A 55399-nucleotide genomic window follows, 5' to 3' on the forward strand; every position below is an offset into this window, starting at 1 on the left:
CCGATGGTCAGCGCGCTGGCTTGTGCCCTGCCCGGTTCGGATATGATGAATTTCCGCAGGCGTTTCGCCCAGGTTCTGATTTCTGCACACGATGCAGCCCAGTGCGGCCACACGCGAAAGATGGAGGCTATCTGCTTTCTTCATGCTGGACCACCAGCATAAGCAGAAACACCGCGCATAGACGGGCGGTGTGAGTAATTCGAGGTAGTTCTTTGCGCCATCACTTTTCTCCGGTGATGGTGCGACAGGCGCTGGTTGTTCAGACCAGCTTGATTATTATAAATCAGTTGTCAGGGTTGCGGAAGCGCTCAGCATGTTGCAGGAGAGATTCGCGGGTAATCAGTATTGCTTCTAGCGGGATAGGTATCACGATAAAAGAACCATCGTCATTGGTCACTACCTCATAACGTCCAGCGGGGCGAACGGCAGCTATTAATTCTTGCTCATTCATAACGCAAAATCCTATTCAATTCAGTCATCCCCGAAACGCCGGGGTCGGCCCTTTTCTCCCTGCGCACTGAACGTTTCTGAAGCAGCCCTTCTCGCAAACGCCTAATAGGTTAGAAAGACCAATTAGCCGTAATTGGTCTGTGTAACCGATCTGCTCTTTAAGCACAGGAATCTTGTACGGTCTGCTAAATCACTGGCCGATTGTCGGTATCTGTCACACGGTTCAGAAGGTGCGTTACTACCCCCATGACGGTTGCATCATCCAGCGCATCACCCTCAATAGCCTCTCCATCCTGAGTTATCAGAGCTTTCCCCTGCACTTTTGCGAAATCCAGACTGCCGCAGAACGAAACCAGGACGGTATCACCCACTTCCGGCTTTCTGGCGACGTTTATAATCGCGTACCCGGCCGATGTTTCGATGGTTCGACAATTGCCGTCATAGCCGCAAATGCTGGTGATAGTGAGCGTCTGTTCTGCGTAGTCTGCTGCTGGTGATGGAAAACCCATGATAACCACCCCTGTAAATTAACTGTATATTTATACAGTAACACCAAAAAAACGAGGGTCAAGATTTTGGGCGCAAAAAACCCGCCGAAGCGGGTAAGTGCTTAATCAATAATCAATTCTTCTTAGAAACAGCACCACCAGCGCGATAAAGACAACCAGCCATACTGCGCCAGCAAGCAACTCTATCAGGTACACTTTTCCACCTCCTTTGGTACCGCATCAGCGAGAACATTTTCAGCCCAATCACGGTCGAATCCAGGCATTGCTGGTAATGCGGCAGCGATATCTATTGGTAATGAGTCGATGTAATCGAGTGCTGCCCTGGCGACTTCTGCTGTTTCACTTAGCATGAGTGGCGGCGCGGTGTAGAGAACCCGGCGCTTACCGCGACGTTCAGAATCATATTGGTCATAAAAATCCTTGTTCACGTCTTCCCAGTGCCACTGCAGATCACCGTTGGCATCATGATGACAGAATTCACATTGGTAAATCGGCTCAGCCTTCTCTCTGGTAAAAGTGCTCATTGTTATGCGTCCCAATTACTTACTTCTTCTGCTACGGCTTCATCTGCCGCATCCTGACAATCAATTACCTCATGCCATGACTCAGCAGCAGCGGCAGTGACAGCAGCCCAATTACGGGCGCAGTCTTTACGATGCTTGCGACTACCCATGCACCACGCTGGATTTTTGAGCTCTTTATTCCACGCGCGGACCATGTATTTCATTGGTGATTTGCTCATTGGGCTTTCTCCTCCACCAGTTTTTTCCATTTTTCGCGCAGCTCTTTCCGGGCCTCAACCTCATGATCGGGCGGGTACGAAAATCCGGCACGCATATCCGGGCAGCCATTTGAACAACGAATTTCTGCGGAGCCCCAGTTTATGCCGCGGCTGCGTACCTTCATGGCCGGTTTCAACCCACAGTTCGGGCTGTTAGGTAAATCAGTCATTCCCCAGCCCCTCCAGCAGATTCTTGTGGCGGCGCAGCTCGCGAACGGCCACCTGCAGCCGCTGCAGGTTAGCCAGCTTGGCTTTCGTGCGGCGGATTTCGGTCGAGATATAGCGCGATGACGGAATAATCAGGTCATCCGGACGGCTGGCGAAAGCCGGGATATCCTGAATAATTTCGGCGGTGGATTTGCAAACTGGCGCCGCTGCTTGCTCGTTAACCTCTGGTGCTGGCTCCTGCTGCTCTGGCTTTATTGCTGGTTCACCCACCAGGCTCCAGGTGATGTTTTTACCGTCAACATGGCGCAGGATCAGACCGTCCTTGCACATTGCACCCAGCGAAGCATTCAGGGCTCGCGGACTTTTACCCAGCTTTTCAGCAACCTGATTGGCCCTCATAGCCCCCTGCCCCTGCATTGCTGACAAAACCCTCTCCACAAGCGGGGATGTCTGCTTGGGTCTGATACGCTTCGGTTTCTGCTCTTTCGCGGTACCGAGGAACCAGCCGCCGTCCGCAAAATCACACAGTCCCTGCTCTTTCTGCTCGCGCAGCATGTTCAGCGCTTCAACGGGCTCGATATCCAGACGGGCAGCAACCTCGCGATATGTCGCTTTTTTCATGGCTTTCAGTGCATCAAGTACGGTTTCCATAAATTTTCTCCTGTTCACATACGTTTTGATTTGGCTGCCTCTGCCTGCGCTTTAAGTAACTGCGCGGGGGTCGGCCCTGGCGCATGGCGTGGTGCGGCAATCTGTTTTCTGACCGGCGGGATCCGATGTCCGTCCGCCACATGTTTTTCCCACTTCGCCAGCTGTCCTGCTGCCAGCGCTTCAAGTTCCTTCTCGGTCAGCTGTCGCTCAATCCCCGTGCGCCGCAACTCAGTGCAAATCTGGTACAGAACCGGATGACATTCCCGAGCGATAAAATATTCCTCGGTGCTGGCGTAGCGGTATGACTCATTGCGCCAGCGCCTGTATTCTGCCATCACGTCCGCCGTTTTAAGTCCCAACTCGCTGCCTCCGCAGTCGGCAACCAGCGTGACGAACTCAGCCAGATCAGGCGGCCATGAGTTGCCCGCCCTGCAGCGTGCAACCATCGCGTTACAGACGCTCGTCGTCTGGTCGCTGGTCAAACTCCCAATCTGCGCAATCCATAGGCCCGACGGGGCCGAGCCGTTTTTGGTCTCCCATCGGGTGGAGTAAATTTCCAGCATTAGCTCCCAGAATTTCCACGCCTTCTCCTCGAGCTCGTAATTGTTCCGCACGTGCTGCACGCGCTCGTTGTACAGCGGCGTTTGCTGTGGAATTTGAGTCCAGTCCTGCATGAGAATTACCTCGCGGTTTTGTTGGCTTTGTGTTCTGCAGGTGGAGAGCAAATTTTTGCTCCCACTGCGTCTGGTTGAATGCCTTGCCCTCAGAGATCCAGTAATCGACAAAACAGGCATGTGCAGCGCGTAAATCATCGGGTGTTAGTTTCTCAGGGACAGGGCGCCCCCAGAGGTTCGCCTGTTTGCGAAAGTCAGCAGATGGTTTCCACTCCTTGCTCATCGGAAATTTCCCCAGCAACTGAGAGGCAGGGAAAAACGTGCCTGGCTGACCCGGATATTCTGGAACCGGTCTTTCACTGACTGATCCAACCAGTTCCCCTCGCGCGTTATGTGTGGGGTTTAATGACGGATCAGAAGTTAATGACGGATCGGGGGCAAATTTTGGGGGGGTTAAATCGCCTGTTTCACCAATTTTTGACCCCTCAAAATTTGACCCATCAATATTTGCCCCCTTATTTTCAGCATTTAAGGGGGCACTATTTGAGGGGTTAAAAATTACCCCCTCCCCTTCCTGTCCTGCTGGCAGGCACCGGGATCCTTTCTTTTTGGCTCGTTTTTCCTTAATTTTTTTTCGCCCAACTGCGGCGGCGTTTTCCAGCTTTTCGATGTTGATCTGGTAGATGTTCGTCAAATTTCGACCACCTACCTTGCGCTCAATTTTGGTAATCCAGCCACCGCTTACCAGCTCAGCCAGCGCATTTTTGATGGTGGTTTCACTCTTTGCCCCGATCTCAATCTGGAGCGTCTCAATTGCAGGCCAGGAGATGCCTTCAGCATTGCTGTAGTCGGCAATACGAGCCATCAGCGCGACACGGGAGATACCTAGCCCCGCCTGTGCGCATCCTTCCCATACAAGACCGTGTAACTTGCTGCTCACGACTTCACCTCGGTGAACTTAATTTCAAACTCACGACGCCCTGTTTCACTGACGTCCGTGTACCCCTCCCGGCGATATGACACCCGGAGCGGGGAAGCACGCAAAACTGTTACCATGCGCCCGCGTTCGTCGCGGTATTGCTTCCCTGGAATGATTTCACCGCGGCGATCCACTGGCTCCTGAGTGGGTCGGTTATTCATCGCGTTTTTCATGCGCTCTGCCAGTGCGCTCGCTAATTCCTGAGAAGTACGCATAGTTGCCTCCAGACCGTTAAGCTGCGCGATGGCAGTGCATGATTTGGACTTTCACGCCAGCCATCTGCGCCAGCGCGTCGATCGCTTCCAGAGTTTCTCGCCGGATGACCGGTTTCGGTTTGCCTGTGAAGACCGCATTGGTGGCTTCGATGCACTCTTTGTTAACTCTGGCGGCCCGGTAGAGCATGCAGTCCTTCTGCTCCAGTTCGTTATCAATGGCGGTACGGATGGCATAGCTCAGCGCTTCCGCCTGTTTCAGGTAATTAGGCGTATCGTTGCGGAACGCACGCTGAATAATCTGCTTGTTGTTGTGCAGTCGGCGCGCGTACTCGTCAGGATCCGTCACGTTATCCAGTGGCTGAAGCAGATCACCGAAGTGATGCGGCGTTATCAGCTGCGTGACCGTCTTCCAGCCCTTTTCCTGGGCCCAGGACTCCAGCTCGCATGCCAGCTTTTTGATTTCCATCAGTCAGACTCCTTCTGCGCGCGTGGGATATCCTGAACAGGAATTCCACTGGTAGGGGTTGGATGCAAATCAGGACGTAACTCATGTGGGGTGACAGTCCAGCCGCCAAATTCACAGAGCTTTATCACTCGCTCGCTTGGAACTCGGTTTCGGATAATCCAGTTTGCTACTGACTGTGAGGACTTAAAGTTGAATTTGCGGGCGACGGCCGAAACAGAACCAATCGACCTGACAGCCTTTTCCGTTATGTTCTTGTATGAAGTAGTCATCGTGTTCTCCTGAATGAGTCGATGACTGCAATATACTACATAAAGTAGAAAATACAACTACGAAAAATAGAAATGACTATAAACGCGCCGTGCCTTACTCTTCTACATATGGTAGAAAAAGCGAATAAACATCAGGATTTCGCGAACCGGCTGACCGAAGAAATGCGCAGACAGCGCCGTTCCGTCAAGGATTTAAGCCAGGCTTGCGATGTCACATACGAAATGGCTCGTCGTTATACGTTGGGCACGGCTAAGCCACGCGATGAGAAACTTCAAAAGATAGCTGACTGGCTAAATGTCCAGGCGGCCTGGCTTGATTACGGCGAAGGTGAGAGTGCGCCAGCTAAGCTTCCGGAAACTGAGTTTTCGGGCTTCCCCGCGACAGAACCAGACACAGGCAACGATGCGGAATTCAGAGAATTAAGCGAAGACGAAAAGCGACTGGTTCGAGTGTATCGGCAGTTCCCAAGTGTTGAAGCAAAGAACATGCTACTGGCTTTCGAAATGCGGTATAAACAGCTTTATGATTTCTTTCTGAAGTACGCAAACACCCCGCAGAAGTAAAAAAATCCCAAATAACCCGGCACATGCCGGGTTTTTTTACGCCTTCCCTCACTACTGTAAGTAGCCCACCCCTCTTAAATTTCTACTTTTAGTGTTGACACGTCTACTTTATGTTGTATTCTCTACACATCGAAGCACAACAGGTGCGACAGGTAAACGTTCCGCCTACCCGGCGATAAGGGTGATAAGCCGAGCAAAGCAGCAACAGGGGGTCGAGATGGAAAAAGCATACGAAGAATATTTCAACAGTCTGGCGGAAGGTGAAGAAGCACTGAGCTTTTCCGAGTTCGTCCAGGCAGTTTCATGAATGTGGCGTAAGCCAAAGGCTTGAAGGCGGTTTTTTCAGGTTGCGCGCTAAAGCATAGCGGGGAGAACCTGGGGCGGAGAGCAAACCCCGCGATGCAGGACTTGAAACACCTGCACAGACCAATAAGCCGCATGGCAGCGTAACTGCCCTTTACATCTGCTCTGGCGAGGTGGTGCCGCCGGACCAGGGCAGATGAATCGCCCACAATTGAGAGCGCACTCGCCTCACCAATTTGAGCTTTGTCGTTAAGTCAAAATTGATTGAGTGCGCTTCCAGTTGTGGGTAATCGCAACATGAGGCTGTGTTTAGTTCTTGGTGGTATATGCGTTTCCCGTGGTCCACGTATACACCACCCTTTTTAAATCAGGTTTTATAGTGGAGTGTTCATATATGGATAAGACACAATTAACACCGGAACAACAAATTGCCTGGGCACAGGGAAAACTCGTCACTTCAGTATTTCTTCGAGATATTGCCGGATGTCATGCAGCATGGAAAGTATTACGGAAATACAGAAATTTTGTTGTGCATCGCCAACCGCATCAGGAATGGCGTAATAATTTAAAAGCAATTTAATTTTTTCCTGTTTAAAAACCAATGCCTTAAAAGGCAGGGATTTTCACACCCTGAACCAAGGAGTTCAAAATGAAAGTAAGCGTTACAACCGTTGAGCTGAATCTCGTTATCGTAAATAAAGAAATTGCCACCTTTAATATTAATGGTGCTATTTCAGGCGTGGTTCATTTGCCATCCTCAGGCCCTGTAACCGTTGTGCTTGACGGTGGCTACGTGCTCGGTGAATTTCATTGTCCGGTTTGTGCTGTTAAGCACATTAGCTTGCTGTCTGTGAACTTCGCAGAAGCGCAGAACGCTTGTGGCATGTCTTTTTACGACCACAAGCGCCAGTATCTGAACTGATATGACTGACATCATTTGTCATTGCGCTGTTTGCTGCCACAAATATGAAAAATCGGAAATGCACGAAAGGAAAACAGACATATACCCCTTTAAGCGGACGATTTATTTATGTGAGCAATGCAATGAAAAAAGAGATCGACGTAACGCGTTAAAAAGTATTAAGCGTGTTACTCGCAAAACAATTCGTTCAAATTCATTTTCAAAATATTAATCGAGGTCCTTATGTCTGTTGAATTGAAAGTTTTCGGCGGTGCTTATTTCCCAAAAGATAAAGCATTGAAAAAATACCCAGATTTAAAACCGCTTGCTACTGCTGTGAATGCGGCTACGAAAGCCATCGCCGAAGCTGTTATTCTTGGCAAGCTGGCGGCCCAACACCCTGAACATATTGATGATTATTTTAAAGTGAAAATCTGGGAACACCGTGAAGGTTTACCCTGCCCTGAACTTGATATTTTCTCCTCTGAATTTTTCGATACCGTGGCTATCTGGAATGTGAATGCAGGTGAACCAGCTGCGGCACCACAGCCAGAATCTGAAGAAAAGACGGAATGGGATGACAACAAGGCAGTGGAAGAAATTAAAACTGTCGCGCAGCTCGACGTGGCATCCCGTGCAGCTTGCCTGGCACTGTTCGGCCCGGTCCCTGGAATCACTACAGCGCAGTACGGCCAGATTGTCGATCTGAAGAATGATGATGAACCCAGCTTTGCCCGCGAGCTTGCAGAAGCACTGGCGAAAGAGACCCGCGCGCTGGCGCTGGCTCCGGAACGGCAGGAGCAGCTGCTCGCATGGATACGTGAAAATACAAAAGACTCTGCACAGTGGCCGGACATCAAAAAGCAGATCGCTAAATGGATCGATACCCCAGTTGATAAGCGACCTCTGGCTGACAGCACTAACTCTCAAGAAAACCGTACAGACACCGGCTCCACGCTGGGCGGTGGTAACAAGACAGACCGTAGTCCGGATCTGGTTCATAACCTCTCTACGCTGCGTATCGAAGTGGCTGTTGCCATTCTGAGCATGTACGACGAGATCGACATTTACTGGATCCCGAATAAATACATGATTCCAGCGAAAGCCATGGCCGAAGCAGAACAGGACACCCGTTTCACAGCGTGGTGGAAAAAACTGCGCAGCACCCCAGGCATTCTGGATTATTCCCGTGCGGCCATTATCGCCCTCATTAAATCCGCTCCGGAGGACATTTGGATGGACCCTGTTGCCTTGCGTGAATACATCAATCGCGAGCTGGTTGAACGTGACCATGCGAACCCTGACCAGAAAACGGTTGATATAGCCTGCCGCCCTAAACCTCGCACTAATGTTGAGAAAAAAGAAAATGATGAAACCGAATCGACTGTACCGGGCGAAGCTCTGCCACCAGCAGTTTGCCCTGGCAAAGCTGCGCAACTCAACAAAGAACTCAACGAGGCATTCGCTCAGAGCCCGGCACCAGAAGAGCAAGCGATTGACCAACCACGGGTGGAGAACCTGGGCGGCGGAGTCTTCTCTGTTGATGCACTGATTAATAATTCCCCCTCAAATGAGGTCGAAAAACAGGAAGTACCACCTGCACCAAATGATCGCGACTTTGCGATTTTGCATGCGCTTAATGACCTTATTTCTGGACGCACCAACATCATGGGGAAAGAAGAAGCAGAAGATGTGGTGGCAGGCACCGGCCAGCTCGTTTCTGATGTTATTCCACTGCTAATGGCCGATATCACCACCACAGAATTTTGCCTGTCTCCTGAGTTCTCCGACGAGGAGATCCACGACGTGGCAACCACCATGCTGGATAGCTGGTCTGACGATATCAGCGTTCGCCAGAAAATAGCGCTTGATGCAATCGTGGAATACCGCCGCCCGGCACCACCAAAATCTGTCGTGCTCGATCCACCGGCCGTTAATGCAAAGCCGAAAACCAAGCCCGAACCTGCACCTGAAACAAACGCGCCGCTTTCGTCTGTTACCTACCTGCAACAGCTGACCATTGCAGCGCTGCAGGGCTTATGTTCCAACCCGGCATATTGCAATCAGTATGACGATTTACCGGCAATGGCCGCCGGGCTTGCCCGCAGCGTGATCAGTCAGCAGGAGGTTGCAGAGTGAGTAAAGCAAAGGAAGTCATCGCCAATACCAGGTATGCAGAATTCCCGGACACGCTGGTAACTCTGGAGCTGTGCCGCGCGTTTGCAGCCATAGAAAAACGCCGTATTGGTGAATCGCTACGTGCATGCGCTCGCGTTCTGGCCGCCAAGGCACAAGATCACCATCTTGTCAGCGTGCTGGATGAAATGGGCCGAAGCCAGTTCCCTGAAGTCCAGATGACGAGAATACGTGACTGCATCAGAAGGATGGAATCAGCGCTGGTAAGGAATTTTATCAATGCGTCTGATTAATCGCAGCGCGAAAGACAGCATCGGCGGGCCAGCTTGTGCCGCCGCGCTTAAATGCCATGTTGAGAAATTTGGCGAACACGGATGTCGTTACACCCAGACAATTTACACGGTGCGTGTAAGCGGGCAGAAGGTGACTGTGGAGATCGTGAACAGGAGCCGCAGCTATGTTGCGACGGCCATGATCGGTGCCCGACATCTTCGCCGTCTTCCGGGGTTAACTGATTCGTGAGATTCAATATCTGCCAGCTGCCGCACGTATGATCGCAGCTGGCTATCGAGGTGCATATGAAACTTTTATCACTCGAGCGCTGGGCGGAAGAACGCTATGAAGAGCCTCCGCAGATAGGAACCCTCAGAAAATGGGCGCGCAACGGTAATATTTACCCGCCTCCGGAAAAAGAGGGAACAGAGTACAAAGTCAGGCCCGATGCCATTTTTATCAGGCCTAACAAATACTGTAAGACAGTTAACACAAATCAGAGCAGATACCCGTTAAAAGGGCGATTGATAGAGAGGATTATCGATGGCGAGGCCGGAAAAGTATGATGCAAATCTGCCAAAAAATCTGACCTACCGTAAAACCCGGAAAACTTATGCCTGGCGTAATCCAATCGACGGAAAAGAAATTCCCCTGGGCAAGATTTCTCGCAGGGATGCGATAGCCCAGGCCATTGAAGCAAACCACTACATCGAAAAAAATTACACTCCGATCGCCCTGCTCGAGCAGTTGAAAGGCACCAACGAGTACACAATGGCTAACTGGATAGATCGGTACGAAGTCATTCTTCAGCGCCGCAAGCTGGCTGCAAATACGTATAAGGTTCGCGCCGGGCAGTTGGCAACTATTGGTGAGCATTTCGGCCCGATGATACTTGCCAGCATAACAACGCGGGATGTTGCTGAATTTCTTGAACGCTGGACGGCGTGCGGCAAAACTACAATGGCGGGCACCATGCGCTCAGTATTGTCTGACGTTTTCCGCGAAGCGGTAGTTGAGGGGCGTGTTGACGTGAATCCGGTCACCCCTACCCGCGCACCGAAGATTGAGGTTCAGCGCGAACGCCTCGAGTACGAAATGTTTGTGGCCGTGCGTGCTGGTGCTGAACGCATGCCGGCATGGTTTGGCCTGGCGATGGATTTGGCGCTGGTCACCGCCCAGCGGCGCGAAGACGTCGCCCGGATGCGCTTCACCGACATCAGAGACGATCGACTATACGTCGAGCAGCAGAAGACCGGGGCCTGTCTGGCCATACCCTTATCACTGACGCTGAAAGTATCAGGCCTGCGGCTATCGACCGTGATCGACCGCTGCCGCCTGGTTAGCCGGTGCGATTTTTTGATAAGCCCGGGGATCCGCAAAAACAGCGAAGACGGCAGTATAAATCTGGATAGCCTGACGAAAGGTTTTGTGAAAGCGAGGAATTTTTCCGGACTGGAGTTTACTGACAGACCACCTTCATTTCATGAGATCCGAAGCCTGTCGGGGAGGATGTACGAGAAGGAGTTAGGAAAGGAGTTTGTTCAACGGCTGTTCGGTCACAAGTCAGAAAAAATGACAACGAAGTACCTGGACAGCAGAAAAAAAGAATTCATGATGATTTAAAAATTAGCGTGTAAATGAATTGTGAATGTTAAAAACGGTGTGGTATAACGAGAAATGCCGGATATTGAAGTTCGGACAATTTTAGGACATTTTCGGACGGAGCGCCGTAAGTGACTGAAATAGAACGTAGATAAAAAGAGACCGAATACGATTCCTGTATTCGGTCCAGGGAAATGGCTCTTGGGAGAGAGCCGTGCGCTAAAAGTTGGCATTAATGCAGGCTAAGTCGCCTTGCCTTTTAAGAATAGATGACGACGCCAGGTTTTCCAGTCCACAGCTAAAGCGGCCGGAAAAAAAGCGCCAGAGCATCATTAAAAGTGAAAAACCGCAGTGCTTTCGCAAGCATCTGCGGTTTTTTATTGGAAACCCGAACGTTAGCAGAGCTTGTCGGCGCGCTCGATAAACGGTGCCAGACTCATTTTTTGTCCCGGATGCGACGGGTCATCGATTTGAATAATGCTAATCGGCTGGCCGCTGCTCTTGCCGCTGGCTACCTGCTGCTCTGCGGTATCATTCAGCGGGTATTGCACCAGCGTGCTCGGATTGATGGCATACAGCGCATGGCCCGGACGGCAGGTCAGCATCACCTCTTCGCGATTGAACGCCCATTTGTCCTTACCCACTTCGAAACGGCTCACGGTGATGACCTGCGGTGCGGCAAACGCGCTCCCCGTACAGGCCAGCAATAAAAGAGAAAGTACTGTCTTTTTCATATGATATTTAACCTTGTCAGAAGGGTTCCCAGGTGGCAAACAGACTGACCGTTGCCAGCACCAGCGCTCCCAGCACCACTTCTGCCTGTGTCATCCTGATAAAAATCTGTTGTGCTCGCCCGGTCTCTGGACGAAACCGTGGCACCAGAAAATACCGATTTGCCAGCGCAATTACCACCATCAACGCCACCAGCGCACATTTGAACAACAAAAACTGCACGTAGCCAGCCTGCCAGGGAATATCGAGGCCCAGTATCATGAGTGCATTTATCACCCCGGATAGCAGCACGCCCGCAACGGCGTAATGCCCCACGCGCGAGAAGCGCATCATGGTAAAAATGGCGGCATTCTGCCAGCGCCCTTTCGCCAGTCGCATGCAGAACAGCAGGGGCAGTAATCCGCCAAGCCAGGTGGCGGCACAGATCAGGTGAAAAGCATAATTAAGACGCTGCAGCGCCCCCATCGGACCGTCGTTCATCGCCGCGTGACCTACCCCAGCCAGCAGGATAAGCTGGCCCATTGCGAGCAGCAGCAGACGCGAACCTTTCAGCGGCGCGAGCCATGCGGCACTGACCGTTATCGCAGCGAGGATCATTTGCCACAGCCAGACGCCGCCAAACCGGGTTCCCATCACGCTGAACCATACCTGTGGCGCAAACACATCTCCCCAGCCGTTGCCCATCAATCCGCCCTGCAGCACAAACATCAGGACCTCAGCCGCCAGGCTCACTAATGCCGCCACTTTCTGCTGCGACTGAAAACGCCGGGACAGCAGACGGTGGAGAGACGAAGGCGCAAACCAGACGCTGTAAAGCGCATTGCCAAACACCAGCATCAGCGCCCCGAAATGGATAAAGCGTAGCCCGATATAACACAGCGCCAGCATGCTATTTCACGCTAAAGTGATAGCTGCCTTTGGTTTTATGGCCGTCCACGGAGACAACATGCCAGTCCACCTGGTAAGTCCCTGATGCCAGCGTTTGTTCCAGCGGCACGGTAAGCTGAGCTTTGTTCTTTTCGTCGCGCGTAGCGGTTCCCGTTTTGATGACCTGGTTTTGCGCATCCGTTACCACCACACCGCTAAAACCAGGTTCGATGCCTTCCGAAAAATTCAGCGTAAGTGCCTGCGGTGCGGTCACCACGCTGTCTGCTGCCGGGAGCTGCTGGTTAAGATGCGCATGTGCAAGCACGGAGGGCGTCATCATTGTCGAGGCCACAATAACCAGTGCGCATACTGCGCGGGAAGCGGAGAAACCCATCCAATCATTCCTTTTTGTTATGTCTGTATGCTAAAGAATAACGCTGTATAATAAACGAGTCGAGGATCATCCTGCCTACGCTTGTCATCATCGTGCAATCGCGGTAACGTTGCCGCCGCATAAAAAGGAGAAGGTAATGAAGATCAATCTGGCCGCCCTTCCGCAGGACGAAATGGATAAAGTGAATGTCGATCTCGCTGCCGCTGGCGTCGCGTTTAAAGAGCGTTACAACATGCCCATCGTGGCTGAAGTCGTGGAACGGGAACAGCCCGCCCATCTGCGCGACTGGTTTCGCGAAAGACTCATCGCCCACCGTCTTGCCTCGGTCAATCTCTCCCGTTTACCGTACGAGCCTAAAGTTAAATAAGCTTAACGAGTCGTTACACTTCCTTACGCGGAATCTGGCAGGATAAGAAAACCCTATTATTTTGGGTGTATTCTTAAATCTCTGCGACTCAGTGTATAAGGAAGTCACGATGTCACATTGGAATATAGCGGCAGCCCAGTATGGCGGGCTGCATCAGACTGTAGATGACCATGTTACGCACCACCTGCGCTTCATCGCCGAAGCAGCACGGCAGCGGTGCGATCTGCTGGTTTTCCCAGAACTCTCATTAACGTGCTCTGGCGCGCCGACGTTACCTCCCCCGCCCGATGACGCGCAGCTGGAACCGCTGCTTAACGCGGCACATCTACACCAGATTACCGTTATTGCCGGGCTCCCCCTGGAACAGAATGGCCAGCGCCAGAAAGGCCTCGTGCTGTTTTCGCCCGCTCGCCATCGCATTTTGCGCTATCCGCAAGGGCGCGGAGCGAGCCTGGTGCCGGGAGATAAACACCTTAGCATCCTTGATGCACATCCCGATTCCCCCAATCTCGATCCCCGGGCAACGCTTGTTACCAGCTGCCAGTCGGTGGGGGATCATCGCTGGCGGCAGTCCATCAGTAACCTGCAGCGCTTCGCGCATAAATATGCCATTGCGGTGCTGATGGCGAACGCCTGCGGCGGCAGCGCGCTGTGGGATGAAAAAGGCCAGCTGGTCGTGCGCGCGGATAAGGGCGAGCTTCTGGTGACCGGCACGCTCGGCGGAGAGGGTTGGCAAGGCGATATCATTCCTTTAGGCTAGGCGTTTTAAGCTCAGGAGTTTTCAATGCTGCGCGTCATCGATACCGAAACTTGCGATCTTCAGGGCGGAATAGTGGAAGTGGCCTCTGTCGACGTGGTTGACGGTAAAATCGTCAACCCCATGAGCCATCTGGTGCGTCCCGATCGCCCCATCAGCCCCCAGGCGATGGCTATCCATCGCATTACCGAATCGATGGTGGCGGACAAGCCGTGGATCGAAGAGATCATTCCGCACTACTACGGTAGCCCGTGGTACGTCGCGCATAACGCCAGCTTTGACCGCCGGGTGTTACCTGAGATGCCGGGGGAATGGATTTGCACCATGAAGCTGGCGCGTCGTCTCTGGCCGGGGATTAAATACAGCAATATGGCGCTGTACAAGTCCCGCAAGCTCAGCGTACGTACCCCTGAGGGGCTTCACCATCACCGCGCCCTGTATGACTGCTATATCACCGCCGCGCTGCTGATTGATATTATGAATATCTCTGGCTGGACGCCGGATGACATGGCGACTATCACCGGACGTCCCGCGCTGCTGACCACGTTTACCTTTGGTAAATATCGCGGGAAGCCGGTGTCCGAGGTGGCGGATAAAGACCCGGGCTATTTGCGCTGGCTGTATAACAACCTCGACAGAATGAGCCCGGAACTGCGCTTAACGCTGAAACATTATCTGGGCGACGCTTAACGCTCTGCACGGCCTGGCAAAGTTTCCTGCGCCAGGCCTATTAAAAAGGCATATTCCAGAGCAACCCCTTCGTACGATTTAAACCGTCCCGATTTCCCTCCGTGTCCGGAATCCATATCGGTACACAGCAGCAGCAGATTGTCATCGGTTTTCAGCTCCCGCAGCTTTGCCACCCATTTTGCCGGCTCCCAGTATTGCACCTGAGAATCATGCAAACCGGTGGTGACCAGCATATGCGGGTAGGCTTTCGCCTCAACGTTATCGTACGGGCTGTACTCTTTCATATAGCGGTAGTACATCTCATCCTGCGGATTCCCCCACTCCTCAAACTCCCCGGTGGTAAGAGGAATGGATTCATCGAGCATGGTCGTGACCACATCGACAAACGGAACCTGCGCGACAATCCCCTTAAAACGGTCGGGACGCTGGTTGATCGCCGCCCCCATCAGCATGCCGCCCGCGCTGCCCCCCATCCCAAAGCAGAGCTGCGGATCGCCGTATCCCTGCTCAATCAGCGCATCGCAGACGTCGAGGTAATCATTGAAGGTGTTTTTCTTTTTCAGGAATTTCCCGTCTTCATACCAGTTCTGGCCCAGCTCACCGCCGCCGCGAATATGGGCGATGGCGAAAACAAAACCGCGATCGAGCAGGCTTAACCGGCTGCTGCTGAAATCGGCGTCCATGCTCGAGCCATACGAGCCGTAGCCGTACACCAGGATCGGGTTTTTGCCTTTCTGGAAATGAGCCCGATGGTAAACGAGAGAGACCGGCACCTCCACGCCATCACGGGCGGTGACCCACAGGTGCTCGCTGCGGTAGTTTTCGGACTCAAACCCTTTTACCTCGGTCTGTTTAATCACCTGGCGCTGCCCGGTGTCCATATCCAGCTCAAACAGGGTGTCCGGCGTGGTCATGGAAGAGTAGCCGTAGCGCAACCGCGACGATTCGGGTTCAGGGTTGAAACCAATCCACGTCACGTAGGCCGGGTCGTCGAACGCAATCCCCACCACTTCCCGGGTTTTACGGTTGATCTGCCGGATACTGGTCAGCCCGCGCAGACGCTCTTCCACCACCAGCCAGTCGGTAAACAGGGTGAATCCTTCGAGCATCACCTGATCCCGCGCGGGGATAAGCACCTCCCACTTCCGCTCATCGCGTACTTTGGTTTTATAGAGACCAAAGTTTTTGCCCTCGCGATTGGAGCGCAAATAAAAGCTGTGCTGGAAGTGATCCAGGCTGTACTCGTGATCCTTGCGGCGCGGCAGGAAACAGAGCGGCTGGGCGTCCGGCAGTTCGGCATCCAGCAGCAGAACTTCCGACGTCGTCGCGCTGGCAAGGAAGATAATCACATAGTGGCGTGAGGAAGTTTTATGCAGGCTGACATAGAACGTTTCGTCTTTCTCTTCATAAACCAGCTCGTCGTCAGCGGAGTCTGTTCCCACGGTATGTCGCCACACCTGGTAAGGCAGCAGCGTCGATGCGTGCTTTTTGACGTAGTAAACCGTCTCGGAATCATTCGCCCAGACAAAATCCGGGGAGACGTTTTCCAGCATTTCCGGATACCAGTTGCCGGTCTCCAGATTGCGAAACCGCAGGCCGTACTGGCGACGGGAGAGATAATCCTCCGCCAGCGCCATCACCGCGTTGTCAGGCGAAATGGACATGCCGCCCAGGGTATAAAACTCGCTGTGGGCGGCGCGCTGGTTGGCATCCAGCAGAATATCCCACTCATCCCATTCGGCGCTTAACACCGACTGACGCTGGTAGATGGGATACTCATTGCCGGGCTCGTAGATATGGCGATAGCGATAGCCGTTTTTGGTCCAGGGCGCGGAGATATCGCGCTGAGGAATACGCTGCACCATTTCATTCAGCAGCTGGTCCTGAAGCGTCTGCTGGCTGGACATGACCTTGCGGCCATAGTCGTTTTCCTCGTGCAGGTAGTCGAGTACCTCTGGCCGGGAGCGAGAATCGTCCCGCAGCCAGTAATAGTTGTCTATACGCGTATCGCCATGCGTGGTGATCGCATAAGGAGTACGTCGGGCTTTCGGTGGCATGTCATCATTCTTTTAAGTTTTACACCCTATAAGGTTGGCAAAACCCACGCATGATGCAAGCGAAACAGCGTCGCGACGGCGACGGCTAGCCCTGTAACGCCTGTTTTTGCTCCCGGATATCCCGCTCAATACCCTCGCGCACGTCCTGAGGGATCTTTAGCGCATCGCCCAGAGCGTTAAGGTAGCTGCGCTCCATAAAATGATCGATATCGATAGCGGCGCAGCTGAGGAAATAGAGCTCCAGCGCCTCTTCCTCATTTTTCACACTCTGCGCAAGACGCTGCGGCTCAAGCGGCTGTTCTATCGCCTGCGCCACCAGCGCTCTTCCCTTCTCTTCAACACCAGCCTCGCGCAGCTGCTGCTCGATCGCCGATCGTTCTTTATCGTCAATATGCCCGTCGCTTTTCGCGGCAAAAACCAGCGCAAGAATGAGCCGTTCGGTACGAAGATCCAGCGGCGAGGTGTGCTCGCCGTAATGCGGTTCATCGCTGTGCGCGGTCCGTACCCTGTCCTTGTATTTATTCCACAGCACGGTGCCCGCGATGGCGCCGCCGCCAGCCAGCAGCGCGCCTGTACCATACTTTGCCAGCAGCTTGCGTGAGGATTTATTCGCGACCAGCAGGCCTGCCAGCCCGCCGAGCGCCCCGGATACCAGCAGTTTGCTGAGGTCCCGCTCTCCAGCGGATGTTTTCTGCCCTAACAGGGATTGCAGTTGATTTAACCAGCCAGACATGGTTTCCCTCACTTAACGGTGAACATGTTTCACAGCGTAAGCGAGCGGGCGTCAGGAAACGTCTGGTCGGGCTAAAGATGCGCAAATTTCTGCCCCCTCCTGTAGCCGTGCACAAGACAGAAGCAAACGTTTTCGTTTATACTGCGCGCAACTTTTTCAGGGGGATTGTTATGATTCGTTTAGGAACTGCGCTGCGACCTGCGGCGACGCGAGTGATGCTGTTGGGATCGGGCGAGCTGGGAAAAGAGGTCGCCATTGAGTGCCAGCGTTTAGGTGTGGAAGTCATTGCCGTAGACCGTTACGCTGACGCACCCGCCATGCACGTCGCCCATCGTTCTTATGTGATTAACATGCTGGATGGCGATGCCCTTCGCGAACTGATTACGCGCGAAAAACCCGATTTTGTCGTGCCGGAAATTGAGGCCATCGCCACCGATACGCTGATCGCCCTGGAGCAGGAAGGCCAGCGCGTGGTGCCCTGTGCGAAAGCCGCAAAGCTGACCATGAACCGCGAAGGCATTCGTCGCCTGGCGGCGGAAGAGCTGGGATTGCCCACCTCGAGCTACCGTTTTGCTGGCGATAAGGCCGCGTTCCTGCAGGCCGTCGAGGAGATTGGCTACCCGTGCATCGTTAAGCCGGTGATGAGCTCCTCCGGAAAAGGGCAGAGCTTTATTCGCGACAGCGGCACTCTGGATAACGCGTGGGATTATGCCCAGCAGGGCGGCCGTGCCGGAGCCGGTCGCGTAATCGTCGAAGGCGTCGTGAAGTTTGATTTCGAAATCACCCTTCTGACCGTCAGCGCCGTTGACGGCGTCCATTTCTGCGACCCGATTGGCCACCGTCAGGAGGATGGCGATTACCGCGAGTCCTGGCAGCCGCAGCAGATGAGCGCCCTGGCGCTGGAGCGTGCTCAGGATATCGCCCGTAAAACCGTCCTGGCGCTGGGCGGCTATGGCCTGTTCGGCGTGGAGCTGTTTGTGTGCGGTGATGAGGTGATTTTCAGCGAAGTCTCCCCTCGCCCACATGATACCGGCATGGTCACGCTAATTTCGCAGGATCTCTCCGAGTTCGCCCTGCACGTACGCGCGTTCCTCGGCCTGCCCGTCGGCGGTATTCGTCAGTATGGCCCGGCCGCCTCGGCGGTGATCCTGCCGCAGCTAACCAGCCAGAACGTCACGTTTGATAACGTCGACGGGGCGGTGGGTGCAGGATTGCAGGTACGTCTGTTCGGCAAGCCGGAGATCGACGGAACCCGCCGTCTTGGCGTGGCATTAGCCACCGGGGATAACGTTGACGACGCCGTGGCGAGAGCGAAAGCAGCCGCTGCGAGCGTCAAGGTTTCAGGATAAAAAAACGGGCCGTAAGGCCCGTTTTTCATGCGGCGAGTGGCTTACTGCTTCGCGCCTTCAACCGCTTCGCGAGCCAGTTTGGTGATGCGATCCCAGTCGCCCGCTTCCAGCGCATCCGCCGGAACCAGCCATGAACCACCGATGCAAAGCACGCTTTTCAGCGCCAGGTAGTCACGGTAGTTGGCAGGAGAGATACCGCCCGTCGGGCAGAAGCGTACCTGAGAGAAGGGACCCGCAATCGCCTGGAGCGCTTTGGTGCCGCCGTTCGCTTCAGCCGGGAAGAATTTGAACTCTTTCAGACTGTAGTCCATGCCCAGCATCAGTTCAGAGACGGTGCTGATGCCAGGGATCAGCGGAATGGTACCTTCGGTGGCGGCTTTCAGCAGCGGCTCGGTCAGGCCAGGGCTGATGGCGAACTGTGCGCCCGCTTCGGTCACTTCTGCCAGCTGCTGCGCGTTGAGAACGGTACCCGCACCGATGATGGCGTCCGGCACTTCTTTGGCGATAGCGCGGATAGCATCCATCGCACAGGCGGTGCGCAGGGTCACTTCCAGAACGCGAACGCCGCCCGCGACCAGCGCTTTCGCCATCGGTACAGCGTGCTCCAGCTTGTTTACCACGATAACCGGCACGACAGGGCCAGTGGTCAGGATTGCTTCTGCACTTGTTTTCCAGTTTTTCATCAGAGTTTTCTCTCGCCAGATCGTTAAAATCAAGTCGTCTTAAAACGTAATACAGGTTGCGCCCTGCTCCGCACCGGAGAGTTTCTCACGCAGCGCGCTGAACATTTCGCGTCCGGTCCCCACGCGCGATGCGCTCAGGTCAGGAATATGGGGCTGACGTGCAGCCAGTTCGCCTTCATCCACCAGCAGGGTTAACTCACCCGTCTGGCCGTTCACGCGGATCATGTCACCGTCGCGTACTTTCGCCAGCAGACCGCCGTCGTAGGCTTCCGGCGTCACGTGGATGGCTGAAGGCACTTTACCGGATGCCCCGGAGAGGCGTCCATCGGTGACTAGCGCAATTTTGAAACGGCGGTCCAATAATACACCAAGTGGTGGCATAAGTTTATGTAATTCTGGCATCCCGTTAGCTTTAGGCCCCTGGTGACGCACCACTACCACGCAGTCTTTATCAAGCAGGCCGGCGTCAAAGGCGGGTAACACGTCATGCTGGCTTTCAAACACCACCGCCGGCGCTTCGATAATCTGGTTCTCTTCCGGTACGGCAGAGGTCTTCATTACCGCGCGACCGAGGTTGCCGCTCAGCACTTTGGTGCCGCCGTGAGGTGAGAACGGTTTGTCGATGGTGGCGATCACCTGCGCATCAAGAGACGCGCTCGCCCCTTCGCGCCAGTCCAGCTCGCCGTTGTTCAGCCACGGCTCCTGGGTGTAGCGCTTAAGGCCAAAGCCCGCCACGGTATTCACGTCTTCATGCAGCAGTCCGCCTTTCAGCAGCTCGCGCATCAGCAGCGGTACGCCGCCTGCGGCCTGGAAGTGGTTAATATCCGCCGGACCGTTCGGGTACAGGCGCGCCATCAGCGGTACTACAGAAGAGATCTCGGAGAAGTCATCCCAGTTAATCAGAATGCCCGCCGCACGCGCCATGGCCACCAGATGCATGGTGTGGTTGGTTGACCCCCCGGTTGCCAGCAGCGCGACAATCCCGTTAACAATGACTTTTTCGTCGACCATTTTACCCATTGGCATCCATTCGTTGCCGTTGCCTGTCAGACGCGTGACCTGACGGGCCGCAGCCTCGGTCAGCGCCTTGCGCAGCGGCGCATCCGGCTGGATGAAGGACGAGCCCGGAAGCTGCATCCCCATAAATTCCACCACCATCTGGTTGGTGTTAGCCGTACCGTAGAACGTACAGGTCCCCGGCGCATGATAGGACGCGGCTTCCGCCTCCAGCAGCGCCTGACGGTCTGCTTTCCCTTCCGCGTACAGCTGGCGAATACGCACTTTTTCTTTGTTTGGCAGACCGCTCGCCATTGGGCCTGACGGGACGAAGATCGCAGGCAGATGCCCAAACGACAGCGCCGCCATTACCAGGCCCGGGACAATCTTGTCGCACACGCCGAGATACAGCGCGCCATCAAACATGTTGTGTGACAGGCCCACCGCGGCGGACATCGCAATCACTTCGCGGCTCAGCAGGGACAGCTCCATACCGTCCTGCCCCTGCGTCACGCCGTCGCACATGGCAGGTACGCCGCCCGCCACCTGGCCCACCGCATTCACGCTGTGCAGCGCGTTACGGATGATAGTGGGATAAACCTCATACGGCTGGTGGGCGGAAAGCATATCGTTATAGGAGGTGATGATGGCGATATTGTTACGCAACATGCTTTTCAGCGACGCTTTATCATCAGGCTGACAGGCGGCGAAGCCGTGCGCCAGGTTCCCGCAGGCCAGCTGAGATCGGTGGACGGTGCTGCTCTTTGCCTGTTCAATCCGGGCGAGGTAGGCCGAACGGGTCTCTTTCGAGCGCTCGATAATGCGCTGTGTTACGCGTAACAATGTCGGATTCATAAAAGCTCCTCTAAATTATCTGTCCGGCTCGGGAGTTTACAAAGTCGCTGGCAGTTGTTAACAACGCTGAAACGCTTGCTGTCCGGAGCTCAGGGGCAAAATCACTTCCGGCAGTGTAATAAAAAAAGCTCCGCGGGTGAATCCACGCGGAGCTTAAAAGTTGAAAATTGTGCCACTAGCTGTGTTAGATCATGTTACCGGTAAAATAACACTTTCGAGCTAGAGGATTATCTTACTCAAACTCGTTCCAGGAGCGGCCATCGCGGGTGATCATCGCCACCGACGCGACAGGTCCCCAGGTCCCCGCCTGATACGGTTTTGGCGCATCCTGATCGGCAGCCCAGGCTTCGGTGATGGAGTCGACCCATTTCCACGCCTCTTCCACTTCATCACGGCGCACGAACAGCGCCTGGATACCGCGCATGGTTTCCAGCAGCAGACGCTCGTAAGCATCGGCCAGGTGCGTCTGGTTGAAGGTTTCGGAGTAGCTCAGATCCAGCTTGGTGGTCTGCAGGTTGTGTTTGTGATCCAGGCCCGGCACTTTGTTCAGGATCTGGATATCCACGCCCTCGTCCGGCTGCAGACGAATGGTCAGTTTGTTCTGCGGCAGCTCCTGCCAGGACTCTTTGAACAGGTTCAGTTCCGGGTTTTTGAAGTAAACCACCACTTCAGAACATTTGGCCGGCAGACGTTTACCGGTGCGCAGGTAGAACGGAACCCCCGCCCAGCGCCAGTCGTCGATATCCACGCGGATCGCCACGAACGTCTCGGTGTTGCTGGACTTGTTCGCACCCTCTTCTTCCAGGTAGCCCGGCACTTTTTTGCCTTGCGCAAACCCGGCGGTGTACTGGCCGCGGACGGTCTTCTCACGCACGTTGGAGCGGTCGATGCGGCGCAGTGACTTCAGCACCTTCACTTTTGCGTCACGGATGCTGTCAGCCGTCAGGTCAGACGGTGGAGACATGGCAATCATGCATAGAATTTGCAGCAGGTGGTTCTGGATCATGTCGCGCATCTGGCCAGCCTGGTCAAAGTAACCCCAGCGGCCTTCAATCCCCACCTCTTCCGCCACGGTGATTTCCACGTGGTCGATAGTGCGGTTGTCCCAGTTATTCACAAACAGGGAGTTGGCAAAGCGCAGCGCCAGCAGGTTCAGTACCGTCTCTTTGCCGAGATAGTGGTCGATACGGTAGACCTGGCACTCTTCAAAGAACTCGCCCACCTGGTCGTTGATTTCACGCGAGGTTGCCAGCGACGTACCCAGCGGCTTTTCCATCACGACGCGAGCCGGTTTGGCGTTCAGTTTGGCTTCGCCCAGGCCTTTGCAGATGGCGCCGAAGGTGCTTGGCGGCATGGCGAAATAGTTAATGGTGACACGGTTTTTCTGATCCAGCATCGCGCCTAAGCGGGTAAACGCGCTGACGTCATTGACGTCCAGGTTGCAGAAATCGAGGCGTCCACTCAGGGTATCCCACAAACTTTCATCAATTTTTTCTTTCATGAAAGTTTCGAGCGCCTCGCGGACGACTTTAGTATAAGCGTCCTTGTCCCAGTCGGCGCGCCCTACACCCAGGATACGGGTATCCGGATGAATTTGGCCCGCTTTCTCCAGTTGATACAGGGAAGGCAGCAATTTTCGGCGTGCAAGGTCGCCTTTCGCGCCGAAAATGACCAGGTCACATGCCTGGGCTGTTTGCGTTACCGCCATGTCATTCTCCTCAGTTGGATCACCTGGTACTTCTGCCAGGTATCGTTGTAATTTTATTACAATGCACTGTACTGCTTTTACGTCATTCCCGAAACCATTAGCGCTTATCGTCGCGTGCGATAACGCGATTTTTCCCTCTCTGGAGGATTACGGCGGCGCAATGACGCAACAACCGCCGTTTCTTTGCGCAACAGGGTCACGGCAAAACCCGACACCGATCAAGTAATGAAAAAAAACAACAACATTATCTTGTCGATTGTTACCCTTTATGGAAGCCACAAGGGTAATATCGGCTAAATCGAATCACGATTTCATCAATTTATGAAATCGTTTACACCCATGAGCGTCCTGTTAACATGAACATGCTGGAAAAAATCCAGTTTCAACTGGAACACCTTAGCAAATCCGAGCGAAAAGTGGCCGAGGTCATTCTCGCCTCCCCCGCTCAGGCGATTCATTCAAGCATCGCCGCTCTGGCACAGGAAGCGGGTGTTAGCGAACCGACGGTCAATCGCTTTTGCCGCAGCCTGGAAACGCGCGGCTTCCCTGATTTTAAACTGCATCTGGCACAAAGTCTGGCTAACGGCACCCCTTATGTTAATCGTAATGTGGATGAAGACGACAGCGTTGATGCCTATACCGCGAAAATTTTTGAATCGGCCATGGCTTCGCTCGACCACGTCCGTCAGTCTCTGGACATGAGTTCCGTGAATCGCGCGGTGGATTTGCTCACCCAGGCCAAGCGGATTGCATTCTTTGGTCTCGGGTCGTCGGCAGCCGTGGCGCATGACGCGATGAACAAATTTTTCCGCTTTAACGTCCCGGTTATTTATTCCGATGACATTGTGCTGCAACGCATGAGCTGTATGAATTGCAGTGAAGATGACGTCGTGGTGCTGATTTCGCACACCGGCCGCACCAAGAGTCAGGTAGAGCTGGCTCAGCTGGCCCGTGAAAACGATGCCATGGTGATTGCCCTCACCACGGCAGGTACGCCGCTCGCCCGTGAAGCGACGCTGGCGATCACCCTCGACGTGCCGGAAGACACCGACATTTATATGCCGATGGTTTCCCGACTGGCGCAGCTCACCGTGATTGACGTGCTGGCAACCGGTTTTACCTTACGTCGGGGCGCAAAATTCCGGGATAACTTGAAGCGGGTCAAGGAAGCGCTGAAGGAATCGCGTTTTGATAAAGAATTGCTTATAAAGAGCGATGTTCCCTGATAGTTGATAACGAAGACGTAACCAATAATTACGATGTAACGATTTACGGCATTCGGTCCACTCTCCGCTGCCTTGCAGCAGATGAAGGCCGATTCAATGTTCACGCAACACCAAAGTTGTTTCAGTCAACGGAGTATTACATGTCCAGAAGGCTTCGCAGAACCAAGATCGTAACCACCTTAGGCCCGGCCACCGATCGCGATAACAATCTTGAGAAAATTATCGCCGCCGGCGCCAACGTGGTGCGTATGAACTTCTCTCACGGTACGCCAGAAGACCATAAGTTACGTGCCGATAAAGTGCGTGAAATCGCAGCCAAACTGGGCCGCCACGTAGCTATCCTCGGCGATTTGCAGGGTCCAAAAATCCGCGTATCGACCTTTAAAGAGGGTAAAGTTTTCCTCAATATCGGCGACAAATTCCTGCTTGATGCCAACCTGGGCAAAGGCGAAGGCGATAAAGAGAAAGTCGGTATCGACTATAAAGGCCTGCCGGCTGACGTGGTGCCAGGCGATATCCTGCTGCTGGACGACGGTCGCGTACAGCTGAAGGTGCTGGAAGTTCAGGGCATGAAAGTGTTCACCGAAGTCACCGTCGGCGGCCCGCTCTCCAACAATAAAGGCATCAACAAACTGGGCGGCGGCCTCTCTGCAGAAGCGCTTACCGATAAAGACAAAGCGGACATCGTGACGGCTGCGCTGATCGGCGTTGACTACCTGGCGGTCTCCTTCCCGCGCTGCGGCGAAGATCTGAACTATGCGCGTCGTCTGGCACGTGATGCAGGCTGCGATGCTAAAATCGTCGCGAAAGTTGAACGCGCGGAAGCCGTATGCGATCAGGATGCCATGGACGATGTGATCCTCGCGTCCGACGTGGTGATGGTTGCGCGTGGCGACCTGGGCGTGGAAATCGGCGACCCTGAGCTGGTAGGGATCCAGAAAGCGCTGATCCGTCGCGCACGTCAGCTGAACCGCGCGGTGATCACCGCCACTCAAATGATGGAGTCGATGATCACCAACCCAATGCCAACCCGTGCAGAAGTCATGGACGTGGCTAACGCCGTGCTGGACGGTACCGATGCGGTGATGCTCTCTGCGGAAACCGCTGCAGGCCAGTATCCGGCAGAAACCGTGGCCGCCATGGCGCGCGTCTGCCTGGGCGCTGAAAAGATCCCAAGCATCAACGTCTCTAAACACCGTCTGGACGTGCAGTTCGACAACGTGGAAGAAGCGATTGCGATGTCTGCAATGTACGCGGCAAACCATCTGAAGGGCGTTACCGCGATCATCACCATGACCGAATCTGGCCGCACCGCGCTGATGACCTCTCGTATCAGCTCTGGTCTGCCGATCTTCGCCATGTCCCGTCACGAACGTACGCTGAACCTGACCGCGCTGTACCGTGGCGTGACGCCGGTTCACTTCGACAGCACCAATGACGGCGTATCTGCGGCACACGATGCCGTAAACCTGCTGCGCGACAAAGGCTATCTGGTGTCCGGTGATATCGTCATTGTGACCCAGGGCGACGTGATGAGCACCATCGGCTCAACCAACACCACGCGCGTTATGACCGTCGAGTAATAACGTCTGTGTTAAAAAGCCCTCTCCATCTGGAGAGGGCTTTTTTTATTTCCTCGGATAAAGCTCTTTGCGTTTATAGGGCTCTGTTTCACCCGGTTTCCGCGTTTTAAGCAGCTTCAGGATCCACGTGTACTGTTCGGCATGCGGCCCCACCAGGATTTCCACCTCTTCGTTCATTCGACGGGCGATGGTGTGGTCGTCAGCGGTGAGCAGATCGTCCATCGGCGGACGAACCTCAATACTCAGACGATGCGTTTTGCCGTCATAGACCGGGAATAGCGGGATCACGCGGGCACGACAGACTTTCATCAGACGGCCAATCGCGGGAAGCGTCGCTTTATAGGTCGCAAAGAAATCGACAAACTCGCTGTGCTCGGGGCCGTGGTCCTGATCCGGCAGATAGTAGCCCCAGTACCCCTGACGCACCGACTGAATGAAGGGCTTAATGCCATCGTTACGCGCATGCAAACGTCCGCCAAAACGACGACGCACCGTGTTCCAGACAAAATCGTAGATTTTATTTCCCTGGTTATGGAACATCGCCGCCATTTTCTGCCCCTGTGAGGCCATGAGCATCGCCGGAATATCAACGCCCCAGCCGTGGGGGACGAGGAAAATGACTTTTTCGTCGTTGCGGCGCATCTCCTCGATGATGTCCAGCCCTTTCCAGTCAACGCGATCGACGATTTTATCCGGCCCTTTCAGCGCCAGTTCGGCCATCATCGCCATTGCCTGCGGCGCGGTGGTATACATCTCATCAATGATTGCCTCGCGCTCGGCGTCGCTTTTCTCAGGAAAACAGTAGTAAAGGTTGATCTGCGCGCGACGGCGGGCGCTCTTGCCTAAACGCCCGGCCAGACGGCCAATTTTCCCCAAAACAGGATCGCGGACGGAAGCCGGCAGCAACGCCATCCCCGCAAAGGCATAGACACCAAGCCAGGCGCCCCAGTTGCGCGGATGGCGGAAGGATTTTTCAAACTCAGGAATGTATTCAATATTGTTTTTTTTGGTTTCCATGCTGGATCCAGGGTCTGATGACGCAAAATTTTATTCAGATAGTGTAGCGAGGCAGTCGTCCACGCACAAAAGAAAAAGCCGGCGTCAGTGTGAGCCGGCTTTTTTAACAAAAACAGAGAGCTTAGTTTAGGCTCAGCTGCGGCATCACCTCTTTCACCTGCGCCAGATAATCAGTACGATCTTTACCTGTCAGGCCTTCGGTGCGCGGCAGTTTCGCCGTCAGCGGGTTCACGGCCTGTTGGTTGATCCACACTTCATAGTGCAGGTGCGGGCCGGTAGAGCGTCCGGTATTGCCGGAGATCGCGATACGGTCACCACGCTTCACCTTCTGGCCCGGTTTGACCAGCAGCTTACGCAGGTGCATATAGCGGGTCGTATAAGTACGACCATGACGTACCGCGACATAATATCCGGCGGCACCGCTACGCTTGGCCACCACCACTTCGCCATCTCCTACCGCCAGTACCGGTGTGCCCTGCGGCATGGCAAAGTCAACGCCACGGTGCGGTGCGACGCGCCCGGTTACCGGGTTCAGACGACGCGGATTAAAGTTCGAGGAGACGCGGAACTGTTTTGCCGTCGGGAAGCGCAGGAAGCCTTTCGCAAGGCCCGTACCGCTGCGGTCATAGAACTTACCGTCTTCGGCACGAATCGCGTAGTAATCTTTGCCCTCGGAGCGCAGACGTACGCCCAGCAGCTGGCTTTGCTCGCGCTTGCCGTCCAGCATTTCGCGGGACATCAGGACGGAGAACTCATCGCCCTTCTTCAGCTTGCGGAAATCCATCTGCCACTGCATGGCTTTGATCACCGAGCTGATTTCAGCGCTGGTCAGGCCTGCATCGCGCGCGCTGGAAACAAAGCTCGCGCCCACGGTACCTTTCAGAACGCTGTTAACCCAGTCACCCTTCTGCATTTCGCTGGTCATCTTGAAACCGTTTGCAGTGCGATCGTAGGTGCGGGTTTCGCGGCGGGACATTTCCCAGGTCAGACGCTGGAGATCGCCGTCCGCCGTTAGTGTCCAGGAGAGCTGTTGTCCGATTTTCAGGTTACGAAGATCTTTATCCGCAGCCGCCAGCTGGCTGATATTACCCATGTCGATGCCGTACTGGTTCAACACGCTGCTCAGCGTGTCCCCGGTAGACACAACATATTCGTGGATACCCGCTTCGTTCTCGGTTTTATCGTCCAGCTCATCCTGCGGGATGGCTTCATCTTCCTGAGCCGCCTGGTCGATAGGCTCACTGGCTTCAGGCAGCAAAGAACGGATTTCGCTCTTTTCAAGCTCAATGGTTTTAATGATAGGGGCAGAACTCGGATGGTAAACATAGGGCCGCCAGACGGCGACCGCTAAGGTGAGAACTGTAAGCGACCCCAGCATAACGCGGTGGGGTCGAGGCAGATTGTTAAATGCCAGGGCGACAGAGCGGGCTATCTGTTGCACGTATTCACTTCCTCGTTAATCTCCTTTCAGGCAGCTCGCATACTGGTTCGCCAGTTGGCTGAGGAACTGCGAATAGCTCGCTTTGCTCAACTGGATATTCGTACCTAGCGGGTCAAGGGTTCCCATGCGCACGGATGTTCCCCTGGCCACGGCTTCTACGACCGCTGGCCTGAACTGTGGCTCAGCAAAAACGCATGTCGCTTTTTGCTCAACCAACTGTGTTCTGATTTCATGTAAACGCTGCGCACCAGGCTGAATTTCAGGGTTGACGGTGAAGTGGCCCAGCGGGGTCAAACCGTAGTGTTTTTCGTAATAGCCGTAGGCGTCATGAAAAACGAAATACCCTTTACCTTTCAACGGTGCGAGCTCATTACCAACCTGCTTATCGGTTGCGGCTAATTGTGCCTCAAAATCCTTCAGGTTGGCGTCTAGTTTGGCTCGACTTTGCGGCATAAGTTCCACTAATTTGTCGTGGATTGCAACCGCTGAAAGCCGCGCTATCTCTGGGGATAACCAAAGATGCATGTTATACTCGCCGTGATGGTGATCTCCATCACCTTTTTCCCCGTCTGCGGCATGATGGTCATGTTCGTCACCGTCGTCATCCGCCCCTTTCATGAGCAACGGTTTCACGCCGGAGAGTTCGGCAATCGCGACCTGTTTTTCGCCAGCAACCTGTTTTGCTGACTTCTGCATGAACGCTTCCATTTCCGGACCAATCCAGACAACTAAGTCCGCGTTTTGTAAGCGTTTTACATCTGACGGGCGCAGGGAATAGTCATGCTCGGATGCACCATCAGGGAGCAGAACCTGGGTTTCCGTTACCCCGTCTGCAATGGCGGACGCGATGAAACCGAGTGGTTTAAGCGAAGCGACAACCGCAGCGTTAACATCTTGTGCGGTTGTACCCCAAAGGGCAGCGGATAATGCTGCGAAAAGAAGCGTATTTTTATGTAACATAATGCGACTAATCATCGTAGTGAATGCGTGGAATGTGATATTATAACATTCGTTGACTTCTTCAAGCTTAAAATGACATGACGACATTGGTTTCTCTTGAAAATATTTCGGTCTCATTCGGGCAGCGCCGCGTCCTCTCTGACGTGTCGCTCGATCTGAAGCCCGGCAAAATTCTGACGCTGCTCGGCCCCAATGGCGCAGGCAAATCCACCCTGGTGCGCGTGGTGCTGGGTCTGGTCGCACCCGATGAGGGCGTGATCAAGCGCGAGGAAAAATTGCGTATTGGCTATGTGCCGCAAAAACTTCACCTCGACGCCACGCTGCCGCTGACGGTCAGCCGTTTTCTGCGTCTGCGCCCCGGCACACGGAAAGCCGATATTCTTCCGGCACTGAAACGCGTGCAGGCGGGTCATCTTGTCGATGCGCCGCTGCAAAAACTGTCCGGCGGTGAAACTCAGCGAGTGTTACTTGCCCGCGCGCTGCTGAGCAGCCCGCAGCTGCTGGTACTGGATGAGCCAACTCAGGGTGTGGATGTGAATGGTCAGGTTGCGCTTTATGATTTGATCGACCAGCTGCGTCGGGAGCTTGATTGCGCCGTGCTGATGGTGTCTCACGACCTGCATCTGGTAATGGCAAAAACCGACGAAGTGCTGTGTCTCAACCACCATATCTGCTGTTCCGGTACGCCTGAAGTGGTGTCAATGCACCCGGAATTTATCTCCATGTTCGGCCCCCGCGGCGCTGAACAGCTGGGTATTTACCGTCATCATCATAATCATCGCCATGATTTACAGGGACGAATCGTACTGCGTCGGGGAAATGGACACTCATGATTGAACTGTTACTACCCGGCTGGCTGGCCGGGATTATGCTTGCCTGCGCCGCGGGCCCACTCGGCTCGTTTGTTGTCTGGCGCAGAATGTCCTATTTTGGCGATACCCTGGCGCACGCGTCTCTGCTGGGCGTTGCCTTTGGTCTGCTGCTGGATGTAAACCCCTTCTACGCGGTGATTGTGGTCACGCTGCTGCTGGCCGCCGGTCTGGTCTGGCTGGAAAAGCGCCCTCACCTCGCCATTGATACGCTGCTTGGCATTATGGCGCACAGTGCCCTGTCTCTGGGCCTGGTGGTGGTCAGCCTGATGTCGAACATCCGCGTGGATCTGATGGCCTACCTCTTCGGCGACCTTCTGGCCGTAACGCCGGAAGATCTCATCGCTATCGCCGTTGGCGTGGTGGTGGTGCTCGCTATTCTGCTCTGGCAGTGGCGGAATTTACTGGCCATGACCGTCAGTCCGGATCTGGCATTTGTCGACGGCGTGAAGCTGCAGCGCGTAAAACTGCTGCTGATGCTGGTGACGGCGTTAACGATTGGTGTCGCAATGAAGTTTGTCGGCGCGCTGATTATTACGTCGCTGCTGATCATCCCTGCCGCCACGGCGCGTCGTTTTGCCCGTACGCCGGAGCAGATGGCCGGCGTAGCCGTGATTATCGGAATGATTGCGGTAACGGGTGGGTTAACATTCTCGGCGTTCTATGACACGCCAGCGGGGCCGTCAGTGGTGCTCAGTGCGGCGGTGCTGTTTATCTTCAGTATGATGAAAAAGACCGCGAATTAACATGGAGGGCGCTGATGCCCTCACCCTGTCCCTCTCCCTCATGGAGAGGGAACACAACATTACGGCATTGCCGGTGGCGTAATGCCGAAATGATTCCACGCCCGCACCGTTGCCATACGTCCACGCGGGGTACGCTGCAGGAAGCCCTGCTGGATCAGATACGGCTCCAGCACATCTTCAATCGTCTCACGCTCTTCCCCAATAGCCGCAGCCAGGTTATCCAGCCCGACCGGACCGCCAAAGAACTTATCCAGCACCGCCAGCAGCAGTTTACGGTCCATATAATCAAAGCCTTCGGCATCGACGTTCAGCATATCCAGCGCCTGAGCGGCGATCTCAACGGAAATCGTGCCATCGTGCTTCACTTCGGCGAAGTCACGCACGCGGCGCAGCAGGCGGTTGGCGATACGCGGCGTACCGCGGGAACGCTTCGCCACTTCAAACGCGCCCTCTTCGCTCATTTCCAGCCCCATATAGCGGGCGCTACGGCCAACGATGTGCTGGAGGTCCGCGACCTGGTAAAACTCGAGACGCTGCACGATGCCGAAACGATCGCGCAGCGGAGAGGTCAACGAGCCGGCGCGAGTGGTGGCGCCAATCAGGGTAAACGGCGGCAGATCGATTTTGATAGAGCGCGCGGCCGGGCCTTCACCGATCATGATATCCAGCTGGTAATCTTCCATCGCCGGATAGAGCACTTCCTCCACCACCGGGGACAGGCGGTGGATCTCATCGATAAACAGCACGTCATGCGGTTCGAGGTTAGTCAGCATCGCCGCGAGATCGCCCGCCTTCTCCAGCACAGGGCCGGAGGTGGTGCGCAGGTTGACGCCCATCTCATTGGCAACGATATTCGCCAGCGTGGTTTTGCCTAAACCGGGAGGGCCAAAAATCAGCAGGTGATCGAGCGCATCGCCGCGCAGCTTTGCCGCCTGGATGAAAATCTCCATCTGGGAACGAACCTGCGGCTGGCCGATATACTCATCAAGCAGTTTTGGGCGGATCGCGCGATCCACCACGTCATCTGCCTGAATTGTGCCTGCCGATACCAGGCGGTCTGCTTCAATCATCCTTTACCTCACAATGCAGCGCGCAGCGCTTCGCGAATCAGGGTTTCACTGCTGGCGTCCGGTTTGGCAATTTTGCTCACCATACGGCTGGCCTCCTGAGGTTTATAGCCCAGCGCCACCAGCGCGGCAACCGCTTCCTGCTCGGCGTCATCATCCGTCGCAGGGCCGCCAGGAGAGGTCAGTACCAAATCGGCAGCCGGAGTGAACAGATCGCCATGCAGACCTTTAAAGCGGTCTTTCATTTCGACAATCAGGCGCTCGGCGGTTTTCTTACCAATGCCCGGGAGCTTAATCAGCGCCGCAGGATCTTCGCGCTCAACGGCATTCACAAACTGTGGTGCCGACATGCCGGACAAAATCGCCAGCGCCAGCTTCGGCCCAACGCCGTTGGTTTTAATCAGCTCGCGGAACAGGGTCCGTTCCTGCTTGTTATTGAAGCCGTAGAGCAGCTGGGCATCTTCACGCACCACAAACTGGGTAAAGACAATCGCCTCTTTGCCCGCGTCCGGCAGCTCGTAGAAGCACGTCATCGGCATATGGACTTCATAGCCCACGCCACCCACTTCCAGCAGCACTAACGGGGGTTGTTTTTCAATGATGATGCCTCTGAGTCTGCCTATCACGTGACGCTCCTGCGTTCTGGGAGAAATTAACTGCCGACATAATAAAAAAAGGCTGGATGTTTATCCAGCCTGATTTCTGATTATCGTAACCTGCCTCGCGCCAGATTGAGCCGCGACTCGCTCATTTGCATCGCATTCTGGCTGACGTGACAGTGGGTAATCGCAATCGCCAGCGCATCCGCGGCGTCGGCCTGCGGGTTCGCGGGAAGCTTCAGCAGGGTACGCACCATATGCTGCACCTGACTTTTCTCCGCGCTACCAATGCCCACTACCGTCTGCTTGACCTGACGTGCAGCGTATTCGAATACCGGCAAATCCTGGTTCACGGCAGCGACGATGGCGACACCGCGCGCCTGACCGAGCTTTAGCGCTGAATCGGCGTTTTTCGCCATAAAGACCTGCTCAATGGCGAAATAGTCCGGCTGAAACTGGGTGATGATCTCCGACACGCCCGCATAAATGAGCTTCAGGCGCGAAGGAAGATCGTCCACTTTGGTGCGAATACAGCCGCTGCCCAGGTAGGTTAACTGGCGTCCCACCTGACGGATAACGCCATAACCGGTAACGCGTGAGCCTGGGTCAATCCCGAGAATAATCGACATCACGCGTCTCCCGTAAACGGTTTACAGGCTCTCATCAGAGAGTCGCTGCAACCTCATCAGAGATTTCACCGTTGTGGTACACTTCCTGCACGTCGTCGCAGTCTTCGAGCATGTCGATCAGACGCAGCAGTTTCGGTGCCGTTTCAGCATCCATGTCCGCTTTGGTGGACGGGATCATGGACACTTCAGCGTTGTCCGCTTTCAGGCCAGCCGCTTCCAGCGCGTCGCGCACGGCACCCATCTCTTCCCACGCGGTATAAACGTCGATAGCGCCGTCATCGAAGGTCACTACGTCTTCCGCACCGGCTTCCAGCGCCGCTTCCATGATCGCATCTTCGTCGCCTTTCTCGAAGGAGATGACGCCTTTTTTGCTGAACAGGTAAGCAACGGAACCGTCAGTGCCCAGGTTGCCGCCGGTTTTGGTGAACGCGTGGCGCACTTCCGCAACGGTACGGTTACGGTTGTCGGACAGACACTCAACCATCACCGCAGTACCGCCAGGGCCGTAACCTTCATAAATGATGGTTTCCATGTTCGCGTCTTCATCACCGCCCACGCCACGTGCGATTGCACGGTTCAGGGTGTCACGCGTCATGTTGTTAGACAGCGCTTTATCTACCGCCGCGCGCAGACGCGGGTTAGAAGCCGGGTCGCCGCCGCCCAGACGCGCTGCTGTCACCAGCTCGCGAATGATTTTGGTAAAGATCTTACCGCGCTTGGCATCCTGTGCCGCTTTGCGGTGTTTGGTGTTGGCCCACTTACTATGACCTGCCATAAAAAGTTCTCCAAAAATCGCGCCTTCTCAGGCTGCGTTAATTACAAATTCTTCAATCGCCTGCCGGTTGCTCCAAGACTTGGTCAGTGCGGCGGCATCCGCCGCACTGACCCAGCGGTAGGTCAGGTGTTCGGTAAACACGATCTCCCGTTCATGGGGGAGCGCGAGACAGAACCACGACTCCGTATTGCGCTCGGTACCCGGCGCGTAGCGATGACGTAAATGGCTAAAAATTTCAAACTCCACCGTGCGCTGGCAGTCCTTCAGGGTCAGTTGCTCGCTGGCAACGTCAATGGTGACCTCTTCCTTTACTTCGCGCGCGGCGGCCTGCAACGCGGTTTCCCCCTCTTCCAGACTGCCGGTTACCGACTGCCAGAAATCAGGGTCATCGCGCCGCTGCAACATCAGCACCCGCTTCGTGTCTTCTGCATAAATGACCACCAGGACCGAAACGGGAAGCTTATATGCCATATCAGTTTTTCTCTTCCTTCTTCACCACTTCAATGCCCAGCTCGGCCAAAGAGGCCGGGTTGGCAAAGCTTGGCGCTTCGGTCATCAGACACGCTGCGGCAGTGGTTTTCGGGAAGGCAATAACATCACGAATGTTATCGGTGCCGGTCAGCAGCATGGTCAGACGGTCAAGACCGAAGGCCAGACCCGCGTGCGGCGGCGTACCGTATTTCAGGGCGTCCAGCAGGAAGCCAAACTTCTCGCGCTGCTCCTGCTCGTTGATGCCGAGAATGCCGAACACGGTCTGCTGCATTTCGCCGCTGTGAACACGCACGGAACCACCGCCCACTTCGTAGCCGTTGATAACCATGTCATAAGCGTTCGCGACCGCATCTTCCGGTGCCGCTTTCAGCTCTGCCGCCGTCATGTCTTTTGGCGAGGTGAACGGGTGGTGCATTGCGGTCAGGCCGCCTTCACCGTCGTCTTCAAACATTGGGAAGTCGATAACCCACAGCGGCGCCCATTTGTTTTCGTCGGTCAGGCTCAGGTCTTTGCCGAGCTTCAGACGCAGCGCGCCCATCGCATCCGCCACGACTTTCTTGTTGTCTGCGCCGAAGAAGATCATGTCGCCGTCCTGCGCGCCGGTGCGCTCAAGGAGCGCTTCCACGATGTCCGCGTTCAGGAATTTCGCTACCGGGCTGGTGATGCCTTCCAGACCTTTCGCGCGCTCGGTCACTTTAATATAGGCCAGACCTTTCGCGCCGTAGATCTTGATGAAGTTACCGTAGTCGTCGATCTGCTTGCGGCTCAGGGCAGCACCGCCCGGTACACGCAGGGCCGCCACGCGGCCTTTAGGATCGTTAGCCGGGCCAGCGAAGACGGCAAACTCAACGCCTTTCACCAGGTCTGCTACGTCCACCAGCTCCATCGGGTTACGCAGGTCTGGTTTGTCAGAGCCGTAACGACGCTCGGCTTCAGCGAAGGTCATGATAGGGAAATCGCCCAGTTCAACGCCTTTCACGTCGTTCCACAGGCTACGCACCAGAGCTTCCATCACTTCACGCACCTGCTCGGCGGTCATGAAGGACGTTTCCACGTCGATCTGGGTAAATTCAGGCTGGCGGTCAGCGCGCAGGTCTTCGTCGCGGAAGCATTTAACGATCTGATAGTAGCGATCGAAGCCGGACATCATCAGCAGCTGTTTGAACAGCTGTGGAGACTGCGGCAGCGCGTAGAATTTGCCTTTATGAACGCGGGATGGGACCAGGTAATCGCGCGCGCCTTCCGGCGTGGCTTTGGTCAGCATCGGGGTTTCGATGTCGAGGAAACCGTGGTCATCCATAAAGCGACGCACCAGGCTGGTGATTTTCGCACGGGTTTTCAGGCGCTGAGCCATTTCCGGACGACGCAGATCCAGGTAGCGGTATTTCAGACGCGCTTCTTCAGTGTTGACGTGGTTGGAGTCCAGCGGCAGCGCTTCTGCACGGTTGATTATCACCAGATCGGACGCCAGCACTTCGATGGCACCCGTCGCCATGTCGGCGTTGACGTTTTTCTCGTCACGCGCGCGCACGGTGCCGGTAACCTGAATGCAGAACTCATTACGCAGCTCAGAGGCCAGCTTCAACGCATCTGCGCGATCCGGATCGAAGAACACCTGAACGATACCTTCGCGGTCGCGCATATCGATGAAGATAAGGCTACCAAGATCACGACGACGATTGACCCAACCACACAGGGTTACCTGCTGTCCGACGTGGGACTGACGCAGCTGCCCGCAATATTCTGTACGCATGAGATATCCCTTAATTAGCCGCAGGCTAAATGTCGCCTGGTATGCAGGCTACTATGTCGCAGCTTTCTGTATGTCACAACTGGATGAAAAAAGGCGGCTATTATACTGGAAATTCCGCCGGACGATAAGAGCGAACCACGGCCAGGCGGTCGTTTGCTGCACTCTTATTGCGCATTCTCACAAAAATTAACAAAATTATCCGACCAATAACAGGCCATGACGTCGTATGGTGTCTGGAAGTGATTCATTTAACGGGAGTAACGATGTTAACACTTGATGCCAGTAAAACCGCACTTGTTGTGATTGATTTACAGGAAGGCATTCTGCCCTTCGCCGGTGGCCCACATACTGCGGATGATGTGGTCAGCCGCGCTGCTCGCCTGGCGGAAACATGTCGTGCCAGCGGTGCGCCTGTTGTCATGGTGCGCGTCGGCTGGTCCGCGGATTACGCCGAAGCGTTGAAACAGCCCGTTGATGCCCAGGTTCCTGCACGCGCCCTGCCGGAAAACTGGTGGACGTACCCGGCCTCACTTGGCAAACGCGACAGCGATATTGAAGTGACCAAACGCCAGTGGGGCGCATTTTACGGTACCGATCTCGAGCTGCAGCTCCGCCGTCGCGGCATCGACACCATCATCCTGTGCGGCATTTCCACCAACATCGGCGTGGAGTCTACCGCCCGCAACGCGTGGGAGCTGGGCTTTAATCTGGTGATTGCCGAAGATGCCTGCAGCGCGGCCTCCGCGGAACAGCACCAGGGCAGCATGATCCATATCTTCCCGCGCATCGGCCGCGTGCGCAGCACGGATGAGATTGTCAGCGCGCTATGATGTACGTGGGCCTGCCCCAGTGGTCGCACCCGAAATGGGTGCGCCTCGGCATCACCAGCCTTGAGGAATATGCCCGGCACTTCAACTGTGTTGAGGGTAACACCACCCTGTATGCGCTCCCCAAAGCCGAGATTGTTACGCGCTGGCGGGAACAAACGACCGATGACTTCCGCTTCTGCTTTAAGTTTCCGGCCACCATTTCCCACCAGGCCGCACTGCGCAACTGCGGTGATTTGACCGAAGAGTTTTTTACGCGCATGTCGCCGCTCGCGAACCGCATCGGTCAGTACTGGATCCAGCTGCCCGCCACGTTTGGCCCGCGCGATTTACCTGCGCTCTGGCAGTTCCTGGATGCCCTGCCCCGCGAATTCACCTACGGCGTTGAAGTCAGGCATCCTGAATTTTTTGCGAAGGGCGAAGCAGAAAAAGCGCTCAATCGCGGCCTGCTTGAGCGTTCCGTTAACCGGGTGATCCTCGATAGCAGGCCGGTGCACAGCGCGGTCCCCCATAGCGAAGCCATCGTTGAGGCTCAGCGTAAAAAACCGAAAGTGCCGGTCCACGCCATCGTGACCGCGCAGAACCCAATGGTCAGGTTTATAGGCAGCGATAACATGCAGCAAAATCAGGCGATGTTCGCCGTCTGGCTGCAAACGTTGGCGAAGTGGGAACACACCACCACGCCGTATCTCTTTTTGCACACGCCTGATATCGCCCAAGCCCCTGAACTGGTCGATGCTCTGTGGCAGGCCTTGCAGGCTGCGGTGCCGTCCGTGGGCAGCGCCCCTTCCATCCCACAACAATCTTCTCTTTTCTGATATCACCCCCTATCATAGTGAAGTGCCATCTGCCAAAAACAGGGAGTTTGTATGGTCAGCGCGCTGTATGCGGTGTTAGGTGCATTACTGCTGATTAAGTTTTCATTTGATGTTGTGCGCCTCAGAACGCTGTACCGCGTCTCTTACGGTGACGGCGGATTTTCCGAGCTACAAAGCGCTATCCGCATTCATGGCAACGCGGTCGAATACATTCCCGCAGCCTTAATCCTGCTGCTTTTTATGGAGATGAATGGCGCAGAAACCTGGATGGTGCACATCTGTGGCCTGCTTCTTATTGCTGGCCGCCTGATGCACTATTACGGTTTTCACCACCGCTTAATCCGCTGGCGTCGTTCCGGCATGAGTGCGACCTGGTGTTCGCTTTTGCTGATGGTGCTGGCTAACCTGTGGTATATGCCGTGGGAGTTGGTTTTCTCCCTCCATTAGCGCACAATACGCCACTTTATTTTTCCCGGATTTTTACGTTATGTCAGATCGCGACACGCTTTTTTCCGCGCCTATCGCCAGCCTGGGCGACTGGACCTTCGATGAACGGGTAGCCGAAGTCTTCCCGGATATGATCCAGCGCTCTGTTCCCGGTTATTCCAATATTATCTCTATGATCGGCATGCTGGCTGAGCGCTTCGTTCAACCCGGCACGCAGGTCTATGACCTGGGCTGCTCGCTCGGCGCGGCAACGCTGTCGGTTCGTCGTAACGTTCACCACGAAGGCTGCCGAATCATTGCCGTCGATAACTCCCCGGCGATGGTTGAGCGCTGCCGTCGCCACATTGACGCTTATAAAGCTCCTGTTCCGGTCGACGTGGTGGAAGGCGATATCCGCGAGATTGAGATCAATAACGCGTCGATGGTGGTGCTGAATTTCACCCTGCAGTTCCTGGTCCCTGAAGACCGCCAGCTGCTGCTGGACAAAATTTACCAGGGGCTGAATCCCGGCGGCGCGCTGGTGCTCTCGGAGAAATTCAGCTTCGAAGATGCCGAGGTTGGCGAGCTTCTGTTCAATATGCACCACGATTTCAAACGGGCGAACGGCTACAGCGAGCTGGAGATCAGCCAGAAGCGCAGCATGCTCGAAAACGTGATGCTGACGGATTCCGTAGAAACCCACAAAGCGCGTCTGAGCAAAGCCGGGTTTGAGCACAGCGAACTCTGGTTCCAGTGCTTTAACTTTGGCTCTCTGGTGGCGCTGAAAGGGGGAGAGTCCGCATGATCGAATTCAGTAACTTCTATCAGCTGATTGCTAAAAACCAGCTCTCCCACTGGCTGGAAACCTTGCCCGCGCAGATTGCCGCCTGGCAGCGCGATCAGCAGCACGGCCTGTTAAAGCAGTGGTCAAACGCGGTGGAGTTCCTGCCCGAACTGACCCCGCATCGTCTGGATCTTCTCCACAGCGTAACCGCCGAGAGCGAAGAGCCGCTTCCGGCCGGGCAGATCAACCGCATCGAAACGCTGCTGCGTAACCTGATGCCGTGGCGCAAAGGGCCGTTTTCACTTTACGGCGTGAACATCAATACCGAATGGCGCTCGGACTGGAAATGGGATCGCGTTCTGCCTCACCTTTCCGACCTGACCGGACGTACCATACTGGACGTGGGCTGCGGCAGCGGTTACCACATGTGGCGCATGATTGGTGCGGGCGCGCATCTGGCGGTCGGTATTGACCCGATGCAGCTGTTCCTGTGCCAGTTTGAAGCGGTGCGCAAGCTGCTGGGTAACGACCAGCGCGCGCACCTGCTGCCGCTGGGTATTGAACAACTCCCTGCCCTGAAAGCCTTTGATACCGTCTTCTCCATGGGCGTACTGTACCACCGTCGTTCCCCGCTTGAACACCTGTGGCAACTGAAGGATCAGCTGGTCAGCGGCGGCGAGCTGGTGCTGGAAACGCTGGTGATTGAAGGCGATGAACATGCCGTTCTGGTCCCCGGCGATCGCTACGCGCAGATGCGCAACGTTTACTTCATCCCTTCCGCGCTGGCGCTGAAGAACTGGCTGGAGAAGTGCGGGTTTGTGGATGTGCGGATTGCCGACGTCAGCGTGACCTCGCTCGAGGAACAGCGCCGCACCGACTGGATGATCACCGAATCGCTGGAGCAATTCCTCGACCCGGCCGACCACAGCAAAACCATCGAAGGCTATCCGGCCCCGATGCGAGCGGTGTTGATTGCGACCAAGCCGTAGTTTTCCCCTCACCCCGGCCCTCTCCCCTATGGGGAGAGGGGATAAAAAAAGGCCCCTGTTGAAATTGCAGGGGCCTGGTACAAGCAAGCATCATATTGGGCGACATGATGCGCGGTAAAAATCGGTACGTTGCTACACGTGATGGCGCTCAATCAGCGACTTCATTTCCGCAACCGACTCTCCCTCTACGCCATAGCGTGAATACTCATCCGCTTCAGCATCCGTCGACATTGACAATCCTGTATTGCGATAACGCATGGGCGAAGGTATCCATTTACCCGCGGAGCTGTGCAGCTCTTCTACCCCGGCGTTTAAAAACCGTTCCAGATTGCTGGCGCGGACACCCGCACCCGCCATTATTATTGGAACACCGGAATGTGCTTTTAGTTCCGTAATTAATTGCAGTCCTTTTTCAGCTGACGCCTGCTGACCCGATGTCAGAACGCGCGCCACGCCAAGTTCTCCAAGCGTTTCAAAGGCCTGAAGCGGATCTTTACACATATCAAATGCGCGATGAAAAGTGACGGCCAGCCCCTGCGCGGCGCTCATAATCTGACGCATGCGCGGTAGATCGATATTGCCGTCTTCATCCAGCAGGCCGGTCACCAGCCCTGGAAACCCCAGGTCCCGAACGAGCGCGATATCATCAAGCATGGCACTGAACTCGCCCGCCGTGTAACAAAAATCACCGCCGCGCGGACGAATAATCGGGTGAACGGGAATGGTGACGGCCTGACGGGCAGACTTCAACACGCCGTAGGACGGCGTCAGCCCGCCTTCTTTGGGTGCCGCACACAGTTCAATACGGTCAGCCCCGTGCTTTTGCGCGGTCACGGCACACTCCACGCTGTAACAACAAATCTCCAGCAGCGCCATTTAATCCTCCTGAAATTCCACTAAACGAAACATCTTCACACGCCGTCCGTTTTCAGTCCCGGCGTGAACTCACATCTCTTACGCTTCGCTGGCAACGATCTGCTCAATGGTCCACGGATGAAACTTCACCGTGACCTGCCCGTCAGTGACGGCCAGCGTCGGGTTAGGTAACCGCTCGCGCTCGCCTTTGGGTGAACTCGTCTTCACAAAAATTCCCGGCTTGCTTAAGCCTTCGTCAGAAAGGAGGGCCAGCGCGCGCGCGTTCAACGTTTCCGGCTCACCCGGCAGGACAATTTCGATATGTTCCCAGCCTTCGTGCGGATAGCGTTTCTCTCCCGGCCACGGCAGTTCAACCACGCTGAACTGCCAGTGCGCCACGTTCACCGGTTCATACAGTTTGAACAGGCAAATGGGGCGACCGTTGATGATGTTCTCGGAGAGCAACTCGCCGCACCGTTCGAACCCGCGACGCCAGCGCTCGGCCGTGGCATTCTGATGACAGCGCAAAGAGATGTGATCGGCCTCAAGCGGCGCGATATCCAGACCGAGACGGGTGGCAAGTTCTGTGAACGCCTGGGTGAAGCGCGGTAAATCTGCGGAAATATCATGCAGTTCGTCAATGGATTGCCAGTTCGCCATAAGTCACTCTCTTTTCATGTCGCAAAGCCGCTAATTTACTCTGTTGCCCTGTTTTGACCAACCGCAGAATCCGGCTTTTTATGACTGCATGATTATGCATACCTTCACCGCCTGGATTCTGAGCAATCTTCAGGCCCCGCAATGCTGACGCCAGAAGGCATTTGCAGTATACTCCCGCCCTAAATTCTTTAACTGGCGCGGGCGGTTTTAAGCCCGCATCAAAAACGTAAGGTATCCAGGTGAATATTCAGGCTCTTCTCTCCGAAAAAGTCAGTCAGGCACTGATTGCCGCAGGCGCGCCTGCGGATTGCGAACCGCAGGTTCGTCAGTCAGCAAAAGTACAGTTTGGCGACTATCAGGCTAATGGCGTGATGGCAGTGGCTAAAAAACTGGGCATGCCGCCGCGACAGCTCGCTGAGCAGGTACTGACGCATCTGGATCTTTCCGGTATTGCCAGCAAAACCGAAATCGCCGGTCCAGGCTTTATCAACATCTTCCTTGAGCCTGCATTCCTGGCAAGCCACGTTGACGCGGCGCTGAAATCTGACCGCCTGGGTGTTTCCCAGCCGGAGGCGCAGACCGTCGTGATCGACTACTCTGCCCCGAACGTGGCGAAAGAGATGCACGTTGGCCACCTGCGCTCCACCATCATCGGTGATGCCGCGGTGCGCACGCTCGAGTTCCTCGGTCACAAGGTGATCCGCGCGAACCACGTGGGCGACTGGGGTACCCAGTTCGGCATGCTGATTGCTTACCTGGAAAAACAGCAGCAGGAAAACGCGGGTGAAATGGCGCTGGCGGACCTGGAAGGGTTCTACCGCGAAGCTAAAAAGCACTACGACGAAGACGAAGCCTTTGCCGAGCGCGCGCGCAGCTATGTGGTAAAACTGCAGGGCGGCGACCAATACTTCCTCGAGATGTGGCGCAAGCTTGTCGACATCACCATGTCTCAGAACCAGCTGACCTATAACCGCCTGAACGTCACCCTGACCCGTGACGACGTGATGGGTGAAAGCCTCTATAACCCAATGCTGCCCGGCATTGTGGCTGACCTGAAAGCGAAAAACCTGGCGGTAGAGAGCGAAGGCGCAACGGTGGTGTTCCTTGATGAGTATAAAAACAAGGAAGGCGAACCGATGGGCGTGATCATCCAGAAAAAGGATGGCGGCTACCTCTACACCACCACCGATATCGCCTGCGCGAAGTACCGTTACGAGACGCTGCATGCTGACCGCGTGCTGTACTACATCGACTCCCGTCAGCACCAGCACCTGATGCAGGCGTGGACCATCGTGCGTAAAGCCGGTTACGTGCCGGATTGCGTGCCGCTGGAACACCACATGTTCGGCATGATGCTGGGCAAAGACGGCAAGCCGTTCAAAACCCGTGCGGGTGGTACCGTGAAGCTGTCCGACCTGCTGGACGAAGCGCTGGAACGCGCCCGTCGTCTGGTGGCCGAGAAGAACCCGGACATGCCTGCCGATGAGCTGGAAAAACTGGCCAACGCCGTAGGTATCGGTGCGGTGAAATACGCGGATCTCTCCAAGAACCGTACCACCGACTATATCTTCGACTGGGATAACATGCTGGCGTTTGAAGGCAACACGGCGCCTTACATGCAGTATGCCTACACCCGCGTGCTCTCGGTGTTCCGTAAGGCGAACATTGATGAAAGCGTACTGGTGAATGCGGCAGTGACCATCACGGAAGATCGTGAAGCACAGCTGGCGGCGCGCCTGCTGCAGTTTGAAGAGACGCTGACGGTTGTCGCGCGTGACGGCACGCCGCACGTGATGTGTGCTTACCTGTACGATCTGGCGGGTCTCTTCTCCGGCTTCTACGAACACTGCCCTATTCTGTCTGCGGAAAACGAATCGGTCCGCAACAGCCGCCTGAAGCTGGCGCAGCTCACGGCGAAGACCCTGAAGCTGGGTCTGGATACCCTGGGTATCGAAACCGTAGAACGCATGTAATACAAAAAAACCCGGCAATCGCCGGGTTTTGTTTTTTGCAGTCCTGCTCATTCAAGCGTCAGCGGTAGTTCACGATGACAGAATTACTCTGCACTTTCAGCGCCGGGATTAAGCGTCCCCCGCCCGGCACTTCCCAGATAAAACGCAAAGGTTCAATGGCCGGTACGCCGTTGAATGCCTGCGTCGTGCCGTTTTCGCCGTCGATTTCCGTGCAGCGCGTCTGAGAGCAGAGGCGCACCCGCAAGCCCGCTGGCGTAGGGCCAATCAGCCGGTAGTTCCAGACCACAAGGCCCATCTGACCGGAAACGCCGTCAGAAGGCGACAGCGGGTTAGAGGACATGGCGACGCCCCGGTTGCTGAGGGTCACCCCCATGCTGCTTGCCTGCCAGGTGCCCTCCCCGGCAGCGTGCGCCGCCAGCGGGAAGAGTAAAATCCAGAGCCATTTACGCATTATTTTCCTCCAATCGTCGCGGTCATGCGGATATGACGGTTATCCGACAGCTCCATATTCGACAACACGACCAGCTGATTCAGACTACGACGCAGGAAGCGCGACAGCAGCGGACGCAGCGCATGGTTAACCAGCAGCACCGGCGGTGCGCCCAGCATCTCCTGGCGCGCCAGCGCCTCCTGCGTTTGCGCCAGCAGACGGTCCGCCAGCCCCGGTTCCAGGCCGCCCCCGCCCTGCAGGGCCTGCAGCAGCAGACGTTCAAGCGGCGTATCGAGGCCAATGACCTGCACTTCTCCGCTTCCCGGGAACCACTGCTGGGTGATCGCACGACCCAGTGCCACGCGTACCACCGCCGTCAGCTCGTGCGGATCGTTTTGTATCGGCGCATGCTCGGCAAGGGTTTCCAGAATGGTCCGCATATCGCGGATCGGCACTTTCTCTTCGAGCAGGTTTTGCAGCACCTTGTGCAGCGTGGTTAAGGTCACCACGCCCGGGACCAGATCTTCCGTCAGCTTCGGCATCTCCTGCGTGACGCGGTCCAGCAGCTGCTGCGCTTCCTGACGGCCAAACAGCTCTGCCGAGAATTGCCCAATCAGGTGATTAAGATGGGTCGCCACTACGGTACTGGCTTCAACAACCGTATAGCCCTGGATTTGCGCCTGCTCTTTCAGGGCACTTTCAATCCAGATAGCGGCCAGGCCAAAGGCCGGGTCGATAGTTTGCTCGCCCGGCAGCGTGCCTGCGGCGGTGCCCGGGTTAATCGCCAGCCAGCGGCCCGGATAGGCATCACCGCTGCCAATTTCGACCCCTTTCATCAGAATGCGATAGCGCGCGGGCGGCAGGTCCATATTGTCGCGGATGTGCACAACCGGCGGCAGGAAGCCCATATCCTGCGCGAATTTTTTACGGATACTGCGGATACGGCCAAGCAGCTCGCCATCCTGCTGGAAATCGACCATGGGAATCAGGCGATAGCCCACTTCCATTCCCAGGGAATCTTCCAGCTGAACGTCGTTCCAGGTCGCTTCGACGGCCTGGGTATTCTCCGGCATTTTTACCGGAACAGGCTCCGCCGCAGGTTTGGTTTCACGACCGCGCATCCACCAGGCTAGCCCCAGCAGACCCGCCGTAAACAGCAGGAAAACGAGGTTTGGCATTCCCGGCACCAGGCCGAGCAAACCCAGAACGGCAGCGGCCAGCAGCATCACGCGCGGGTTGCTGAAGAGCTGCCCCACCATCTGCTCGCCAACGTCCTGATCGGTACTCACGCGGGTCACAATCACACCCGCCGCCGTGGAGATAACCAGCGCCGGGATCTGCGCGACCAGACCGTCACCAATGGTCAGCAGCGTATAGCTTTCCGCCGCGTGGCCCATGTCCATCCCGTGCTGCAATACCCCCACCAGCAGGCCGCCGACCACGTTAATCACCATGATCAGAATGCCCGCGATGGCGTCACCGCGCACAAACTTACTCGCACCGTCCATGGAGCCGTAGAAGTCCGCTTCCTGCGTCACTTCCGAACGGCGTTTTTTGGCTTCATCTTCAGCAATAAGACCGGCGTTCAGGTCGGCGTCGATCGCCATCTGTTTGCCCGGCATCCCGTCCAGCACAAAACGCGCGCCCACTTCCGCGATACGCCCTGCACCTTTGGTGATAACCATAAAGTTGATGATAACGAGGATAACGAACACCACGATACCGATAGCGAAATTGCCGCCCACCAGGAAGTGGCCGAACGCTTCAACCACTTTACCTGCCGCTGCCGCACCGGTGTGACCTTCCATCAGGATGATACGCGTGGACGCTACGTTCAGCGCCAGTCGGAGCAAGGTGGTAAACAGCAGAATGGTCGGGAACGCGGCAAACTCCAGGGTACGCTGGGTGAACATCGCCACCAGCAGCACCATAATGGACAGCGCAATATTGAAAGTGAAAAGCAGATCGAGGATGAATGCCGGGAGCGGCAGTACCATCATCGACAGAATTAGCAGGATCAGAATCGGCCCGGCAAGGATTTGCCATTGGGTCGATTTCAGGTTGCCGGGCAGGCGCAACATTGCCACCAGATTAGCCATCAGATTCCTTCTCGTTCATAAAATCCAGCGCGGCAGGCACCGGAAGGTTTTCAGGTTTCACAGGCCGCTGACCGCCAGCCAGACGCCAGCGCTTCAACTGCCATACCCAGGCCAGCACTTCCGCCACGGCGGCGTAGAGTTGTCCCGGAATCTGTTGTCCGATATCCGCATGGCGGTAAAGGGCACGCGCCAGCGGAGGGGCTTCCAGGATCGGCACGCGGTGCTCAGTGCCAATTTCCCGGATACGCAGTGCGATCAGCCCCGCCCCTTTCGCAACGACTTTCGGCGCGCTCATTTTGTTTTCGTCATAGCGCAGCGCAACGGAATAGTGCGTCGGGTTGGTAACAATGACGTCGGCCTTCGGCACATCGTCCATCATGCGGCGACGGGCGGCGGCACGTTGCATCTGGCGGATACGCCCTTTTACGTGCGGGTCACCTTCCATCTGCTTATATTCGTCACGGATATCCTGACGCGACATGCGCAGCTTTTTGAAGTGGGTATAAAGCTGGAAGATCACGTCAAAACCCACCATCGGGATAATGCTGAGCACCACCAGCAGCGCGCAGAGCCCGACCAGATTCAGCGCGTTGCTCATCGCGGTGAGCGGCGATTCGCTGATAAGACGCATCATTTCCGGCCAGTGGTACCAGAGGTAAAAGCCTGCGGAACTGCCCATCAGCACCGATTTGAGAACGGCTTTGAGCAGCTCAGCCCCGGTCTGCGCAGAGAACATTTTCGCAATACCCGGCAGCGGGTTCAGTTTGGAAAATTTCGGTTGCAGCGATTTGGCACTGAAAACCAGACCGCCGAGCATCACCGGAGAGACCAGCGCGACCAGCACAACCCCGGTAATCAGGGGCAACAGCGCGACCATGGCCCCTTTGATAAGCTGAATAATCTGGCTGAGGATCAGATTCGGATCGTTAACCATGCTGTGGTCAAAACGTAAGCCGGTGGACAACATTCCCGCCAGCTTGCGGGCGAGCGACTCCCCGCCCCACCAGATAATGCAAACCCCTACGATAAGGATCAGCAGGGAGGTTAATTCTCGGGATCGGGGGATCTGCCCTTCCTCACGCGCTTTTTCTAGTCGGTGGGGTGTGGGGGCTTCCGTTTTGTCGTCGTTCTCTTCTGCCACAGTGCATGCTCAGCCCATTACGTCACGGGTATCATGCCAGCACCGCCTTTCATCAATGGGCTGATAAACCCCTATAACCGGGTCGGTGATGCTGCCAACTTACTGATTTAGTGTATGATGGTGTTTTTGAGGTGCTCCAGTGGCTTCTGTTTCTATCAGCTGTCCCTCCTGTTCAGCTACTGACGGGGTGGTGCGTAACGGTAAAAGTACTGCCGGACATCAGCGCTATCTCTGCTCTCACTGCCGTAAAACATGGCAGTTACAGTTCACATACACCGCCTCTCAACCCGGTACGCACCAGAAAATCATTGATATGGCCATGAATGGCGTTGGATGCCGGGCAACCGCCCGCATTATGGGCGTTGGCCTCAACACGATTTTACGTCACTTAAAAAACTCAGGCCGCAGTCGGTAACCTCGCGCATACAGCCTGGCAGTGACGTCATCGTCTGCGCGGAAATGGACGAACAGTGGGGCTACGTCGGGGCTAAATCGCGCCAGCGCTGGCTGTTTTACGCGTATGACAGGCTCCGGAAGACGGTTGTTGCGCACGTATTCGGTGAACGCACTATGGCGACGCTGGGGCGTCTTATGAGCCTGCTGTCACCCTTTGACGTGGTGATATGGATGACGGATGGCTGGCCGCTGTATGAATCCCGCCTGAAGGGAAAGCTGCACGTAATCAGCAAGCGATATACGCAGCGAATTGAGCGGCATAACCTGAATCTGAGGCAGCACCTGGCACGGCTGGGACGGAAGTCGCTGTCGTTCTCAAAATCGGTGGAGCTGCATGATAAAGTCATCGGGCATTATCTGAACATAAAACACTATCAATAATTTGGAGTCATTACCCGTTATTGCGACCGGGGAACTGAACGCCCATATTCTCGATATGTGTCGTAAACAAAATATTGATTTAGTGATTTGCGGGAACCATAACCACAGCTTTTTATCGCGGGCAGCCTGCGCGGCGAAATCTATTGTCGCGTCAAGCCAGGTCGATGTGCTGTTAGTGCCGCTTGGGGGGCATTAGCCCCCCAGCAGTAAATCAGGCGAGTTTAGGGAAGGTCGCGATCTTTTTTTGCAGATCGCCTTCATGACTTTGCGGAGCGATATCCCGGAGATCCTGAATAAAACGCGCCTGCCAGTGGTTAATATCGTTCTTCCGGATTGTTTCCATCATGTCAGCATGGCGGGAAATACGTTCCGTGAGCGGCATTGTCAGGGCGCGATTCAGCGCGTTAGCCACGTCATCCCTGTCGTAAGGGTTAACGATGAGCGCCGACGTGAGCTCATTTGCGGCCCCGGCAAACTGGGAAAGCACCAGAACACCCGGGTCGGCAGGATCCTGGGCCGCCACATACTCTTTCGCCACCAGGTTCATCCCGTCGCGCAGCGGCGTGACCAGCCCAACGTCCGCATAGCGGAAGACCTTCATCAGGATCTTACGGTCAAAGTGCTGATTCAGGTAAAACAGCGGCGTCCAGCCCAGCTGGCCGTAGCGGCCATTAATGCGCCCTGCTTCTGTCTCCAACTGATGGCGAATATCCTGATAGGCCTGAACCTCACCGCGCGACGTCGGCGCAATTTGGGTATAGCGAATTTTCCCGTGATGCTGCGGGTATTTATCCAGCAGCGTTTCATACGCCAGGAAGCGTTCCGGCAGCCCTTTGGAATAATCAAGACGCTCAACCGAGAAGATATTTTTTACGTGCTTGAGTTCATTCTTAAGCTGCGCCAGCTTCGGCGGCAGCGGGCCGGAAGCCTGCTCCGCGATTTCGTCAGGTTCAATCCCTATTGGATAGACCTCGGTGTGGAAGGTTTTCCCCCACGCCGTATGGGTTTTCCCGCCTTTGGTTACCAGACGCGCTTTACCTGACACGGAGTCAAGGAACGCGAGGCGGTCATTTTCGGTCTGGAAGCCCAGCAAATCGTAATCACACAGCGCCTCCAGCAATTCTTCATGCGGCGGCAGCGCGGTAAAAATTTCCGGCGTCGGGAACGGGATGTGCAGGAAGAAGCCAATGCGGTTATTTACCCCTCTTTTTCGCAGCTCGCGCGCGAAGGGCAACAGGTGATAATCGTGGATCCATAAAATATCGTCTTCTTCGATTAATGGCAGCAGTTTATCCGCCAGCAGCGCATTCACGCGCGAGTAGCCTTCGAAGGATTCACGCTGGAATTTGACCAGGTCAAGACGATAGTGGAACGCAGGCCACAGGACGGCATTTGAGAACTGCGAGTAATACTCGTCATAGTCTTTCTCTTTCAATGCAAATGAAGCCCACGTAATGTTTCCGCGCGTCACCTTTTTGAGCGGTTTCTCTTCTTCACTGATTTCTCCACTCCAGCCAAACCACAGCCCGCCAGCGGCTTTTAAGGCACCTAACACCCCTACCGCCAGGCCACCTGCACTGGCTTTTTTATCGTCAGGCGGTGCGATTCGGTTAGAGACGACGACTAAGCGACCCATAATGGTTTCCCCCTTTGCTTTGCGCTATTTGTTGTTGTTGCTGGTTAGCGATGTCAGATATCCACTGCCAGACGCTGGCGACATCCGCCAGCCGCCATTCGGCAACCGTGTCACCGGGCCCCACCTTGACGGCGATCCCTCCGGCCTGATTCACCACGCGAAACCCGGCCTCGTCGGTCAGGTCATCCCCAATGAAAACGGGCGTTCGCCCTTTGAAAGGCGGCGACGCCATAAACGCGGCGATGGCCGCGCCTTTATTAATCCCTTTCGGTTTTAACTCCACTACGCATTTGCCGGGCTGCAACGCCAGCTGTGGATGGGCATCCGCAACCGTCTGAGCCAGCGCAAGCACGGCCTCCTCATGCTGCGGCGCCTGACGATAATGCAGGGCAAAGGCCATGCCTTTGGCTTCCAGTTCGGTGCCAGGCAGCGCTTCCAGCGCAGCAGAAAGCTGCTTCTGAAGCGTTTGCGTGAGTGCGTCAGGGAGTGAAACGATATGCGTGTGATCATGGATGTCGCGGCGCTCCGCTCCGTGTACACCGGCCAGCGGAAAGTGGTAAGGACTGGCGAGCGTATCCAGCTCGGCCATTGAGCGCCCTGATATCAATGCCAGTGCTCCCTCATTCATGAGCGAGAGCTGATGCAAATCCTGTAACACCGCATCCGGAATAGACACCTGGTCAGGGTGCGGTTTTATCCCGGCGAGCGTGCCGTCGAGATCGAAAAAGAAAGCATAGTGTCCGGGCAGTACAGGCGGTGCGGTTAACATGTCAGCCACCCTTTTCCTCCTTACGGTTTACGAGAGGTAAACGCCTTTACCTCTTTCATAGCCATGTAAGTATAGACAGTGTGACGTCGCTCGCCATTTGACAACCGCCCCGCCAGTTTTACTGGCGGGGCGGTTAAGGGGTCAACTATGGTTATAAGTTGAGCAATAAAAGACGGGAAAATGGGTTACAGGGTACGCTTCGCTTTTTGCTTGTAACGGTCGAAAATCACGGCTGCCAGCAGGATCAGGCCACGCACGACGTACTGCGCGAACGGCGAAATATTCAGCAGGTTCATGGCGTTCTCTACGGTGCCCAAAATCAGGATACCGGCCACCACATATGAGATTTTTCCGATGCCACCCTTGAGGGAAACGCCCCCTAAAACGCAGGCCGAAATGACGATCAGCTCATAACCAATAGAGGTCATCGGCTGGCCGCTGGTCATGCGCGACGCAAGAATAATCCCCGCGGCGGCAGAAACCAGCCCCGAGAGCACAAAGATAATAATCTTGGTTCGCACCACCGGTACCCCGGCCAGACGGGCGGCCTCTTCGTTACCGCCAATCGCCAGCGTATTGCGGCCAAAGGTGGTCCGGTTGAGCAGGAAGCCGAACAGGATCAGGCAGGCCACGGTCAGCCAGATTGGCGCAGGCAGACCCAGCCAGTTGGCGTAACCCAGGGTAAAGAAGCGCTCGTCTTCAATCCCCACCGCTTTACCGTCGGAGATGATATAGGCCAGCCCGCGGACAATTTGCATCGTCGCAAGCGTGGTGATCAGAGCGTTAATCTTCAGGCGTGCGATAACAAAACCGTTCACCAGACCGCTGATGACGCCGAGTAGCAGACCGGCCAGAACGCCAATCCACAGGCTTTCCGTCATGTTGATCACCACTGCCGTCGTGACGCCCGCGCAGGCAATCACCGACGCCACCGACAGGTCAAAATCGCCGGAGGCCAGACAGAACAGCATCCCGCAGGCCACCATCCCGGACATGGAAATGGCCAGCCCCAGCCCCTTCATATTAATGAAGGTGGCAAAGTTAGGAACAAAGATCGCGCAGGCGAGGAACAGTGCGGCAAAGACCACCAGCATGCCGTACTGATCCCAGATACGTCCAAAACTCAGCGCCGACTTCGACTTCGGCGCTCCGGATGTAGTAACAGAGGACATCATTAACTCCTTACTCAGGCGACAGCCTGGCTGACTTTAGGCATGGCGAGGTTCAACGCCTGTTGTTCATTCGCCTGTTCATGAAGTAATTCACCGGCAATTTCGCCTTCACGCATCACCACAATGCGGTCGGCCACGCCAAGCACCTCCGGCAGATCGCTGGAGGCGAAGAGCACCGCCACGCCGCGTTTTGCCAGCTCATAGATCACGTTATAAATCTCGTGTTTTGCCCCCACATCGATACCGCGGGTCGGCTCGTCGAGCAAAATGACCTTCATATCTTCCGACAGCCAGCGGCCTAAAATCGCCTTCTGCTGGTTTCCGCCTGACAGATTCATGATCAGCTGTTCCGGACCCGGCGTTTTAATATTCAGCGAGCGAATATGGTGGTCGGCATTGCTCGACTCCCAGCCATCGTTTATCAGGCAGCCTGCGCGAATAAACTTGCGGCGAGCGGAAATATTGATGTTGTCGCGTACCGAATGCACCGGAATAATCCCCTCTGCTTTACGGTCTTCCGGGCAGAGCATCATGCCCGCCCTGATCGCGTGGGCCGGTTTCTGGATATCGACCCGTTCACCGTCAATAGAGACCTGCCCGTCGGTAATACGGGTTCCGCCGAACAGGCCTTTCATTAATTCACTGCGCCCCGCCCCCACCAGACCAAACAGGCCGACAATTTCGCCGCTGCGAACGGATAACGAAATCGGCGTGCGCACGCCCGGCGCTTTGACGCTGTCCAGGCGCAGGCGTTCAGGGCCGTACTGACGCGGCTGCCAGTGATAAATGTCACCCAGCTCGCGTCCGACCATCGCCTGAACAAGCTGATCATGGTTAACCTGCTGCATGTCGGTAAAGGTGCGCACATAGCGCCCATCTTTAAAGACGGTGATGGCGTCGCTCAGGGCAAATATCTCTTCCATGCGGTGCGAGACATACAAAATCGTACGCCCTTCCTGACGCAATTCGCGGATCACGCGGAACAGATTTTCAATTTCACGCGCAGAAAGCGAACTGGTGGGCTCATCGAAGGCAATAATTCTGGCGTTACGCGCCAGCGCCTTGGCAATTTCAACCATCTGCCACTGGCCGATGGAGAGATATTTCAGCGGCGTCTGGGGATCGACGTCCAGACCCAGGTGTTTAAGCTGCAGCCCCGCTTCATAATTAAGTAGCGAACGATTTACCACGCCGCCTTTGTGCGGGAGCTGTCCTAAATAGATGTTTTCCGCCACGGTCATCTCAGGAATGAGGTGCAGCTCCTGGTAGATGATCGCCACCCCGGCATTGAGCGCCGCCGTGGTATCGGCAAACGCCACCTCTTCGCCGCGAATGGCCAGCGTGCCGGTTGTAGGCGCATAGTTGCCGCTGAGGATCTTCAACAGCGTGGATTTCCCCGCACCGTTTTCCCCCATCAGGGCGTGAACCTGGCCGGCATAGCAGTCGAAGCTGATATCGGTCAGCGCGTTAACACCGGGAAAAGTTTTCCCGATGCCGCGGAAAGAGAGATACGGATCAGACTGTCGCATAACGTCTCCGTGATTCCTGTAGTGTGTACGTCTGGCCCCTCACGATGCATGAGGGGCACAATCACAGCGTATTACTTACCGCCCAGCCCTTTTTTCGCCAGCTCCTCTTTGAAGTTGTCGCGGGTAATCAGCACCACGTCGGTCACTTCGGTAAATTTCGGCGGTTCGGCCCCTTTGGTTACCCAGTTGTAGAGCATCTCACTGGATTTGTAGCCGTGAACGTCCGGGCTCGGCAACAGAGAACCGTAGAAGCCGGTAGCCTGCGCTTTGGACAGCTCGCTGACGGCGTCAACGCCGTTGATGCCAATCCCGATCACGTCAGGCGCTTTGAAGCCCTGGCCTTCCGTCGCGCGTACCCCGCCCAGCACGGTGTTGTCGTTCATGCCGACCACCAGCCAGTGTTTGACCTCCGGATGCTGGACCAGCATAGAGTTCGCGGCGTCGAAAGCACCCGGGATATCGTTGGATTTGGTTGGGACTTTATAGATCTGTTTTTCCGGGAAGCCGGCCGCTTTCAGCGCATCCATTGAACCGGTAGTACGACGACGGGCGGTGTCCAGCTCGTCAGCCGTGATAGCCATTACCGCGGTCTCTTTGACATCCCAGCCGCGCTTTTGCATCTCTTTATACAGTTCCTGGCCCTGGCGCTCGCCGATTTTGGTCGCCGCCATCATGACCAGCGGGACGGTGTCCATCGGCTTGCCTTTGGCGTTAACGAACTGATCGTCAACCGCGATGACCTTCATATCGTAACCGCGCGCTTTCGCCGCGATTGCCGATCCCAGCTTTGGATCCGGGGTACAGATAACGAAACCTTTTGCACCGCTGGCCGCCAGGCTGTCGATGGCGTTCAGGGTTTTTTCGCCGTCAGGCACGGCGATTTTAATGACTTCAAAACCTAAATCTTTCCCGGCTTTATCTGCGAATTTCCACTCAGTCTGGAACCAGGGCTCTTCGGGCTGTTTTACCAAAAAACCGAGTTTTAAATTCTCAGCGATAGCGGATTGTGACATAACGGCAGCCAGACCGATGGCCGCCAGCGCTTTAGTAAATTTGTGCATGGTAAACTCCAGCTTTAGCATTCTTTTCTGTAGGGAATAAGTGCGTGCTTCTTATTTAATCGGACTTAAAACAAGGCATTAGCGCTTACCTCGTCATAAGCGTTATTGCTGGTGATAGTTTTAGCGGGAAATTAATCATCCATAAGAGAGCCCCATCACACCGCAGAATTACAGTAATTGCGTACATAAATTCAGCGAAAAATGACATAAAAAAGGCAGGATTTGTCAGACAAATAGAAAGAGGTTAAGCAGAATTATCCATAAGATTAGCCAAGATATCCCTGATGCCCCTCAGCGGGCAAAAACGCACCTGGCGTTAAAGGGGGTCAACATGTTTTTCATCAAGAATGTACAACGCACCTGAAAAAACGTTATTCCGCAGAAATTGATTTAGCGCAATTTTATTAGCACATCATATATTCGAAACGATTAAACCGTATTTCTCCTTTTCTCAGAGTAATATTCCAACTTAATATTTTCGAAAGAGTAACGGTGTACCCTCACGATAAAAACCCTTAATTATTAGCCAATTAAGTCACATCCAATTCATGGCGAGCTAATTGTATTTCTGAACTATATTAAACTTTGTAATGTATGGTAAATACAGCCTGATTAAGAGTTTTCTTAGACCCAATACAAGGGTATGCTTATTTATATCGAACACAGGAAGTGAATTTCGGTCGACTTCGGTCGCGGCAGAATGTCTATTTCTGCTCTTTTCTTCGTATTTGCCTGACGCTCAGGTAAGCAACGGACATCACGTCCCACAGTCAATAAGGATATGAGTATGGCTACCCAAACGATGATGCAAAAACTTAACGCGCAGATGAACCTTGAGTTCTACGCCTCGAATCTGCACCTTCACTTAAGCGCGTGGTGTGCCGAGAATAGTCTCACGGGGTCTGCCACATTCTTTCGCTCTCAGGCGCAAAGTAACGTCACCCATATGATGCGTGTCTTTAACTTTCTGAAAGCCGCAGGGGCAAATCCTGTCGTTAAAGCCCTTGATGGGATCAATGAAAACTATTCTTGTCTGGAAGAACTGTTTCAAAAAACGCTTGAAGAGTACGAGCAACGCTGCAGCACGCTCAGCAAACTGGCCGATGAAGCCAAAGCGCAGCAGGACATTACGACGCTCAAATTCTTACGTGATATGGACAAAGAACA

The 55399-nt window shown here is 55.2% G+C and carries 63 protein-coding genes and 1 pseudogene (2 of these 64 cut by a window edge); 25 read left to right on the plus strand and 39 right to left on the minus strand.

Annotated features, from left to right (window positions below):
- The 12 genes from ACJ69_RS09200 to ACJ69_RS09250 form a co-directional block, all read right to left on the minus strand.
- On the minus strand, positions 1–144 hold the start of the coding sequence (locus tag ACJ69_RS09200) for a Ref family recombination enhancement nuclease (protein WP_054829607.1). 153 nt of this gene lie to the left of the window's left edge; only the first 144 of its 297 coding nucleotides appear in the window; the start codon lies at positions 142–144; the stop codon falls past the left edge of the window.
- A 139-nt stretch (positions 145–283) separates the two neighbouring features.
- On the minus strand, positions 284–451 hold the full coding sequence (locus ACJ69_RS25480) for a hypothetical protein (RefSeq protein WP_164879454.1): 168 nt from the start codon (positions 449–451) through the stop codon (positions 284–286).
- Between the two features lie 184 nt (positions 452–635).
- Positions 636–959, minus strand: a complete 324-nt coding sequence (locus ACJ69_RS09205; protein ID WP_054829608.1) for a hypothetical protein — start codon at positions 957–959, stop codon at positions 636–638.
- 185 nt (positions 960–1144) lie between these two features.
- Positions 1145–1483 (minus strand): hypothetical protein, encoded by a 339-nt coding sequence (locus ACJ69_RS09210; RefSeq protein ID WP_054829609.1) that lies wholly within the window; start codon positions 1481–1483, stop codon positions 1145–1147.
- A 2-nt stretch (positions 1484–1485) separates the two neighbouring features.
- The gene (locus tag ACJ69_RS09215; protein ID WP_054829610.1) at positions 1486–1701 is read right to left on the minus strand and encodes a hypothetical protein; all 216 of its coding nucleotides are present in this window, start codon (positions 1699–1701) and stop codon (positions 1486–1488) included.
- Entirely contained in the window at positions 1698–1910 is a 213-nt protein-coding gene (locus tag ACJ69_RS09220; RefSeq protein ID WP_054829611.1) for a hypothetical protein, read from the minus strand. The genes ACJ69_RS09215 and ACJ69_RS09220 overlap by 4 nt, the downstream gene beginning before the upstream one ends.
- Positions 1903–2559: a DUF1627 domain-containing protein gene (locus ACJ69_RS09225; RefSeq protein WP_059346940.1), complete on the minus strand. Its 657-nt coding sequence runs from the start codon at positions 2557–2559 to the stop codon at positions 1903–1905. Before ACJ69_RS09225 ends, ACJ69_RS09220 begins: the two co-directional genes overlap by 8 nt.
- Positions 2560–2573: 14 nt before the next feature.
- Positions 2574–3041: a replication protein P gene (locus ACJ69_RS09230; protein WP_232248338.1), complete on the minus strand. Its 468-nt coding sequence runs from the start codon at positions 3039–3041 to the stop codon at positions 2574–2576.
- Positions 3010–4113 (minus strand): DnaT-like ssDNA-binding domain-containing protein, encoded by a 1104-nt coding sequence (locus ACJ69_RS25485; protein ID WP_059346941.1) that lies wholly within the window; start codon positions 4111–4113, stop codon positions 3010–3012. Before ACJ69_RS25485 ends, ACJ69_RS09230 begins: the two co-directional genes overlap by 32 nt.
- Complete coding sequence (locus tag ACJ69_RS09240) at positions 4110–4367, minus strand: DUF4222 domain-containing protein (RefSeq protein WP_054829614.1); 258 nt, start codon at positions 4365–4367, stop codon at positions 4110–4112. Before ACJ69_RS09240 ends, ACJ69_RS25485 begins: the two co-directional genes overlap by 4 nt.
- A 16-nt stretch (positions 4368–4383) precedes the next feature.
- Positions 4384–4833: a toxin YdaT family protein gene (locus tag ACJ69_RS09245; RefSeq protein WP_054829615.1), complete on the minus strand. Its 450-nt coding sequence runs from the start codon at positions 4831–4833 to the stop codon at positions 4384–4386.
- Positions 4833–5102: a transcriptional regulator gene (locus tag ACJ69_RS09250; RefSeq protein ID WP_032663354.1), complete on the minus strand. Its 270-nt coding sequence runs from the start codon at positions 5100–5102 to the stop codon at positions 4833–4835. The genes ACJ69_RS09245 and ACJ69_RS09250 overlap by 1 nt, the downstream gene beginning before the upstream one ends.
- 72 nt (positions 5103–5174) lie before the next feature.
- Between ACJ69_RS09250 and ACJ69_RS09255 the strand changes: the two genes are divergently transcribed.
- The 8 genes from ACJ69_RS09255 to ACJ69_RS09285 all read left to right on the plus strand — a co-directional run bounded on the left by ACJ69_RS09255 (position 5175) and on the right by ACJ69_RS09285 (position 10902).
- A complete protein-coding gene (locus ACJ69_RS09255) occupies positions 5175–5666 on the plus strand; it encodes a helix-turn-helix domain-containing protein (RefSeq protein ID WP_054829616.1) in 492 nt (163 codons plus the stop codon).
- 697 nt (positions 5667–6363) lie between these two features.
- Positions 6364–6549: a hypothetical protein gene (locus ACJ69_RS25220; RefSeq protein WP_153251268.1), complete on the plus strand. Its 186-nt coding sequence runs from the start codon at positions 6364–6366 to the stop codon at positions 6547–6549.
- A gap of 69 nt (positions 6550–6618) precedes the next feature.
- Entirely contained in the window at positions 6619–6891 is a 273-nt protein-coding gene (locus ACJ69_RS09260) for a hypothetical protein (protein WP_059346942.1), read from the plus strand.
- A gap of 222 nt (positions 6892–7113) precedes the next feature.
- Positions 7114–9009, plus strand: a complete 1896-nt coding sequence (locus tag ACJ69_RS09265) for an exonuclease family protein (RefSeq protein WP_059346943.1) — start codon at positions 7114–7116, stop codon at positions 9007–9009.
- A complete protein-coding gene (locus ACJ69_RS09270) occupies positions 9006–9299 on the plus strand; it encodes a DUF7740 domain-containing protein (RefSeq protein ID WP_054829617.1) in 294 nt (97 codons plus the stop codon). Before ACJ69_RS09265 ends, ACJ69_RS09270 begins: the two co-directional genes overlap by 4 nt.
- Positions 9286–9528, plus strand: a complete 243-nt coding sequence (locus ACJ69_RS09275) for a DUF4060 family protein (RefSeq protein WP_054829618.1) — start codon at positions 9286–9288, stop codon at positions 9526–9528. The genes ACJ69_RS09270 and ACJ69_RS09275 overlap by 14 nt, the downstream gene beginning before the upstream one ends.
- A 56-nt stretch (positions 9529–9584) precedes the next feature.
- Positions 9585–9845, plus strand: coding sequence for an excisionase (locus ACJ69_RS09280; protein ID WP_054829630.1), 261 nt, complete (start codon positions 9585–9587; stop codon positions 9843–9845).
- Positions 9823–10902 (plus strand): tyrosine-type recombinase/integrase, encoded by a 1080-nt coding sequence (locus tag ACJ69_RS09285; RefSeq protein WP_059346944.1) that lies wholly within the window; start codon positions 9823–9825, stop codon positions 10900–10902. The genes ACJ69_RS09280 and ACJ69_RS09285 overlap by 23 nt, the downstream gene beginning before the upstream one ends.
- A 374-nt stretch (positions 10903–11276) precedes the next feature.
- Here the strand turns inward: ACJ69_RS09285 and ACJ69_RS09290 are convergent, their stop codons facing one another.
- The 3 genes from ACJ69_RS09290 to yobA are packed head-to-tail and all read right to left on the minus strand — an operon-like array spanning position 11277 to position 12874.
- Positions 11277–11615 (minus strand): YebY family protein, encoded by a 339-nt coding sequence (locus tag ACJ69_RS09290; protein WP_045404471.1) that lies wholly within the window; start codon positions 11613–11615, stop codon positions 11277–11279.
- Positions 11616–11631: 16 nt separating this feature from the next.
- Entirely contained in the window at positions 11632–12501 is an 870-nt protein-coding gene (gene copD, locus ACJ69_RS09295) for a copper homeostasis membrane protein CopD (protein WP_059346945.1), read from the minus strand.
- A gap of 1 nt (position 12502) precedes the next feature.
- Entirely contained in the window at positions 12503–12874 is a 372-nt protein-coding gene (yobA, locus tag ACJ69_RS09300; protein ID WP_054829619.1) for a CopC domain-containing protein YobA, read from the minus strand.
- Positions 12875–13010: 136 nt separating this feature from the next.
- On the opposite strand from yobA, the gene ACJ69_RS09305 reads away from it, so the two are divergent.
- The 3 genes from ACJ69_RS09305 to exoX all read left to right on the plus strand — a co-directional run bounded on the left by ACJ69_RS09305 (position 13011) and on the right by exoX (position 14688).
- Complete coding sequence (locus ACJ69_RS09305) at positions 13011–13241, plus strand: DNA polymerase III subunit theta (protein ID WP_013096102.1); 231 nt, start codon at positions 13011–13013, stop codon at positions 13239–13241.
- Between the two features lie 109 nt (positions 13242–13350).
- Positions 13351–14001, plus strand: a complete 651-nt coding sequence (locus tag ACJ69_RS09310) for a carbon-nitrogen hydrolase family protein (RefSeq protein ID WP_059346946.1) — start codon at positions 13351–13353, stop codon at positions 13999–14001.
- Positions 14002–14025: 24 nt separating this feature from the next.
- The gene (exoX, locus tag ACJ69_RS09315; protein ID WP_010432611.1) at positions 14026–14688 is read left to right on the plus strand and encodes an exodeoxyribonuclease X; all 663 of its coding nucleotides are present in this window, start codon (positions 14026–14028) and stop codon (positions 14686–14688) included.
- On the opposite strand, the gene ptrB is transcribed toward exoX, so the two are convergent.
- Complete coding sequence (ptrB, locus tag ACJ69_RS09320; protein WP_054829620.1) at positions 14685–16745, minus strand: oligopeptidase B; 2061 nt, start codon at positions 16743–16745, stop codon at positions 14685–14687. The two genes, exoX and ptrB, sit on opposite strands and share 4 nt — an antisense overlap.
- Before the next feature lie 85 nt (positions 16746–16830).
- The gene (locus ACJ69_RS09325) at positions 16831–17478 is read right to left on the minus strand and encodes a tellurite resistance TerB family protein (protein WP_059346947.1); all 648 of its coding nucleotides are present in this window, start codon (positions 17476–17478) and stop codon (positions 16831–16833) included.
- Positions 17479–17648: 170 nt separating this feature from the next.
- On the opposite strand from ACJ69_RS09325, the gene purT reads away from it, so the two are divergent.
- Positions 17649–18827 carry a formate-dependent phosphoribosylglycinamide formyltransferase gene (gene purT, locus ACJ69_RS09330; protein WP_054829621.1) on the plus strand — a complete coding sequence of 393 codons (1179 nt, stop codon included), beginning with the start codon at positions 17649–17651 and terminating at the stop codon, positions 18825–18827.
- A gap of 41 nt (positions 18828–18868) precedes the next feature.
- Here purT and kdgA read toward each other — a convergent pair whose 3' ends face one another.
- The 3 genes from kdgA to zwf form a co-directional block, all read right to left on the minus strand.
- The gene (gene kdgA, locus ACJ69_RS09335; RefSeq protein WP_059346948.1) at positions 18869–19510 is read right to left on the minus strand and encodes a bifunctional 4-hydroxy-2-oxoglutarate aldolase/2-dehydro-3-deoxy-phosphogluconate aldolase; all 642 of its coding nucleotides are present in this window, start codon (positions 19508–19510) and stop codon (positions 18869–18871) included.
- A 39-nt stretch (positions 19511–19549) separates the two neighbouring features.
- Positions 19550–21361 (minus strand): phosphogluconate dehydratase, encoded by a 1812-nt coding sequence (gene edd / locus ACJ69_RS09340; RefSeq protein WP_059346949.1) that lies wholly within the window; start codon positions 21359–21361, stop codon positions 19550–19552.
- Between the two features lie 232 nt (positions 21362–21593).
- Positions 21594–23069, minus strand: a complete 1476-nt coding sequence (zwf, locus tag ACJ69_RS09345; protein WP_023312228.1) for a glucose-6-phosphate dehydrogenase — start codon at positions 23067–23069, stop codon at positions 21594–21596.
- A gap of 356 nt (positions 23070–23425) precedes the next feature.
- Here zwf and ACJ69_RS09350 point away from each other — a divergent pair, with 356 nt between their 5' ends.
- Positions 23426–24295, plus strand: coding sequence for a MurR/RpiR family transcriptional regulator (locus ACJ69_RS09350; protein WP_023312229.1), 870 nt, complete (start codon positions 23426–23428; stop codon positions 24293–24295).
- Positions 24296–24435: 140 nt separating this feature from the next.
- Positions 24436–25878, plus strand: coding sequence for a pyruvate kinase (gene pyk, locus ACJ69_RS09355; protein WP_059346950.1), 1443 nt, complete (start codon positions 24436–24438; stop codon positions 25876–25878).
- Positions 25879–25923: 45 nt separating this feature from the next.
- Here the strand turns inward: pyk and lpxM are convergent, their stop codons facing one another.
- The 3 genes from lpxM to znuA form a co-directional block, all read right to left on the minus strand.
- Entirely contained in the window at positions 25924–26895 is a 972-nt protein-coding gene (gene lpxM, locus ACJ69_RS09360) for a lauroyl-Kdo(2)-lipid IV(A) myristoyltransferase (protein WP_029741765.1), read from the minus strand.
- A gap of 121 nt (positions 26896–27016) precedes the next feature.
- The gene (mepM, locus tag ACJ69_RS09365; RefSeq protein ID WP_024909694.1) at positions 27017–28336 is read right to left on the minus strand and encodes a murein DD-endopeptidase MepM; all 1320 of its coding nucleotides are present in this window, start codon (positions 28334–28336) and stop codon (positions 27017–27019) included.
- Positions 28337–28351: 15 nt separating this feature from the next.
- Positions 28352–29296, minus strand: coding sequence for a zinc ABC transporter substrate-binding protein ZnuA (znuA, locus tag ACJ69_RS09370; protein ID WP_045404493.1), 945 nt, complete (start codon positions 29294–29296; stop codon positions 28352–28354).
- A 77-nt stretch (positions 29297–29373) separates the two neighbouring features.
- Here znuA and znuC point away from each other — a divergent pair, with 77 nt between their 5' ends.
- A complete protein-coding gene (gene znuC / locus ACJ69_RS09375) occupies positions 29374–30129 on the plus strand; it encodes a zinc ABC transporter ATP-binding protein ZnuC (RefSeq protein WP_023312233.1) in 756 nt (251 codons plus the stop codon).
- The gene (gene znuB, locus ACJ69_RS09380) at positions 30126–30911 is read left to right on the plus strand and encodes a zinc ABC transporter permease subunit ZnuB (RefSeq protein ID WP_029741768.1); all 786 of its coding nucleotides are present in this window, start codon (positions 30126–30128) and stop codon (positions 30909–30911) included. The genes znuC and znuB overlap by 4 nt, the downstream gene beginning before the upstream one ends.
- A 59-nt stretch (positions 30912–30970) precedes the next feature.
- Here znuB and ruvB read toward each other — a convergent pair whose 3' ends face one another.
- The 6 genes from ruvB to aspS form a co-directional block, all read right to left on the minus strand.
- Positions 30971–31981 carry a Holliday junction branch migration DNA helicase RuvB gene (gene ruvB / locus ACJ69_RS09385; RefSeq protein WP_029741769.1) on the minus strand — a complete coding sequence of 337 codons (1011 nt, stop codon included), beginning with the start codon at positions 31979–31981 and terminating at the stop codon, positions 30971–30973.
- Between the two features lie 8 nt (positions 31982–31989).
- Positions 31990–32604, minus strand: a complete 615-nt coding sequence (gene ruvA, locus ACJ69_RS09390) for a Holliday junction branch migration protein RuvA (protein WP_023312236.1) — start codon at positions 32602–32604, stop codon at positions 31990–31992.
- Between the two features lie 80 nt (positions 32605–32684).
- Positions 32685–33206 carry a crossover junction endodeoxyribonuclease RuvC gene (gene ruvC / locus ACJ69_RS09395; RefSeq protein ID WP_003859749.1) on the minus strand — a complete coding sequence of 174 codons (522 nt, stop codon included), beginning with the start codon at positions 33204–33206 and terminating at the stop codon, positions 32685–32687.
- Between the two features lie 34 nt (positions 33207–33240).
- Positions 33241–33981 (minus strand): YebC/PmpR family DNA-binding transcriptional regulator, encoded by a 741-nt coding sequence (locus tag ACJ69_RS09400; protein ID WP_008500447.1) that lies wholly within the window; start codon positions 33979–33981, stop codon positions 33241–33243.
- Between the two features lie 27 nt (positions 33982–34008).
- Positions 34009–34452, minus strand: coding sequence for a dihydroneopterin triphosphate diphosphatase (gene nudB, locus ACJ69_RS09405; protein WP_054829622.1), 444 nt, complete (start codon positions 34450–34452; stop codon positions 34009–34011).
- A gap of 1 nt (position 34453) precedes the next feature.
- The gene (aspS, locus tag ACJ69_RS09410; RefSeq protein ID WP_054829623.1) at positions 34454–36226 is read right to left on the minus strand and encodes an aspartate--tRNA ligase; all 1773 of its coding nucleotides are present in this window, start codon (positions 36224–36226) and stop codon (positions 34454–34456) included.
- 263 nt (positions 36227–36489) lie between these two features.
- Here aspS and ACJ69_RS09415 point away from each other — a divergent pair, with 263 nt between their 5' ends.
- From ACJ69_RS09415 to cmoB, 5 genes are read left to right on the plus strand one after another with little or no spacing between them, the layout of a single operon-like run.
- Complete coding sequence (locus tag ACJ69_RS09415) at positions 36490–37056, plus strand: hydrolase (RefSeq protein ID WP_054829624.1); 567 nt, start codon at positions 36490–36492, stop codon at positions 37054–37056.
- Positions 37053–37871 carry a DUF72 domain-containing protein gene (locus ACJ69_RS09420; protein ID WP_059346951.1) on the plus strand — a complete coding sequence of 273 codons (819 nt, stop codon included), beginning with the start codon at positions 37053–37055 and terminating at the stop codon, positions 37869–37871. Before ACJ69_RS09415 ends, ACJ69_RS09420 begins: the two co-directional genes overlap by 4 nt.
- A 51-nt stretch (positions 37872–37922) precedes the next feature.
- Positions 37923–38318, plus strand: a complete 396-nt coding sequence (locus tag ACJ69_RS09425) for an MAPEG family protein (protein WP_021240443.1) — start codon at positions 37923–37925, stop codon at positions 38316–38318.
- Positions 38319–38358: 40 nt separating this feature from the next.
- Positions 38359–39102 carry a carboxy-S-adenosyl-L-methionine synthase CmoA gene (cmoA, locus tag ACJ69_RS09430; RefSeq protein ID WP_059346952.1) on the plus strand — a complete coding sequence of 248 codons (744 nt, stop codon included), beginning with the start codon at positions 38359–38361 and terminating at the stop codon, positions 39100–39102.
- Positions 39099–40070, plus strand: a complete 972-nt coding sequence (gene cmoB / locus ACJ69_RS09435; protein ID WP_047647444.1) for a tRNA 5-methoxyuridine(34)/uridine 5-oxyacetic acid(34) synthase CmoB — start codon at positions 39099–39101, stop codon at positions 40068–40070. The genes cmoA and cmoB overlap by 4 nt, the downstream gene beginning before the upstream one ends.
- 132 nt (positions 40071–40202) lie before the next feature.
- Here cmoB and cutC read toward each other — a convergent pair whose 3' ends face one another.
- On the minus strand, positions 40203–40946 hold the full coding sequence (cutC, locus tag ACJ69_RS09440; protein ID WP_029741773.1) for a copper homeostasis protein CutC: 744 nt from the start codon (positions 40944–40946) through the stop codon (positions 40203–40205).
- A 78-nt stretch (positions 40947–41024) separates the two neighbouring features.
- Positions 41025–41585: a VOC family protein gene (locus ACJ69_RS09445; RefSeq protein WP_029741774.1), complete on the minus strand. Its 561-nt coding sequence runs from the start codon at positions 41583–41585 to the stop codon at positions 41025–41027.
- 239 nt (positions 41586–41824) lie between these two features.
- On the opposite strand from ACJ69_RS09445, the gene argS reads away from it, so the two are divergent.
- A complete protein-coding gene (gene argS / locus ACJ69_RS09450; protein WP_059346953.1) occupies positions 41825–43558 on the plus strand; it encodes an arginine--tRNA ligase in 1734 nt (577 codons plus the stop codon).
- A 58-nt stretch (positions 43559–43616) separates the two neighbouring features.
- Here argS and flhE read toward each other — a convergent pair whose 3' ends face one another.
- Genes flhE through flhB form a run of 3 tightly spaced genes read right to left on the minus strand, consistent with a single transcriptional unit; the run spans position 43617 to position 47228 of the window.
- A complete protein-coding gene (gene flhE / locus ACJ69_RS09455; RefSeq protein ID WP_029741776.1) occupies positions 43617–44009 on the minus strand; it encodes a flagellar protein FlhE in 393 nt (130 codons plus the stop codon).
- Entirely contained in the window at positions 44009–46087 is a 2079-nt protein-coding gene (flhA, locus tag ACJ69_RS09460) for a flagellar biosynthesis protein FlhA (protein ID WP_059346954.1), read from the minus strand. Before flhA ends, flhE begins: the two co-directional genes overlap by 1 nt.
- Positions 46080–47228, minus strand: coding sequence for a flagellar biosynthesis protein FlhB (gene flhB, locus ACJ69_RS09465; RefSeq protein ID WP_059346955.1), 1149 nt, complete (start codon positions 47226–47228; stop codon positions 46080–46082). The genes flhA and flhB overlap by 8 nt, the downstream gene beginning before the upstream one ends.
- Positions 47229–47367: 139 nt before the next feature.
- Between flhB and ACJ69_RS09470 the strand changes: the two genes are divergently transcribed.
- A protein-coding gene (locus tag ACJ69_RS09470) for an IS1-like element IS1A family transposase (RefSeq protein WP_103215986.1) occupies positions 47368–48065 on the plus strand; the annotation gives its coding sequence in 2 pieces (ribosomal slippage) (positions 47368–47617 and positions 47617–48065; 699 coding nt in all).
- 19 nt (positions 48066–48084) lie between these two features.
- A pseudogene (locus ACJ69_RS24055) lies at positions 48085–48261 on the plus strand (universal stress protein); the annotation flags it as partial.
- Positions 48262–48276: 15 nt separating this feature from the next.
- Here the strand turns inward: ACJ69_RS24055 and otsA are convergent.
- The 5 genes from otsA to araF all read right to left on the minus strand — a co-directional run bounded on the left by otsA (position 48277) and on the right by araF (position 54232).
- Positions 48277–49701, minus strand: coding sequence for an alpha,alpha-trehalose-phosphate synthase (gene otsA / locus ACJ69_RS09475; RefSeq protein WP_029741334.1), 1425 nt, complete (start codon positions 49699–49701; stop codon positions 48277–48279).
- Complete coding sequence (otsB, locus tag ACJ69_RS09480; RefSeq protein WP_033145880.1) at positions 49676–50479, minus strand: trehalose-phosphatase; 804 nt, start codon at positions 50477–50479, stop codon at positions 49676–49678. Before otsB ends, otsA begins: the two co-directional genes overlap by 26 nt.
- Positions 50480–50655: 176 nt before the next feature.
- Positions 50656–51642, minus strand: coding sequence for an L-arabinose ABC transporter permease AraH (gene araH, locus ACJ69_RS09485; protein WP_054829925.1), 987 nt, complete (start codon positions 51640–51642; stop codon positions 50656–50658).
- A gap of 14 nt (positions 51643–51656) precedes the next feature.
- On the minus strand, positions 51657–53171 hold the full coding sequence (gene araG / locus ACJ69_RS09490) for an L-arabinose ABC transporter ATP-binding protein AraG (protein WP_029742192.1): 1515 nt from the start codon (positions 53169–53171) through the stop codon (positions 51657–51659).
- Positions 53172–53242: 71 nt separating this feature from the next.
- Positions 53243–54232: an arabinose ABC transporter substrate-binding protein AraF gene (gene araF, locus ACJ69_RS09495; RefSeq protein WP_003859687.1), complete on the minus strand. Its 990-nt coding sequence runs from the start codon at positions 54230–54232 to the stop codon at positions 53243–53245.
- Between the two features lie 787 nt (positions 54233–55019).
- On the opposite strand from araF, the gene ACJ69_RS09500 reads away from it, so the two are divergent.
- Positions 55020–55399 carry the 5' portion of a non-heme ferritin-like protein gene (locus ACJ69_RS09500; protein WP_023312270.1) on the plus strand. It continues 124 nt past the right edge of the window, so only the first 380 of its 504 coding nucleotides appear in the window; the start codon lies at positions 55020–55022; the stop codon falls past the right edge of the window.

Source organism: Enterobacter asburiae, from assembly GCF_001521715.1.
Lineage (GTDB): Bacteria > Pseudomonadota > Gammaproteobacteria > Enterobacterales > Enterobacteriaceae > Enterobacter > Enterobacter asburiae.

What these genes read in the sequence shown, in the direction of transcription:
- ACJ69_RS25480 (WP_164879454.1), bottom strand. Translation starts at nt 451, where the DNA reads ATGAATGAGCAAGAATTAATAGCTGCCGTTCGCCCCGCTGGACGTTAT.
- ACJ69_RS09205 (WP_054829608.1), bottom strand. Translation starts at nt 959, where the DNA reads ATGGGTTTTCCATCACCAGCAGCAGACTACGCAGAACAGACGCTCACT.
- ACJ69_RS09210 (WP_054829609.1), bottom strand. Translation starts at nt 1,483, where the DNA reads ATGAGCACTTTTACCAGAGAGAAGGCTGAGCCGATTTACCAATGTGAA.
- ACJ69_RS09215 (WP_054829610.1), bottom strand. Translation starts at nt 1,701, where the DNA reads ATGAGCAAATCACCAATGAAATACATGGTCCGCGCGTGGAATAAAGAG.
- ACJ69_RS09220 (WP_054829611.1), bottom strand. Translation starts at nt 1,910, where the DNA reads ATGACTGATTTACCTAACAGCCCGAACTGTGGGTTGAAACCGGCCATG.
- ACJ69_RS09225 (WP_059346940.1), bottom strand. Translation starts at nt 2,559, where the DNA reads ATGGAAACCGTACTTGATGCACTGAAAGCCATGAAAAAAGCGACATAT.
- ACJ69_RS09240 (WP_054829614.1), bottom strand. Translation starts at nt 4,367, where the DNA reads ATGCGTACTTCTCAGGAATTAGCGAGCGCACTGGCAGAGCGCATGAAA.
- ACJ69_RS09245 (WP_054829615.1), bottom strand. Translation starts at nt 4,833, where the DNA reads ATGGAAATCAAAAAGCTGGCATGCGAGCTGGAGTCCTGGGCCCAGGAA.
- ACJ69_RS09250 (WP_032663354.1), bottom strand. Translation starts at nt 5,102, where the DNA reads ATGACTACTTCATACAAGAACATAACGGAAAAGGCTGTCAGGTCGATT.
- ACJ69_RS09255 (WP_054829616.1), top strand. Translation starts at nt 5,175, where the DNA reads ATGACTATAAACGCGCCGTGCCTTACTCTTCTACATATGGTAGAAAAA.
- ACJ69_RS25220 (WP_153251268.1), top strand. Translation starts at nt 6,364, where the DNA reads ATGGATAAGACACAATTAACACCGGAACAACAAATTGCCTGGGCACAG.
- ACJ69_RS09260 (WP_059346942.1), top strand. Translation starts at nt 6,619, where the DNA reads ATGAAAGTAAGCGTTACAACCGTTGAGCTGAATCTCGTTATCGTAAAT.
- ACJ69_RS09265 (WP_059346943.1), top strand. Translation starts at nt 7,114, where the DNA reads ATGTCTGTTGAATTGAAAGTTTTCGGCGGTGCTTATTTCCCAAAAGAT.
- ACJ69_RS09275 (WP_054829618.1), top strand. Translation starts at nt 9,286, where the DNA reads ATGCGTCTGATTAATCGCAGCGCGAAAGACAGCATCGGCGGGCCAGCT.
- ACJ69_RS09280 (WP_054829630.1), top strand. Translation starts at nt 9,585, where the DNA reads ATGAAACTTTTATCACTCGAGCGCTGGGCGGAAGAACGCTATGAAGAG.
- ACJ69_RS09285 (WP_059346944.1), top strand. Translation starts at nt 9,823, where the DNA reads ATGGCGAGGCCGGAAAAGTATGATGCAAATCTGCCAAAAAATCTGACC.
- ACJ69_RS09290 (WP_045404471.1), bottom strand. Translation starts at nt 11,615, where the DNA reads ATGAAAAAGACAGTACTTTCTCTTTTATTGCTGGCCTGTACGGGGAGC.
- copD (WP_059346945.1), bottom strand. Translation starts at nt 12,501, where the DNA reads ATGCTGGCGCTGTGTTATATCGGGCTACGCTTTATCCATTTCGGGGCG.
- yobA (WP_054829619.1), bottom strand. Translation starts at nt 12,874, where the DNA reads ATGGGTTTCTCCGCTTCCCGCGCAGTATGCGCACTGGTTATTGTGGCC.
- ACJ69_RS09305 (WP_013096102.1), top strand. Translation starts at nt 13,011, where the DNA reads ATGAAGATCAATCTGGCCGCCCTTCCGCAGGACGAAATGGATAAAGTG.
- ACJ69_RS09310 (WP_059346946.1), top strand. Translation starts at nt 13,351, where the DNA reads ATGTCACATTGGAATATAGCGGCAGCCCAGTATGGCGGGCTGCATCAG.
- exoX (WP_010432611.1), top strand. Translation starts at nt 14,026, where the DNA reads ATGCTGCGCGTCATCGATACCGAAACTTGCGATCTTCAGGGCGGAATA.
- ptrB (WP_054829620.1), bottom strand. Translation starts at nt 16,745, where the DNA reads ATGCCACCGAAAGCCCGACGTACTCCTTATGCGATCACCACGCATGGC.
- ACJ69_RS09325 (WP_059346947.1), bottom strand. Translation starts at nt 17,478, where the DNA reads ATGTCTGGCTGGTTAAATCAACTGCAATCCCTGTTAGGGCAGAAAACA.
- purT (WP_054829621.1), top strand. Translation starts at nt 17,649, where the DNA reads ATGATTCGTTTAGGAACTGCGCTGCGACCTGCGGCGACGCGAGTGATG.
- kdgA (WP_059346948.1), bottom strand. Translation starts at nt 19,510, where the DNA reads ATGAAAAACTGGAAAACAAGTGCAGAAGCAATCCTGACCACTGGCCCT.
- edd (WP_059346949.1), bottom strand. Translation starts at nt 21,361, where the DNA reads ATGAATCCGACATTGTTACGCGTAACACAGCGCATTATCGAGCGCTCG.
- zwf (WP_023312228.1), bottom strand. Translation starts at nt 23,069, where the DNA reads ATGGCGGTAACGCAAACAGCCCAGGCATGTGACCTGGTCATTTTCGGC.
- ACJ69_RS09350 (WP_023312229.1), top strand. Translation starts at nt 23,426, where the DNA reads ATGAACATGCTGGAAAAAATCCAGTTTCAACTGGAACACCTTAGCAAA.
- pyk (WP_059346950.1), top strand. Translation starts at nt 24,436, where the DNA reads ATGTCCAGAAGGCTTCGCAGAACCAAGATCGTAACCACCTTAGGCCCG.
- lpxM (WP_029741765.1), bottom strand. Translation starts at nt 26,895, where the DNA reads ATGGAAACCAAAAAAAACAATATTGAATACATTCCTGAGTTTGAAAAA.
- znuA (WP_045404493.1), bottom strand. Translation starts at nt 29,296, where the DNA reads ATGTTACATAAAAATACGCTTCTTTTCGCAGCATTATCCGCTGCCCTT.
- znuC (WP_023312233.1), top strand. Translation starts at nt 29,374, where the DNA reads ATGACGACATTGGTTTCTCTTGAAAATATTTCGGTCTCATTCGGGCAG.
- znuB (WP_029741768.1), top strand. Translation starts at nt 30,126, where the DNA reads ATGATTGAACTGTTACTACCCGGCTGGCTGGCCGGGATTATGCTTGCC.
- ruvB (WP_029741769.1), bottom strand. Translation starts at nt 31,981, where the DNA reads ATGATTGAAGCAGACCGCCTGGTATCGGCAGGCACAATTCAGGCAGAT.
- ruvC (WP_003859749.1), bottom strand. Translation starts at nt 33,206, where the DNA reads ATGTCGATTATTCTCGGGATTGACCCAGGCTCACGCGTTACCGGTTAT.
- ACJ69_RS09400 (WP_008500447.1), bottom strand. Translation starts at nt 33,981, where the DNA reads ATGGCAGGTCATAGTAAGTGGGCCAACACCAAACACCGCAAAGCGGCA.
- nudB (WP_054829622.1), bottom strand. Translation starts at nt 34,452, where the DNA reads ATGGCATATAAGCTTCCCGTTTCGGTCCTGGTGGTCATTTATGCAGAA.
- aspS (WP_054829623.1), bottom strand. Translation starts at nt 36,226, where the DNA reads ATGCGTACAGAATATTGCGGGCAGCTGCGTCAGTCCCACGTCGGACAG.
- ACJ69_RS09415 (WP_054829624.1), top strand. Translation starts at nt 36,490, where the DNA reads ATGTTAACACTTGATGCCAGTAAAACCGCACTTGTTGTGATTGATTTA.
- ACJ69_RS09420 (WP_059346951.1), top strand. Translation starts at nt 37,053, where the DNA reads ATGATGTACGTGGGCCTGCCCCAGTGGTCGCACCCGAAATGGGTGCGC.
- ACJ69_RS09425 (WP_021240443.1), top strand. Translation starts at nt 37,923, where the DNA reads ATGGTCAGCGCGCTGTATGCGGTGTTAGGTGCATTACTGCTGATTAAG.
- cmoA (WP_059346952.1), top strand. Translation starts at nt 38,359, where the DNA reads ATGTCAGATCGCGACACGCTTTTTTCCGCGCCTATCGCCAGCCTGGGC.
- cmoB (WP_047647444.1), top strand. Translation starts at nt 39,099, where the DNA reads ATGATCGAATTCAGTAACTTCTATCAGCTGATTGCTAAAAACCAGCTC.
- cutC (WP_029741773.1), bottom strand. Translation starts at nt 40,946, where the DNA reads ATGGCGCTGCTGGAGATTTGTTGTTACAGCGTGGAGTGTGCCGTGACC.
- ACJ69_RS09445 (WP_029741774.1), bottom strand. Translation starts at nt 41,585, where the DNA reads ATGGCGAACTGGCAATCCATTGACGAACTGCATGATATTTCCGCAGAT.
- flhE (WP_029741776.1), bottom strand. Translation starts at nt 44,009, where the DNA reads ATGCGTAAATGGCTCTGGATTTTACTCTTCCCGCTGGCGGCGCACGCT.
- flhA (WP_059346954.1), bottom strand. Translation starts at nt 46,087, where the DNA reads ATGGCTAATCTGGTGGCAATGTTGCGCCTGCCCGGCAACCTGAAATCG.
- otsA (WP_029741334.1), bottom strand. Translation starts at nt 49,701, where the DNA reads ATGGGTCGCTTAGTCGTCGTCTCTAACCGAATCGCACCGCCTGACGAT.
- araH (WP_054829925.1), bottom strand. Translation starts at nt 51,642, where the DNA reads ATGTCCTCTGTTACTACATCCGGAGCGCCGAAGTCGAAGTCGGCGCTG.
- araG (WP_029742192.1), bottom strand. Translation starts at nt 53,171, where the DNA reads ATGCGACAGTCTGATCCGTATCTCTCTTTCCGCGGCATCGGGAAAACT.
- araF (WP_003859687.1), bottom strand. Translation starts at nt 54,232, where the DNA reads ATGCACAAATTTACTAAAGCGCTGGCGGCCATCGGTCTGGCTGCCGTT.